Annotated in this window: 46 protein-coding genes, 1 tRNA gene, 1 rRNA gene and 1 riboswitch (1 of these 49 running past the window's edge); of the genes, 33 read left to right on the forward strand and 15 right to left on the reverse strand. The window is 39.4% G+C overall.

The annotated features are described in order from the left end of the window. Positions 1-35: 35 nt before the first annotated feature. From VXS03_RS11785 to metA, 3 genes are all read left to right on the forward strand, one after another. A tRNA-Thr gene (locus VXS03_RS11785) sits at positions 36-111 on the forward strand. A gap of 8 nt (positions 112-119) precedes the next feature. Then, positions 120-235 (forward strand): 5S ribosomal RNA (gene rrf, locus VXS03_RS11790). Positions 236-459: 224 nt separating this feature from the next. Then, positions 460-1,398: a homoserine O-acetyltransferase MetA gene (gene metA / locus VXS03_RS11795; RefSeq protein WP_327763920.1), complete on the forward strand. Its 939-nt coding sequence runs from the start codon at positions 460-462 to the stop codon at positions 1,396-1,398. Positions 1,399-1,453: 55 nt separating this feature from the next. Here the strand turns inward: metA and VXS03_RS11800 are convergent, their stop codons facing one another. Continuing rightward, positions 1,454-2,737 (reverse strand): cation:proton antiporter, encoded by a 1,284-nt coding sequence (locus VXS03_RS11800; RefSeq protein ID WP_327763922.1) that lies wholly within the window; start codon positions 2,735-2,737, stop codon positions 1,454-1,456. Positions 2,738-2,915: 178 nt separating this feature from the next. Here VXS03_RS11800 and metH point away from each other — a divergent pair, with 178 nt between their 5' ends. Then, a complete protein-coding gene (metH, locus tag VXS03_RS11805; RefSeq protein ID WP_327763924.1) occupies positions 2,916-6,587 on the forward strand; it encodes a methionine synthase in 3,672 nt (1,223 codons plus the stop codon). Between the two features lie 79 nt (positions 6,588-6,666). Here the strand turns inward: metH and lysC are convergent, their stop codons facing one another. Further along, positions 6,667-8,034 (reverse strand): lysine-sensitive aspartokinase 3, encoded by a 1,368-nt coding sequence (gene lysC / locus VXS03_RS11810; RefSeq protein WP_442957447.1) that lies wholly within the window; start codon positions 8,032-8,034, stop codon positions 6,667-6,669. A 113-nt stretch (positions 8,035-8,147) separates the two neighbouring features. After that, positions 8,148-8,329: riboswitch (Lysine riboswitch) on the reverse strand. A gap of 207 nt (positions 8,330-8,536) precedes the next feature. Between lysC and VXS03_RS11815 the strand changes: the two genes are divergently transcribed. Further along, entirely contained in the window at positions 8,537-9,655 is a 1,119-nt protein-coding gene (locus VXS03_RS11815; protein WP_327763926.1) for a pyridoxal-phosphate-dependent aminotransferase family protein, read from the forward strand. Between the two features lie 58 nt (positions 9,656-9,713). Here VXS03_RS11815 and VXS03_RS11820 read toward each other — a convergent pair whose 3' ends face one another. The 3 genes from VXS03_RS11820 to galU all read right to left on the reverse strand — a co-directional run bounded on the left by VXS03_RS11820 (position 9,714) and on the right by galU (position 15,365). After that, entirely contained in the window at positions 9,714-11,453 is a 1,740-nt protein-coding gene (locus tag VXS03_RS11820; protein ID WP_327763927.1) for a PglL family O-oligosaccharyltransferase, read from the reverse strand. A 74-nt stretch (positions 11,454-11,527) separates the two neighbouring features. Beyond that, positions 11,528-14,356: an excinuclease ABC subunit UvrA gene (uvrA, locus tag VXS03_RS11825; protein WP_327763928.1), complete on the reverse strand. Its 2,829-nt coding sequence runs from the start codon at positions 14,354-14,356 to the stop codon at positions 11,528-11,530. A gap of 142 nt (positions 14,357-14,498) precedes the next feature. Continuing rightward, positions 14,499-15,365, reverse strand: a complete 867-nt coding sequence (galU, locus tag VXS03_RS11830) for a UTP--glucose-1-phosphate uridylyltransferase GalU (RefSeq protein WP_327763929.1) — start codon at positions 15,363-15,365, stop codon at positions 14,499-14,501. 697 nt (positions 15,366-16,062) lie between these two features. Here galU and VXS03_RS11835 point away from each other — a divergent pair. After that, complete coding sequence (locus VXS03_RS11835) at positions 16,063-16,620, forward strand: single-stranded DNA-binding protein (protein WP_327763931.1); 558 nt, start codon at positions 16,063-16,065, stop codon at positions 16,618-16,620. A 155-nt stretch (positions 16,621-16,775) separates the two neighbouring features. Next, positions 16,776-18,236 carry a phosphoethanolamine transferase gene (locus VXS03_RS11840; protein WP_327763932.1) on the forward strand — a complete coding sequence of 487 codons (1,461 nt, stop codon included), beginning with the start codon at positions 16,776-16,778 and terminating at the stop codon, positions 18,234-18,236. 38 nt (positions 18,237-18,274) lie between these two features. On the opposite strand, the gene VXS03_RS11845 is transcribed toward VXS03_RS11840, so the two are convergent. Continuing rightward, positions 18,275-19,168: a LysR family transcriptional regulator gene (locus tag VXS03_RS11845; protein ID WP_327763934.1), complete on the reverse strand. Its 894-nt coding sequence runs from the start codon at positions 19,166-19,168 to the stop codon at positions 18,275-18,277. A gap of 138 nt (positions 19,169-19,306) precedes the next feature. Between VXS03_RS11845 and csrD the strand changes: the two genes are divergently transcribed. The 25 genes from csrD (at position 19,307) to tldD (ending at position 49,334) form a co-directional block, all read left to right on the forward strand. Next, positions 19,307-21,223, forward strand: a complete 1,917-nt coding sequence (gene csrD / locus VXS03_RS11850; RefSeq protein WP_327763935.1) for an RNase E specificity factor CsrD — start codon at positions 19,307-19,309, stop codon at positions 21,221-21,223. Positions 21,224-21,388: 165 nt separating this feature from the next. Further along, the gene (locus VXS03_RS11855; protein ID WP_327763937.1) at positions 21,389-22,867 is read left to right on the forward strand and encodes an MSHA biogenesis protein MshI; all 1,479 of its coding nucleotides are present in this window, start codon (positions 21,389-21,391) and stop codon (positions 22,865-22,867) included. Continuing rightward, positions 22,867-23,502 (forward strand): type II secretion system protein GspM, encoded by a 636-nt coding sequence (gspM, locus tag VXS03_RS11860; RefSeq protein ID WP_327763938.1) that lies wholly within the window; start codon positions 22,867-22,869, stop codon positions 23,500-23,502. The genes VXS03_RS11855 and gspM overlap by 1 nt, the downstream gene beginning before the upstream one ends. Further along, positions 23,495-23,818, forward strand: a complete 324-nt coding sequence (locus tag VXS03_RS11865) for an MSHA biogenesis protein MshK (RefSeq protein WP_327763939.1) — start codon at positions 23,495-23,497, stop codon at positions 23,816-23,818. The genes gspM and VXS03_RS11865 overlap by 8 nt, the downstream gene beginning before the upstream one ends. Before the next feature lie 13 nt (positions 23,819-23,831). Then, positions 23,832-25,454: a pilus (MSHA type) biogenesis protein MshL gene (gene mshL / locus VXS03_RS11870; protein ID WP_327763940.1), complete on the forward strand. Its 1,623-nt coding sequence runs from the start codon at positions 23,832-23,834 to the stop codon at positions 25,452-25,454. A 205-nt stretch (positions 25,455-25,659) separates the two neighbouring features. Further along, positions 25,660-26,430: a tetratricopeptide repeat protein gene (locus VXS03_RS11875; protein WP_327763941.1), complete on the forward strand. Its 771-nt coding sequence runs from the start codon at positions 25,660-25,662 to the stop codon at positions 26,428-26,430. Continuing rightward, entirely contained in the window at positions 26,430-28,139 is a 1,710-nt protein-coding gene (locus VXS03_RS11880; protein ID WP_327763942.1) for a GspE/PulE family protein, read from the forward strand. Before VXS03_RS11875 ends, VXS03_RS11880 begins: the two co-directional genes overlap by 1 nt. A 19-nt stretch (positions 28,140-28,158) precedes the next feature. Next, positions 28,159-29,379, forward strand: coding sequence for a type II secretion system F family protein (locus tag VXS03_RS11885; protein WP_327763944.1), 1,221 nt, complete (start codon positions 28,159-28,161; stop codon positions 29,377-29,379). Further along, positions 29,372-29,821: a hypothetical protein gene (locus VXS03_RS11890; RefSeq protein WP_327763945.1), complete on the forward strand. Its 450-nt coding sequence runs from the start codon at positions 29,372-29,374 to the stop codon at positions 29,819-29,821. Before VXS03_RS11885 ends, VXS03_RS11890 begins: the two co-directional genes overlap by 8 nt. Positions 29,822-29,945: 124 nt before the next feature. Further along, complete coding sequence (locus VXS03_RS11895; protein WP_327763946.1) at positions 29,946-30,596, forward strand: type II secretion system protein; 651 nt, start codon at positions 29,946-29,948, stop codon at positions 30,594-30,596. A gap of 1 nt (position 30,597) precedes the next feature. Then, the gene (locus VXS03_RS11900) at positions 30,598-31,095 is read left to right on the forward strand and encodes a type II secretion system protein (RefSeq protein WP_327763947.1); all 498 of its coding nucleotides are present in this window, start codon (positions 30,598-30,600) and stop codon (positions 31,093-31,095) included. A gap of 72 nt (positions 31,096-31,167) precedes the next feature. After that, positions 31,168-31,650, forward strand: a complete 483-nt coding sequence (locus tag VXS03_RS11905) for a type II secretion system protein (RefSeq protein ID WP_327763948.1) — start codon at positions 31,168-31,170, stop codon at positions 31,648-31,650. Positions 31,651-31,753: 103 nt separating this feature from the next. Then, entirely contained in the window at positions 31,754-32,242 is a 489-nt protein-coding gene (locus VXS03_RS11910) for a type II secretion system protein (RefSeq protein ID WP_327763949.1), read from the forward strand. Next, positions 32,239-32,889: a type IV pilus modification PilV family protein gene (locus VXS03_RS11915; protein ID WP_327763950.1), complete on the forward strand. Its 651-nt coding sequence runs from the start codon at positions 32,239-32,241 to the stop codon at positions 32,887-32,889. The genes VXS03_RS11910 and VXS03_RS11915 overlap by 4 nt, the downstream gene beginning before the upstream one ends. Beyond that, positions 32,889-33,635, forward strand: a complete 747-nt coding sequence (locus tag VXS03_RS11920) for a PilW family protein (protein WP_327763951.1) — start codon at positions 32,889-32,891, stop codon at positions 33,633-33,635. The genes VXS03_RS11915 and VXS03_RS11920 overlap by 1 nt, the downstream gene beginning before the upstream one ends. Continuing rightward, a complete protein-coding gene (locus tag VXS03_RS11925; protein ID WP_327763952.1) occupies positions 33,625-34,059 on the forward strand; it encodes an MshP protein in 435 nt (144 codons plus the stop codon). The genes VXS03_RS11920 and VXS03_RS11925 overlap by 11 nt, the downstream gene beginning before the upstream one ends. Then, the gene (locus VXS03_RS11930; protein WP_327763953.1) at positions 34,038-38,054 is read left to right on the forward strand and encodes a DUF6701 domain-containing protein; all 4,017 of its coding nucleotides are present in this window, start codon (positions 34,038-34,040) and stop codon (positions 38,052-38,054) included. The genes VXS03_RS11925 and VXS03_RS11930 overlap by 22 nt, the downstream gene beginning before the upstream one ends. Before the next feature lie 231 nt (positions 38,055-38,285). After that, the gene (gene mreB, locus VXS03_RS11935) at positions 38,286-39,329 is read left to right on the forward strand and encodes a rod shape-determining protein MreB (RefSeq protein WP_036793121.1); all 1,044 of its coding nucleotides are present in this window, start codon (positions 38,286-38,288) and stop codon (positions 39,327-39,329) included. A gap of 40 nt (positions 39,330-39,369) precedes the next feature. After that, entirely contained in the window at positions 39,370-40,356 is a 987-nt protein-coding gene (gene mreC / locus VXS03_RS11940) for a rod shape-determining protein MreC (protein WP_327763954.1), read from the forward strand. Beyond that, on the forward strand, positions 40,343-40,831 hold the full coding sequence (gene mreD / locus VXS03_RS11945) for a rod shape-determining protein MreD (RefSeq protein WP_327763956.1): 489 nt from the start codon (positions 40,343-40,345) through the stop codon (positions 40,829-40,831). The genes mreC and mreD overlap by 14 nt, the downstream gene beginning before the upstream one ends. 149 nt (positions 40,832-40,980) lie before the next feature. Then, positions 40,981-41,553: a Maf family protein gene (locus VXS03_RS11950; RefSeq protein ID WP_327763957.1), complete on the forward strand. Its 573-nt coding sequence runs from the start codon at positions 40,981-40,983 to the stop codon at positions 41,551-41,553. Between the two features lie 12 nt (positions 41,554-41,565). Beyond that, positions 41,566-43,035 (forward strand): ribonuclease G, encoded by a 1,470-nt coding sequence (gene rng, locus VXS03_RS11955; RefSeq protein WP_080158356.1) that lies wholly within the window; start codon positions 41,566-41,568, stop codon positions 43,033-43,035. A 20-nt stretch (positions 43,036-43,055) separates the two neighbouring features. Continuing rightward, on the forward strand, positions 43,056-46,952 hold the full coding sequence (locus VXS03_RS11960; protein WP_327763959.1) for a YhdP family protein: 3,897 nt from the start codon (positions 43,056-43,058) through the stop codon (positions 46,950-46,952). 97 nt (positions 46,953-47,049) lie between these two features. Next, complete coding sequence (locus VXS03_RS11965; protein ID WP_327763960.1) at positions 47,050-47,871, forward strand: carbon-nitrogen hydrolase family protein; 822 nt, start codon at positions 47,050-47,052, stop codon at positions 47,869-47,871. 14 nt (positions 47,872-47,885) lie between these two features. Next, the gene (gene tldD, locus VXS03_RS11970; RefSeq protein ID WP_327763961.1) at positions 47,886-49,334 is read left to right on the forward strand and encodes a metalloprotease TldD; all 1,449 of its coding nucleotides are present in this window, start codon (positions 47,886-47,888) and stop codon (positions 49,332-49,334) included. Between the two features lie 102 nt (positions 49,335-49,436). On the opposite strand, the gene yjgA is transcribed toward tldD, so the two are convergent. Beyond that, positions 49,437-49,961, reverse strand: coding sequence for a ribosome biogenesis factor YjgA (yjgA, locus tag VXS03_RS11975; protein WP_080158352.1), 525 nt, complete (start codon positions 49,959-49,961; stop codon positions 49,437-49,439). Between the two features lie 114 nt (positions 49,962-50,075). Here yjgA and pmbA point away from each other — a divergent pair, with 114 nt between their 5' ends. Continuing rightward, positions 50,076-51,419, forward strand: a complete 1,344-nt coding sequence (gene pmbA / locus VXS03_RS11980; RefSeq protein WP_327763963.1) for a metalloprotease PmbA — start codon at positions 50,076-50,078, stop codon at positions 51,417-51,419. A gap of 88 nt (positions 51,420-51,507) precedes the next feature. Here pmbA and mgtE read toward each other — a convergent pair whose 3' ends face one another. The 8 genes from mgtE to lptA all read right to left on the reverse strand — a co-directional run. Continuing rightward, positions 51,508-52,869, reverse strand: coding sequence for a magnesium transporter (gene mgtE, locus VXS03_RS11985; RefSeq protein ID WP_327763964.1), 1,362 nt, complete (start codon positions 52,867-52,869; stop codon positions 51,508-51,510). Positions 52,870-53,150: 281 nt separating this feature from the next. Beyond that, a complete protein-coding gene (locus VXS03_RS11990) occupies positions 53,151-53,423 on the reverse strand; it encodes an HPr family phosphocarrier protein (RefSeq protein WP_327763965.1) in 273 nt (90 codons plus the stop codon). After that, complete coding sequence (gene rapZ / locus VXS03_RS11995; protein WP_327763966.1) at positions 53,420-54,271, reverse strand: RNase adapter RapZ; 852 nt, start codon at positions 54,269-54,271, stop codon at positions 53,420-53,422. Before rapZ ends, VXS03_RS11990 begins: the two co-directional genes overlap by 4 nt. Before the next feature lie 36 nt (positions 54,272-54,307). After that, on the reverse strand, positions 54,308-54,757 hold the full coding sequence (ptsN, locus tag VXS03_RS12000; protein WP_327763967.1) for a PTS IIA-like nitrogen regulatory protein PtsN: 450 nt from the start codon (positions 54,755-54,757) through the stop codon (positions 54,308-54,310). 2 nt (positions 54,758-54,759) lie between these two features. Further along, positions 54,760-55,047 (reverse strand): ribosome hibernation promoting factor, encoded by a 288-nt coding sequence (gene hpf / locus VXS03_RS12005; protein ID WP_087845578.1) that lies wholly within the window; start codon positions 55,045-55,047, stop codon positions 54,760-54,762. A gap of 32 nt (positions 55,048-55,079) precedes the next feature. Next, a complete protein-coding gene (locus VXS03_RS12010; RefSeq protein ID WP_327763969.1) occupies positions 55,080-56,564 on the reverse strand; it encodes an RNA polymerase factor sigma-54 in 1,485 nt (494 codons plus the stop codon). A 63-nt stretch (positions 56,565-56,627) separates the two neighbouring features. Beyond that, entirely contained in the window at positions 56,628-57,353 is a 726-nt protein-coding gene (gene lptB, locus VXS03_RS12015) for an LPS export ABC transporter ATP-binding protein (RefSeq protein ID WP_080158344.1), read from the reverse strand. 9 nt (positions 57,354-57,362) lie between these two features. Further along, positions 57,363-57,671 carry the 3' portion of a lipopolysaccharide transport periplasmic protein LptA gene (gene lptA / locus VXS03_RS12020; RefSeq protein WP_327763971.1) on the reverse strand. 198 nt of this gene lie beyond the right edge of the window, so the window shows 309 of its 507 coding nt (coding positions 199-507); its start codon lies beyond the right edge, outside the window — the gene reads right to left on this strand; its stop codon occupies positions 57,363-57,365.

The following is a 57,671-nucleotide window of genomic DNA, read 5'->3' on the forward strand; positions in this document are numbered from 1 at the left end:
GAATTTGCACTTGCAGATTCATAACAGCTTTGTGTGCTGGTATGGCTCAGTTGGTAGAGCGCACCCTTGGTAAGGGTGAGGTCCCCAGTTCGACTCTGGGTACTAGCACCATTTATTTTTTTAGCAACCATAGCACAGCGGTACCACCTGATTCCATGCCGAACTCAGAAGTGAAACGTTGTAGCGCCGATGGTAGTGTGGGGTCTCCCCATGTGAGAGTAGGACATTGCTAAATACCTCTTTAAAACCCAGCCTTCGGCTGGGTTTTTTCATTTCTAGCTTTATAATATTTTATTCCTTTTGCTATTAATCCTTTCTTATTATTTCATTTATCTATTAAAAGCATATTTGATTATCGGCGAGATTATTGGATTTTACTTGCACCAATATTGTTTTTTCTATAGTTTTAGTTAGATATCTAGACGGCTAAAGCTATTTTGGGGTAAGGAGAAAACCAAAGTGCCAATTAAAATACCAGATCGTTTACCTGCAACAGATATTTTAAGAAGTGAAAATATCTTTGTCATGACGGAAGCTCGTGCTGCTAGTCAGGGTATTCGACCGCTGAAAGTGTTGTTACTGAATTTGATGCCAAAGAAAATTGAGACTGAGACTCAGTTTTTACGTTTACTTTCTAATAGTCCATTACAAGTGGATGTTGAGTTATTACGGATTGATAACCGACCAACAAAAAATACTCCTCAAGAACATTTAGATACCTTTTATCGTCAATTTGAAATGGTGAAAGACCGTAATTTTGATGGTTTGATTGTGACAGGTGCACCACTAGGGTTAGTGCAGTTTGAAGATGTACTGTATTGGGAAGAAATTCAGCTGATTATGAATTGGGCTAAGGATCATGTGACCTCAACATTGTTTGTCTGTTGGGCTGCTCAAGCTGGATTGAAGTTGTTGTATGATTTACCTAAGCGAACACGTAAAGAAAAATTGTCAGGGGTTTATCATCATCGCATTCATGATTGTCACCATCCTGTATTACGTGGTTTTGATGATACTTTTTTTGCACCTCATTCTCGTTATGCTGATTTTTCTGCAGATTATTTAAGTAAGCATACTGACTTAGATATTTTAGCGACATCAGATCAAGCAGGTGTTTATTTAGCTGCAACCAAAGATAAGCGTAATGTATTTGTCACCGGTCATCCTGAATACGATGTTGACACATTGCATCATGAGTATGTTCGTGACAGTGAACAGGGAATGGAACCACCGATTCCTATTAATTATTATCCTAATGATGATGTTAACTGCACACCTGTTGCGAGTTGGCGTAGTCATGGCCATTTGCTATTTAGTAATTGGCTTAATTATTGCGTTTACCAACAAACCCCTTACGATTTGGCACACTTTTCTGAAGCCAGCTTTACCAAAGATTAATAAAAAGGCCAGCTTAATTAGCTGGCCTTTTTGTTATCTATGGGGGGGATAGAAATTAATGTTTATTTTGGCTTTCCCATAGCTTGGCTTTTTCTATTAATGAGGTGATGGTTGAGCCTTGAATCAAAATAGAGAACACCACTACAGAGTAAGTCATGACTAGGATGATTTCTCTCACATCTATATCTTTTGCTGGAATAACAATAACACCCGCAGGTACAGCCATGGCCATCGCCAGTGCTAGACCACCTCGTAAACCACCCCATGTTAGAATTTTAACTGACATTGGATTGTATTGACGGTAACGACTAAAGCCAAGATAAGGTAATTTGACACTTAGATAGCGGCTTAGTAAGACGAGTGGAATCGCAATTGCCATTAGGATCCAGTCTTCTTGGTGAAAGCTAAACTCAAGCATGGTCATACCAATAAGTAAGAATAATAGACCATTTAGAAACTCATCAACCAATTCCCAGAAGTGATCAAGGTGCTCTTCACTTTCTTTTGAAAATCCAATATAACGAGTCCAGTTACCGATCATTATGCCTGAAACTACCATAGCAAGTGGGCCAGAGACATGGATGATTTCGGCAAAAGCATAGCCTGCTGTTGGAATACCGATGGTTAATAGTAATTCCATTGAGTGGTCATTGGTCGAGCAGATAAGGTAATGAAAGATTAAACCGAGAATGAAACCATAAACAATGCCGCCAATTGCTTCTTGTATGAATAATTGGCTCACGCTCAAGACGGTTGGACTTTGATTGCCAAAGGCGATGGTAAATAGCGTCACAAAGATAACTAAACCAAAACCATCATTAAATAATGACTCACCTTCGATTTGGGTCGAAATTCGTCGAGGTGCATTCATTTTTTTAACGATAGCAAGTACAGCAATTGGATCGGTTGGTGAGATCAAAGAACCAAACAGTAAGCAGTATATCAGATCGAGTTGAATCCCCAGTAACTGACAAATACCCCACAAACTAAAGCCAATAAAAAAAGTTGAAAACAGAGTAGACCCTAAAGCTAAAGTGGTGATTTCCCATTTTTGCTCTTTGAGGTGTGGCAGTTTAATACCAAGCCCACCTGCAAAGAGCAAAAATCCTAAAATCCCTTTTAATAAAAAGTCTTCAAAGTTGATTTTTCCCATCTGGGTCGAAGCAATATCTTCAAGATGAAACCAGCCATTATGGCCTGCAAAAATGATAAGTAACGATAAGATAAGTGAACCAGCCGTAATGGCTATGGTGGTTTGCATTTTACCTATCTTACTGTTTATAAAAGCTATTAGCATTGCTGCTGCAGCTAGAAAGCAGAGGGTGTTGTAAACCGACATGCGAAACCTCTAGATTAATTTATTGATTAGATTTAATTGCTTGTGATAGTAAAACCATCAGTTAGTAATGGCTACCGCTTATTAATTTATTTTGTCATTGTACATGTTTAGACGTCTAGATTCCTATTTGAATTGTGATAGGATGTTATCAAGCTGTAATGGATTATAAGGATGTAATGTGGTGTTAAAAAGCAAGGATGTACTGCATAAGCGACTTGAACAGCAGATTTTGATCATTGATGGCGGTATGGGCACCATGATTCAAAGTTATAAGCTTGACGAGCAAGATTACCGTGGCCAACGTTTTAATGATTGGCATGCAGATCTTAAAGGGAATAACGATCTATTAGTATTAACCCAACCACAGCTAATTAAAGATATTCATCTGGAATATTTAGAAGCTGGCGCTGATATTTTAGAAACCAACACCTTCAACGCGACCACCATTGCGATGGCTGACTATGATATGGAAAGCCTCAGTGCCGAAATTAATTTTTCGGCGGCAACCCTTGCTCGTGAGGCGGCGGATGAGTGGACAGCACAAACGCCGAATAAACCCCGATTTGTGGCTGGTGTGCTAGGTCCTACTAACCGTACTTGTTCAATCTCTCCTGATGTGAATGATCCTGGGTTTCGTAATGTTACTTTTGATGAGTTGGTAATTGCTTATAGCGAGTCAACGCATGCGCTTATTAAAGGTGGGGTCGATATTATTTTGATCGAAACTATTTTTGATACGTTGAATGCCAAAGCCTGTGCCTTTGCGGTAACAGGGGTTTTTGACGAGCTTGGTTATGAGCTTCCGGTGATGATTTCAGGTACTATCACAGATGCTTCTGGACGTACTCTTTCAGGTCAAACGACCGAAGCTTTCTATAATTCTTTATGCCATGTAAAGCCGATTTCCTTTGGTTTAAATTGCGCTCTCGGTCCAGATGAATTACGCCAATATGTAGCAGAGTTATCTCGTATATCTGAATATGCGGTTTCTGCTCACCCAAATGCAGGGTTGCCAAATGCATTTGGTGAGTATGATCTTGACGCTGATGAGATGGCTGAACATATAAAAGAATGGGCGCAGCAAGGCTTTTTAAATTTAGTCGGCGGCTGTTGCGGTACGACACCTGAACATATTCGGCAGATGTATCAAGTGACTAAAAATATTAAACCGAGGGTTTTACCTGAGATTAATATTGCCTGTCGATTATCAGGCTTAGAACCACTGACTATTGAAGCTGAAAGTTTATTTATTAACGTTGGAGAGCGAACCAATGTTACTGGCTCTGCACGTTTTAAACGCTTAATTAAAGATGAACTTTATGATGAAGCGTTAGAGGTTGCTCGGCAGCAAGTTGAAGCTGGTGCTCAAATCATTGATATCAACATGGATGAGGGCATGTTGGATGCGAAAGCGGCGATGGTGCGCTTCCTTAATTTGTGTGCGACTGAGCCTGAGATCGCTAAAGTGCCAATTATGGTTGATTCATCAAAGTGGGAGATCATTGAAGCTGGACTGAAATGTGTTCAGGGCAAACCCATAGTTAACTCTATTTCTCTCAAAGAAGGTAAAGAGAATTTTATAGCTCAAGCTAAGTTACTACGTCGTTATGGTGCCGCAGTGATTGTGATGGCTTTTGATGAAGAAGGTCAAGCTGATACACGTGAGCGTAAAATTGAAATTTGTACCAATGCTTATCATATTCTAGTCGATGACGTGGGCTTTCCACCTGAAGATATTATTTTCGATCCCAATATTTTTGCGGTTGCTACGGGTATAGAGGAACACAATAATTACGCGGTTGATTTTATTGAGGCTGTTGCTGATATTAAACGTACTCTACCTCATGCAATGGTTTCGGGTGGAGTATCTAATGTTTCGTTCTCATTTAGAGGTAATAATCCAGTTCGAGAAGCTATCCATGCGGTATTTTTATATTACTGTTTTAAAAATGGCATGGACATGGGGATCGTTAATGCGGGTCAGTTAGCCATTTATGATGATCTGTCTGATGAATTACGTAATGCTGTTGAAGATGTGGTGCTTAATCGGCGTGATGATAGTACCGATCGGTTGCTTGATATTGCCGCTAACTATCGTGATAGCGGTGCGGTTGAAGAAGATCGGACTCAGCAAGAATGGCGTAGCTGGCCAGTTGAAAAGCGTTTAGAACATGCGCTGGTTAAGGGCATTACTGAGTTTATTGTCGAAGATACTGAACTTGCGCGAGCCAATGCAAGCAAGCCATTAGAAGTGATTGAAGGTCCACTAATGGCAGGTATGAATGTCGTTGGAGACTTGTTTGGTGAAGGCAAGATGTTCTTGCCTCAAGTGGTTAAATCCGCTCGCGTTATGAAACAAGCTGTTGCCTATTTAGAACCTTATATCAATGCCGAAAAACAAGCGGGATATACCAACGGTAAAATTTTATTAGCCACAGTAAAAGGCGATGTTCACGATATAGGTAAGAACATTGTTGGAGTCGTACTTCAATGCAATAACTATGAGATTATTGATTTAGGTGTGATGGTATCATGCGATAAAATATTGCAGGTCGCCCAAGAACAAGACGTTGATATTATTGGACTGAGTGGTTTGATTACGCCATCACTTGATGAGATGGTGCATGTTGCCAAAGAAATGCAGCGACGTGGGTTTGAGGTGCCATTATTGATAGGTGGTGCCACCACTTCAAAAGCGCATACTGCAGTGAAGATTGAACAAAATTATCAGCAACCGGTGGTGTATGTCTCTAATGCTTCACGTGCTGTTGGTGTGTGTTCGGCATTATTATCAGAGCACCAGAAGCCAGCATTTGTTGAGCGCTTAGCTGCTGAATATGATGTTGTACGTGAACAGCATGCACGTAAAAAGCCACGAACGCCTCCAATCACCTTAGATCAAGCTCGTGCAAATGCGGTAATGCTTGATTGGGAAAATTATACGCCGCCGCAACCAAAACAAGCGGGTGTGCATACTTTTACCGATTTTCCTGTGGCTAAATTACGTCAATATATCGATTGGACACCCTTTTTTATGACTTGGTCATTGAGTGGTAAATATCCCACCATTTTGCGCCATGAAGTTGTTGGGGTTGAAGCAACCAAGTTATTTAACGACGCTAATAAGATCCTTGATGATATTGAACGTACAGACATGATCAAAGCTAATGGTGTCTGTGGGTTATTTCCTGCTAATAATATTGGTGATGATATTGAAGTGTATACCGATGATACTCGTACTGAAGTACTAACGATATTGCATGGTTTACGCCAACAAACTAAGAAGCCCAAAGGGCCAAATTATTGTTTATCTGACTATATTGCCCCTAAAGAAAGCGGCAAAGCCGATTGGATTGGTGCTTTTGCAGTGACGGGTGGGATTGGTGAATACGATATTGCTGATCAGTTTAAAGCACAAGGTGACGATTATAACGCGATCATGATTCAAGCGGTGGCAGATCGATTAGCAGAAGCGTTTGCTGAGTGTATGCATCAAATGGTACGTAAACAAATCTGGGGTTATGCCGCTGATGAAGATCTTAATAATGACGATTTGATTCGTGAAAAGTACCAAGGTATTCGTCCAGCTCCAGGGTATGCCGCTTGTCCTGAACATACCGAAAAAGGGGCGATTTGGCAGTTATTGGATGCAGAAGCCAATACTGGCATGGTGTTGACCGAAAGTTATGCCATGTGGCCGGGGGCTGCAGTATCTGGTTGGTATTTCTCACACCCTGATGCGCGCTACTTTGCTGTCGCACAGATCCAGCATGATCAGTTAGCGAGTTATGCTGATCGCAAAGGTTGGGATTTGATCGAAGCTGAAAAGTGGCTTGGGCCTAATTTGTAAAATAATCATTAGGTTAAAATAAAAAAGGCGCAAATATTGCGCCTTTTTTTATCTTTTTTCTTATTTGTTCTGATAGTGATTATTCTAAAAGTTGTTGATGCAAGGTTGTTATGACTGATTTAGCATCGGCTTCATTGACTAAAAAGCACAAATTATGTGGACTAGCACCATAACAAATAAGGCGTAAATTATACGCATCAAGAGCACCAAAGATATGCTTGGCGGAGCCTTTGCTGTCACTCATATGATTACCAATTAATGCCACTAACGACAGCCCCTGTTCAATATCAACGCGACACAATTGATTCAGTTGTTCAACGGCAGCTAAGGGTAATGTTGGGGCACCGCCACCTGTATCAGTTTGATCAAGCGTTAACGAAACACTGACTTCTGAGGTGGTTATTAAATCGACCGAGATTTTATGTTCTGCCAAAATACGAAACACTTCGGCCAAAAAACCATAAGCTTGAAACATGTTAAGACTGGTGAGTGTCACCATCGTCTGATTTCCACGCAGTGCTAATGCTCTAAAGAGTGGCGCTTGATTCACGGTTTTTCTGATCCATGTTCCACCTTGTTGCGGCGCTGTTGATGACCCAATAAATACCGGAATCTGGTGGCGAATGGCTGGAACCAGTGTTGATGGATGGAGGATCTTCGCACCAAAATTGGCCATTTCAGAGGCTTCACTAAAGCTGATTTCTTTGATCGGTTTGGCTGCAGCTGTAATACGAGGATCGGTAGTGTACATTCCCGGAACATCGGTCCAGATCTCTAGTGTGGTCGCATCAACGGCTTCTGCAATTAATGCGGCACTATAATCACTGCCGCCTCGCCCCAGTGTGGTGGTATTGCCAAGCTCATCACTGCCAATAAAGCCTTGTGAAACCACAATCTGAGTATCGATAAGTGGCACTAAATGTTGTTGAGCTAATTGACGAATAAGTTCGGGTTGCGGCAATGCTTTACCAAATTGGGTATCAGTACGCATGACATCACGAATATCAAATCGAATCGCAGCAGCATTCATTTCGACTAAAATTTGATTAAAAAGATGGGTTGATAATAGCTCGCCATGACTGACTAATTTGTCAGTAAGTTGTGATGACGATGCTATTGCTGCCTGCGCAGAGGCAGAAGCTATATCATCTAATAGTGTGTAAATAGCACCACTCACTGCGTGTGGATGCTGAAGTTGATCCAGTATCTGTTGGTGAGTTGTGGTTAATTGCTGTAAATGTTGTTGGCGTAAAGTGATATCACTAATACCCTTGGCTAGGGCTACCAGTAAATTGGTCACGCCTGAGCAAGCACTTATTAACACTATTTTGGTGTGTGGATTAGCAATAACTATATTGGCACTGCGACACATTGCGGCATAGTTAGCGACACTGGTGCCACCAAATTTGGCCACAATTACTGGGTTGGTTGTTGCGGTCGAAAGCATGCTCATTACGGTGTTCTCCCTTATATCGTAAATACTGCAAAGTAGACTTTTTGCTTCGGAAGAATTCCCGACGTCCATTGTCGAGGAGGTAATAGGCAGTAACGCTGGTGCGGCTACCCAGAAGCTCCCCATCATAGTCAACCTGACTTAGATGACAGCCTGAGAGATTCAACTCTCATAGCCGATATCATCTGCCCCAAACAGGTGATATCTCGGCGTTACTCTCCCTCACAAAATTGATTTAGGGTTGGGCCCTTCAATTTGGCTACCTAGGTAACGCACCTCTTCTGTCGTGAATAATCACTGTTGTTATTGAATAGGAAATCGCCCTTAGTTGTCAATTGTTAAATGATAATTTCTCGATAGTTAACAAAAAGTAGGTATAACTAACAGGATCTCAGGTCGTTACTTGCAGCTTTGGCATTGCTCTAATACTCTGTAATAACGATTAATCTTTCCATCACCCTATTGATAATAATCATGATTTAATGGAGTTGAATCTATGCCTATCACCAGTTTTATACCGCCTCAAAGAACACTTATGGGGCCGGGGCCCTCTGATATCTATCCACAAGTATTACAAGCATTAAGCCGACCGACAATTGGTCACCTTGATCCGCTATTTATTAAAATGATGGATGAGCTCAAGCAGCTACTACAATATGCATTTCAAACGAAAAATACGTTTACGATTGCGGTGTCAGCGCCAGGTAGTGCGGGTATGGAAGCCTGTTTTGTTAATTTAGTTGAGACAGGAGATAAGGTATTAGTTTGCCGTAATGGTGTATTTGGCGATCGCATGCGAGAGAACGTTGAACGCTGTGGTGGTATTGCCATTATGGTTGATAATGCATGGGGCGAGCCAGTATCTCCAGCTTTGGTTGAACAAGCATTACAGACCGATCCTGATATTAAAATTGTTGCTTTTGTACATGCAGAAACGTCAACTGGCGCATTATCTGATGCAAAAACCTTGGCTGAAATTGCACGAAAGTATGGCTGTTTAACCATTGTTGATGCCGTAACATCTTTAGGCGGCGTACCGTTGCTGGTGGATGAGTGGCAACTTGATGCGGTTTATTCCGGTAGTCAGAAGTGTTTATCTTGTGTTCCCGGATTATCGCCGCTGACGTTTTCCGAGCAAGCTATAAATAAAATTCAGCAGCGTGAAACAGCAGTGCAAAGTTGGTTTTTAGATCAAAGTTTAGTGCTGGGTTATTGGAGTGGTGAAGGTAAACGTAGTTATCATCATACTGCGCCTGTTAATAGTTTATATGCTCTACATGAAGCTTTAGTGTTATTACATAACGAAGGGTTAGAGCAAGCTTGGCAACGGCATCAACGGGCACATCTTGAGTTAAAGGTTGGACTTGAAGCATTAGGAATTGAATTTGTAGTTGCAGAGGCGTATCGGTTACCTCAACTTAATGCGGTTTATATTCCTGAAGGTGTTGATGATGCGGCAGTAAGATCGACGTTATTAGAGCGTTACAATTTGGAAATTGGTGCAGGGTTAGGTACTCTTGCCGGTAAAGCCTGGCGAATTGGATTAATGGGCTATGCTGCGCGCAGTGAAAATGTCGCTTTGTGTCTTAAAGCGCTTGAAAGCACATTAAAATAAGAATGATGTTAGCCATCAATGGTGATAGTGATCGCCATTGATGGTAGTTAACACTTTATTATTTTGCGGCAGAAGTTGTTGCTGCTTTTGAGAGTGTTATTCCAGGAAATAACTGTTGTGCTTCTGCTGTAACTTGTGCGGCTTGAGCTGTCTTATGTTGATGATTATAAGCCAAAATAAGATTTTGATATAACGCTGGTCGTGGCCAAGTATGGGCTTTTTGCTTAGCCCAAATAATATAATCAGTTACTAATTGAGGTTTATTGGTGGCGATTCCGACTTGTAATTGAGTGAGGTGTAAATCCCATTCAAACCGATCCTGCCATGCCCAAGGATTATTTACTTTGACTAAATATTTGATATCAACTGGTTGCGTTGTCTCAAACTTAGTTAGTAACCATCCTGAATATAAGGTGGTTACCATAAAACCAGTCACCATTATCGGTATCGTGATGGCACTGACTTTAAGTGCGAGTATATATTGAGTTTGATAGCGGTGGTATTTAGCGGTGAGATTATCCACCCAGAAGATCAAAATAATAAAAATGATCCAATGGGCGAGTGAGTGATAAAACGGATATTCTAATTGCGTGTGCAATACGATTGGAAAAAATAATCCAACCAACGCTAGCTGAGTACCATTAGGGGCTTTTTTGATACTAATCATGACGGCTAACGCTGCGATGATCAAACCTAATAGCGGTACAATTCCACCTTCTACGGCCCAAAAAAGTAATTCATTATGTGGATGATCTAAACTTGGGATCCCTGCGTGTTGATGTGACGGATCGCGTTGGTGCCACAATGCAGTTTGAGTGATATACGCGACTTCAAATTTACCATAGCCATAACCTGTTAGGGGCTTAGTGGTAAACATTTCATAAGCTTGTGGTATATGTATTTCTCGTGGACTATCTAATGTGATACGAACATCCTGCGAAAAAGAGCTATTGGTAGTTGAACTAAATTGCCATGCTAATGCTACGCCTAACAATAACATTAAGCCCCACATGCGCTGCTGGTATCTTGCCGCAAAACGATGTACATAAGGCAGCATTAATAATGAGCCTATACTCGCCCCTAGCCAACCTGTGCGTGAGTTAAGTACTACCAATAACGGAATTGTCATAACGGGAACAGCTAATATGATTAGATGCTGCCATGCCCATTTACCTCTATAGCGAGGTAAACGCGCTAGTAGATAAGCGGCAATAACAAGCCCTGTCGCTAAGAAGCTTGCCATAACATTGGGCTGTTGAAAGATGCCGTAAGGACGGTTAGCTATAACGTCATAGCCAAAACGGTTGTGCGCAGATAATCCTAAAAATTGATACCATCCAAAAGCGGCTTCGATTAATACTGCAATCGTGATAAACCACAAGAGTCGTTGGCGTTGATTATGAGTAAAAACAAACTGTTGTAAGCTAATGAAAAATAAAAAACCAGCCCAGAGGGTAAGTAAGCGATTGGAAACGGCAAAGCCATCAGCATCAGCATAAAAAATGGGCAGTGACAGTAGAAGGCAGCTAGCAAATAAAATTAACGTCATACGAGAATAACGCCATATTTTTTGACGACAAATTTCTAATAGACCGCAGCCAATAGCAAAGCTAAATGGAATCCAAGCACTGGCATTAAAAGATAGCTCAAGTCCTGAACCTCCAGGGTTGTGTTGAAAGTAGTGCATTGCAACGATAAAAAATATGCCAATGCTGGCTAAGAATAATCGTACTAAAGATAAAGGTTTAGAAATCCGTTTCTGTTCTAATTTCGTACCTTGAAGCTGTAACACTGACATGGTGAGTCCTGAGTAAAAAGCAAACAGGCTGACTATTGCCAACCTGTTTGATAGGGCTTAATTACACTTTACAATTAGATGTTAAGTAGGGGCTTAAGAAACCTCGCTGTATGGGATCCTGCAACAAGTGCGACTTGTTCTGGCGTACCGGTTGCGATTATTTCACCACCACCATTACCGCCTTCAGGACCGAGATCAATGACCCAATCAGCTGTTTTTATTACATCTAGATTATGTTCGATAACAACGATGGTATTGCCACGATCACGTAGTTTATGGAGTACCGTTAGCAACTGCTGAATATCGTGGAAGTGTAAGCCTGTTGTGGGTTCATCTAAAATATAGAGGGTTTTACCTGTATCACGTTTAGATAACTCTTTAGCAAGTTTAACCCGCTGTGCCTCACCACCAGATAAGGTTGTCGCTGCTTGTCCAAGACGAATATACGATAAGCCGACATCGATTAATGTCTGCAATTTTCGTGCAATTGCTGGAACGGGTTCAAAAAATTGATGCGCATCTTCAACGGTAAGCTGTAAAACTTCATCAATACTTTTACCTTTATAACGCACTTCTAATGTTTCACGATTATAACGCTTTCCTTTACAGGCATCACATGGCACATAAACGTCAGGTAAAAAGTGCATTTCAACTTTGATAACACCATCACCTTGGCACGCTTCGCAACGGCCACCGCGAACGTTAAAACTAAAACGACCGGGTTTATAACCTCGAGATCGGGATTCTTGAGTACCAGCAAATAGCTCACGAATAGGGGTGAAAATACCTGTATAAGTCGCTGGATTTGAACGAGGTGTACGACCTATTGGGCTTTGATCAATATCGATCACTTTATCAAAATGTTCGAGATCTTGAATTTCTTGATAAGGAGCCGGTGTACCTGTTGTGGCACCATTAAGTCGCTGGTGGGCGATCTTAAAGAAAGTATCATTGATTAAGGTTGATTTACCTGAGCCTGATACCCCGGTAATACAGGTCAGTAATCCAACAGGAATTTCGACGTTAACATCTTTTAGGTTATTACCACTAGCGCCTAAAAGTTTGACTGTTTTAGCTGGATCAAATTGTACACGTTGCTCTGGTATAGCGATGGATTTTTTACCGCTAAGGTATTGGCCTGTTAATGATTTTTTGGACTTTAAAATATCTTTAACGCTACCTTCGGCAATTATTTCGCCGCCATGAACACCTGCACCTGGACCGATATCAATCACATAATCAGCCGCTCGAATAGCATCTTCATCATGTTCAACCACTATCACTGTATTACCAAGATCACGTAAATGGATCAGGGTTTTTAATAACCGCTCATTGTCTCGTTGATGAAGGCCAATTGATGGTTCATCAAGAACATACATTACGCCCATTAAACCGGCACCAATTTGACTTGCGAGTCGAATCCGCTGAGCTTCACCACCTGAAAGGGTATCTGCACTGCGAGATAGGCTAAGATAGTTAAGGCCAACATTGATTAAGAAGCTTAAACGTTCATTGATTTCTTTGAGAATTTTAGCTGCAATTTGGGCTCGTTGACCCGTTAACGTTAAGGTATCAAAGAAAACAGATGCCTCGCTAATGCTCATATCACAAATATGTGGCAGGTTGGTTTCACCAATAAAAACGTGACGAGCTTCTTGGCGTAGGCGAGAACCATGGCAGCTAGCACAAGGCTTGGTTGATACAAATTTAGCCAGTTCTTCACGGACAGAATTTGATTCTGTTTCGTGATAACGGCGTTCCATATTATTTAAAATACCTTCAAATGGGTGTCGACGAACCGTAATATCACCACGATCATTAATGTACTTAAATTCAATATCGGTAGTACCAGAACCATTTAAAATTAGCGTTTGAATTTTTTTAGGTAAGCTATCGAAAGGAGCTTCAACATCAAATTTAAAATGTTCAGCTAATGATTTTAGCATTTGAAAATAGTAAAAATTACGCTTATCCCAGCCGCGAATAGCACCACCGGCTAAACTGAGCTCGCCATTTTGTACCACGCGCTCAGGATCAAAATATTGTTGAACCCCTAAACCATCACAAGTACCACAGGCACCGGCTGGGTTATTGAACGAAAATAATCTAGGCTCAAGCTCTTGCATGCTGTAGCCACAATGTGGACAGGCAAAGTTAGCAGAAAAAACCTGCTCTGAAGTATCGCCAGCAGTCATTGGAGCGATAATAACTGTGCCACCTGAAAGCTCAAGTGCCGTTTCAAACGATTCAGCTAAACGTAACTGCAGATCTTGTCGAACTTTAAAGCGATCTACAACCACTTCAATGGTGTGCTTTTTATGTAACTCTAACGTTGGTGGATCGGAAAGATCACACACATCGCCATCAATACGAGCGCGAATGTAGCCTTGAGCTGCAAGGTTGGTGAGGGTTTTGACATGCTCACCTTTACGCTCTTTGATGATGGGAGCCAGTAGCATTAGTTTGCTGCCTTCGTCCATGGCAAGTACCTGATCAACCATTTGACTGACCGTTTGTGCGGCCAGAGTTACATCGTGGGTTGGACAGCGTGGCTCACCTACACGGGCATAGAGCAAGCGTAAATAATCATATATTTCAGTGATTGTACCGACGGTAGAACGAGGATTATGTGAGGTTGACTTTTGTTCAATGGAAATAGCAGGTGATAAGCCTTCAATATGGTCAACGTCAGGCTTTTCCATTAACGATAGAAATTGACGAGCATAAGCCGACAGTGATTCGACATAGCGCCGTTGACCTTCTGCATATAAGGTATCAAATGCTAAAGATGATTTTCCCGAACCAGATAAGCCCGTGATAACAACGAGCTTATCGCGAGGAATGGAAATATTGATATTTTTGAGATTATGGGTGCGCGCACCCTGTACTTCGATGTAATCCATACCCATCACTATTGTTTTGCTTGATTGTAAGTGAGTAGTATTTCATAGCCGCATTTAATGAGCAAAAGATACTGAATAAAAACACAGTAGCAATAAAAAAAATCCCGCTATCAAAGTGGGATTTTTTAAAGGTATTGATGACTTACTTTTTGCTAGTTTGTTGTTTTGCTAGCTCAGAAGATTGGTCTTTCTTGTAAATGTTTTCGTAGCAGTAGTTTGTTGCTTCGATGTAACCATCAACGCTACCACAGTCAAAACGCTTACCTTTAAACTTGTATGCTAATACACAACCAGATTGTGCTTGTTTTAGTAGGGCGTCAGTGATTTGGATCTCACCGCCTTTACCTGGTTCTGTTTCTTCAATAATATCAAAAATATCAGGTGTTAGAATGTAACGGCCGATAATTGCTAGGTTACTTGGTGCAGTGCCTGGTTCTGGTTTTTCTACCATGTTATCAACACGGAATAGATCATCACGAATCATTTGGCCTGCGATAACACCGTATTTATGAGTATCTTCTTCTGGCACTTCTTCAACAGCAACGATTGAACAACGGAATTGCTTATAAAGCGCAGCCATTTGAGCCAATACGCCTTGCTCTTCATTTACACAAAGGTCATCAGCAAGTACCACTGCGAAAGGTTCGTTACCAACTAACTCACGACCCATAAGGATAGCGTGACCTAGGCCTTTCATTTCGCCTTGGCGAATGTAAGTGAAGTTAGCTGAATCAATTACGCGACGGATATCAAACAATAGCTCTTCTTTGTTTGTACCACTGATTTGATGTTCTAGTTCATAGTTCTTATCAAAGTGATCCATCAAGGTATTCTTACCACGACCAGTAACGATGCACATACCGTTCATGCCAGCTTGGATTGCTTCTTCAACACCATATTCAATCAATGGTTTGTTTACGACTGGCATCATTTCTTTTGGCATTGATTTTGTTGCTGGAAGAAAACGTGTACCGTAGCCTGCTGCTGGAAAAAGACATTTCTTGATCATAGTGTGTCCTAGATTTAATGTAATTGATAATGTGCCAAGTGCAGATTGAAATCTATCTGCTAATTTCGTTTTTGAGAATTAACAAAACAATAATCGTTATTGTTTTGTTAACGCTAAAATAAATTATGCATAATGTTAGAGATTTTAAACAATAAATCAACTTAATATCATTGTTAGACTCACAAAATATTATAATTATAAGATGTATAATCTTTAATTGTTAATGTCAGTAATAATACTTATATTGATGACGACTTAATTATTTATAAAGTCATAGTATTATTTCTGGCATCATTATATTTATACATTATTGATTTGTTTTTAATATAATCAACGTTAACTCTAATGTTTTTGTCAATAAATTCGTCATTTTATTAAATAACCTTAGCGAATATTTATATAACAACAATTAGTAATATTGTTAACGATGTGAGCACTGTATATTTAAAATAATTTTGAAGTGTCATAAAAATGACAGTTTTACTCTGCAAAGACTAATATCGACGACTTGATTATAGATATTGCTTATGTTTTTGGTGCTATATATGTCGCATTTAACATGGATAATTGCGCCCCTTGACGTACTTTGGCGCTATGCCTTGACCTTGCTGACATGATAAACTGCGCGATTGAGTATAAACTTTCACTAAGCGGCTATGAATACTTAGAACCGTCGCTATCAGCTTTGGAGTGAACTATGGCCAGTCGTGGCGTAAATAAAGTTATTTTAATCGGTAACTTAGGAAATGATCCAGAAATTCGTTACATGCCTAGCGGTGGTGCAGTAGCTAATATTACTATTGCAACCTCTGAATCTTGGCGTGATAAGTCTACCGGTGAGCAACGTGAAAAAACAGAATGGCACCGTGTAGCATTATTTGGAAAATTAGCAGAAGTCGCTGGTGAATACCTACGTAAAGGTTCACAAGTGTACATCGAAGGTCAATTACAAACACGTAAATGGCAGAACCAACAAGGCCAAGATCAATACACTACTGAAGTGGTTGTGCAAGGTTTTAACGGTGTAATGCAAATGTTGGGCGGCCGTAATGGCGGCCAAGGTGCACCAATGGGTGGCCAACAACAACAGCAGAACCAAGGTAACTGGGGTCAACCTCAACAACCTGCTGCTGCACCACAACAAAATTATGCACCACAGCAGCCTCAGCAACATCAGTCTGCGCCACAACAATCGGCTCCACAGCAACAATACAATGAGCCACCAATGGATTTTGACGACGATATCCCGTTCTAGGACTCGTATACAGACCAACGGCTAAATAATAAGCGACATGTTTCGCTTGCTTATCTTTATTAACCCAGCATATTTGCTGGGTTTTTTTGTGTCAAAAGCATCATACCTACGTTAAAATATTCCCTCTGTCTTTATTTTTTTTTCTTATTATATTTATGAAGTATTTGAATGCCGTTATTACATTATTATTCGCTTTATTACTGACAGTCGGTGTTGGATATGAGAATAAAATAATAATCGTCGGTGGATGCTTATTTCTAGCATTGATTTTTTTGTCATCGAAACGATGGCTGAAATGGTTACTTATTTTTCCAATAGGTTTGATTGCTACATTATATTTTCAAACGGGTTATATTTATGGTCGCCCTAATATTGGTATTATTGCATCGCTACTTGAAACTAATAAGCGTGAAAGTATTGAATTTTTATTCGCTATTCCAATAAAAGTATGGCTTCTAAATATAACGTTGTTAATGGCCTTTGGTTATTATTTAATACGGGTTGAATTTCAATTTAAGTGGCGTAAATCAGTATTTATAATTGGATGTGTTTGTTTTTATTTTTCATCACTTAGTTTATTTATAAGTCATTGTTATAAAAGTACAGAACACTATATTAAGCAAATTGAAGCATTGAAAAATAGCATTCACCAAACAGCCAACTGGACTATTTTAAATGTGAAACCACGTTATAAAACCTATGTATTGATTATAGGTGAAAGTATGCGTAAAGATTATATGTCGAGCTATAGTTACCCACTTAACACCACCCCTTTTTTAGCGACAACTCCTGGCGTATTTGTGAATGGGTATTTGTCGACGGCATCTCATACCGCGGTATCACTGCCACGAACATTAGGTGTTAGCCATGGTTTAGATTTACATCCAGTGAATAATATTATCACGTTAGCCAACGCGGCGAAGATGAAAACAATATGGTTATCAAATCAAGGGTTTATAGGTAAATATGATACAGCTGTTTCTGCAATAGCCGTTCATGCTTCAGAAAAACAATTTTTGAAAAAGGGTAATTTCCTTACTAATAATACCAGTGATTATGCATTATTACCGTTATTTAAACGCGCATTAACTCAGCCTTATAATGGTTCCAAATTAATCGTGTTGCATATTATGGGATCCCATGAAAATTTTTGTGATCGTATTAAAAAAGACCGCTATAACTTAAAGGATAAAGACTTATCTTGTTATTTATCTACTTACAATCAAACAGATACAATTATTAAAACAATAATTAATGATTTAAAAGCAACCCAAGAGAGTTATTCGTTGGTATATTTTTCGGATCATGGCTTAAATAATGTCAGTCATGTTAAGGGGAAGACACAATTAGTGCATGGTGATTTATATAAACAAAATTATGAGGTTCCTCTTATTGAAATCGCTAGTGATATTCATCAACATACCATGTTAAACAAGCAAATTAGTGCTTTTGATTTTATGTCAATTTTCTCTGATTGGATAGGCGTTAAAACGGCTCAATTACCATCACTGAATGTTTATCAATTGCCACAAAATAAAAATATCCAAGTATTAAGCGGGGATAAGATGGTGTCATTTAAATCATTGAAAAATGATCCAGATGAAATAGTTCATTGATAGTGATAATAATTGGCATGAGTTATTTGATCATGTACTCAATAGACAGGTTCCATGGTCGCTGCTTTTTGTTTGATAAAATCGATAAATAATTTTGTTTTTACATGATGATAATTTAATTTTGGGTAGTATGCATAAATAGCATTCGTCGGTTGCTTTAACGTCGGTAATACAGGAACTAATAGGCCATTATCTAGTTCGCGTTTTATTGTTTGTCGACTTGTTAGAATCAATCCCATACCAGCAACCGCACCTGCAACCAGTGCTTCTGGGTTGGTTGTAATGAAGTTACCTTGCAATAAAAGGCGTTGATTATGTTCGAAAATATGATCTTGTTGGTGATTGTGTTCACCAAACAGTAAGTAATTATGTTGGCATAACTGCTCTGGCGTTGTAATTTTAGGGTTATTTTCAAGATAAGCAGGTGCCGCATAAAAGCCATTACTGTAGCTGAGTAATTTGGTGGCGATATAGCTAGATGAATTAAATTCAGTGATTTCACGACTGATGAAGACATCGAGATTAAGATCAGGTAATTGCCCGGGCGTTACGGTATGGAGCTCAATTTTTATATTGGGGTAGCTGCTACTAAATTCAGCTAGGTAATTCACCAGTAAGCGACTTCCCGTTGCAAGGGGAGCGCCTAAACGTAAAATACCACCGATTTCAGCGTAAGCTGCGGTAGTTTCTGCAAGCATTTGCTGCCAATCATTGACTAACAAAGCGCTACGTTGGTAAAACAATTGACCGGCTTCCGTTACGGTTAAATGGCGAGTGGTGCGTTTTAAAAGCTGTACTCCCAGTTGTTTTTCTAGCCAAGATAATCGTTTTGATAGGGCTGAGCTTGAGGTGTTGAGTTTATTTGCGGCTTGCGCTAATGAACCATGTTCTACCACGGTAATAAAGCTATTGGCACAGGTGATCCAGTCCATAAAAGTATTATTCCTTTATTACAATATTAATAATCGATTAACAGGTCTAATGTAGCGTATGCTTAGCAAGGAAAAAATGATTAAGATCGTTTGATGATTACCTATTGATATTAATGGCATATGTAAAGTAAGGATGCTATGAGAAAAGCCTCAAGGATGAAGTTAACAAATCGCTTAGTTGCTTTTGTTACCATGATCGTGATTTGCGCGATTTTAGTGATTTTTATTGGTGGTGCGTTGAGTTTTCGTAAACTCGGCCAGGATTCACTGGTCCATTACCTTGATGGGGTAGTGGCGGTTATTGATCAAGAATTAGCGGATCCTCAAGGAGCTCAAGCGCTACCACGCTGGCTGCCAACGTTATTACAAGCGAGTAATGTGGTGACGCTATCGATTAGTGACGGTAAGAGCATCATATTTGATTTTAATGGTAATCAAATGGTGCAGGATCCTAATGTTATTTATCACCATCAATATCAATTGCCATTACACCCTGATTATCAAGTAACGATCGCTGCGATCCCTCTCTATAGTGAATTTACTTATTCTTTAGGGGCAATGTCTTCAATTTCATTGGCGATGTTAATTGTTATTATCGGCTTAATGCGTGGTGTGCATTGGTTACGAACTCAGCTTTATGGTTCTGAATTATTAGAAGAACGTGGACGGATGATTTTAGCTGGCCGTGTTGACCAATATGCTGAAGGTAATGATTATGAATGGCCAGCAACCGCTAGTTTGGCGCTTGACCAATTAATTGGAGAGCTTAAAGATGCCCGTCAAGAGCGTAGTCGGTTTGATACCTTTATTCGTACTCATACTTTTCTCGATCAGTTGACGGGTACTGCAAATAGAGTGTTGTTTGATAGTCGATTGCAATCAATGGTACAAGATCTAGACAGTCATGGCGCCGTAATTTTATTGCGTTTAAGTGATTGGGATGAGATGTGTACTGAGCAAGGAAAGACAATTGCGGATGAGTTGTTACAGGAAATTAGCGTTATTTTATCTAATTTTATTCAGCGTTTTCCCGATACTGTTCTTGCTCGTTATTTTGATGCTGAGTTTGCGATCTTAATTCCACAGCAACCAGCGAAAGAAATAAAAATATTCACTAATCAATTATTAAATGCTGTTGAGCGTTTGTCTCCGCCACCGCCAATGGAAAAAGATAATTGGTGTCATATTGGTGTGACATATTTTCATGGTGGTGATCGCCGTGGACGTATTATGGATGAAGTTGATACCGCTTTGCGCAGCTCGCAATTACAAGGTGCCAACAGTTGGAATAGCTTTAACAAAGATCATCAATGGGATAAATCACGCGGTAATGTGCGCTGGCGAACATTGATAGATAAAACGCTAACGCAGGGGGGGCCACTATTATATCAACAGCCTATTATTATGGCTGAGGATAATCAGCTAATGAGCTACGCATTGTTAGCACGAATTATTGATGATAATGGCGAGATCATCAAAGCTTCCCATTTTATGTCGGCCGTTGAACAAGTGGGTTATTCGATTCGTTTTGATAGGGCGGTGATTGCTCAAACTCTTTTGTTACTCAAACAACAATCAGCAGAGAACAGCTATGCGGTCAATGTCACCACTATCAGTTTACGGGACAAACAATTCGTTAAATGGCTGCGAGATGAGTTGTTGCAATTACCACGACCAGTATTAAATCGATTATTGTTTGAAGTATCAGAAAGTATGTTGGTTAAACATCTTGATGCCATTCGACCAGTATTACGCGTGTTAACAGGACTTGGTTGTAAACTTGTTGTTTCTCAAGCTGGCAGAACCATTGTTAGTACTTATTATATAAAAGACATTCAAGCGGATTACATTAAATTACATCGTGGTTTAGTTCGAGATATTCATCAACGCCAAGAAAATCAATTATTCGTTCGAAGTATGCTGGGAGCTTGTGCCAACAGTGATGCAAAAGTTATCGCGGTCGGTGTGGAAACAAATAAGGAATGGCGAGTATTACAACAACTTGGTGTCGTTGCTGCACAAGGACGATTATTTGCTAACGAACTAAAAGTATAAGTAAAAACTATTGTAATTAATATTTTTATTTATATTGTGTAATGATTATTGGGATTATTTTTTAAAAAGTATTTTATGATGTATTATGCTGCGGAATGTCTTAAGTCTAATCAATTTGGATTTTAAATAAGACAATACTTAATGTATATATATTTCTAGGTACATATGAAACAACGCCTTCTTCAGTTTTTAAAAAAAAACAGGTCTAAATCTGTCGTATCTCTTATTTTTGATGAAACGATGGTTGCACTTGTTCGGTGCGATCATGAGCATTTTATTGTTGATCGTATTCCTGTCTCTGCTACATCTGATTGGAACAGTGCAGCTTATGATTTAATTATTAAATATCAATTATCAGGCTATTCGGTCAAAATAGTATTGGGCCATGGTTCATACCAGAGCTTGATTATTGATCAGCCTAACTTAAGCTCTGAAGAACTACCTGTTGCCCTACCTTTTCTAATTAAAGATTTAGTTAACGGCTCTCCTGTTGATCTTATTGCTGATGGTTTCCCTTCTATTGTTAGTGGGCATTTACAGGTTTTTGTTGCGTCTCGCCAATTAATTACCGATATAGTATTAACGTGTAGTAATGCTGGATGTGATGTTAATGATATCACTGTTGAAGATGTAGTTTGGAGTGCTTTTACAGAGGCGAACCGCAGTCAGCTAATTATTCATAGTGATGAGAGTGGTGATCTTCAACTAACTGCATTTCATGAACAAAAGCTTTGTTTTCAACGCCAGTTACGTGGCGTTTCATTATCAACCTTAGATACATCTATCCTTGATAATCGCCAACAGCAATTGGATAATTTAGCATTAGAATTACAACGGTCATTAGATTATATTAGCGCGCAATTGCGTGGTGATGCGATTAATCAATTGATTATTAGTTGTAATAAGCAACAGAATGAAAAATTAGCTGATGAATTAAATCAACGCTTAAATATTAATGTCAAAGTTATAGATGATGTTGCAGTCAATATTGATTGTAATGTATCTCGGCTTGGTTGGGCTGCTTTACAGCGCACTTCGCATTCTGTTTTAAACCTATATCGTGATAGTTTACTGCCTCTTAAACAATGGATGACGCTTTCTAATCTTGCTATAAGTTGGGGAATACTCATTGTTATTTTTATGGGGTGGTTTAGTTTTAATCAATGGCAAAATATAGAGCAACAAAAACAACTTGATCACCAGCAATCATTACTGACGGTAGAGAAAAATCAGCTTCAGATAATTACCGATAAAATAGCAGCTAGAGAGGTTGATCCGTTTAAAATATCGCAAGCTAAAACCTTAGAGGCTGAATTAGTAACCAAAGAAAATGCGTTAAAAGCTATTTATAAACATGATGATAGTTTAAAGGTAGGCTATGCTGAGTTGTTAAATCAATTAGCTGATGCGTCTAATGGCGATATTTCACTACAACATATTTATGTTGCAGGCAAATTGATGGATTTAAATGGTATGGCACGTAATCCTGATGCCGTTCCACGTTGGGTTGGTGTCTTTAATCGTTATTCATCGTTAATGAATAGACGTTTTCAAAAAATGTCACTAGGGCGAAATGATAAAAATGTGGTGACATTTAGTTTACAAGCAGTAAAGAGCCAACATGTAATTGAGGATCTTCATTAATGGACCTATGGCGAGAATTAAATCAGCGTTTTTTAACTTTGTCTCGTCGAGAGCAATGGTTAATAGCTATTACTGGATGGGTTGCAATTATATTTATTGGCTTTATGTTGGTTATTCAGCCTCAGATGGTTACATCTCAAAATATAAAAATGTCATTATTAAATGCGAATAATGATATTCAAACAGTAAAAAATGAAATAATTATAGCAAAAATAAAATTAGCGATAAATCCAAACAAAGAACTTGAAAATAAGATAGAAAAATATAAACAACAAAATAGTATATTAGAAAAAAAGCTTGAAACTAAAATAGGTAGCTTAGTTACACCTACACAGATGACAAAATTACTAGAACAGGTATTACTACATAGTTATAAATTAAAATTTGAATCGATGACATCATTACCATCTCAGCAATTAATTCCAGGTAATGATGTGGGATATTTCATTCATCCAGTAAGTTTAACTTTTAGCGGTAGTTATTTTAATGTGGTGAACTATTTAAAAATATTAGAATCATTACCCGTTAAATATTATTGGTTGAGTTTAAATTATCAAGTTGATAAATATCCCTTGGCTAATATTGAATTAAAAGTCTATACATTAGGTGAAAATAAGGACTTTATCGGTGGTTAAAAATATAGCATTGATAATTTTATTGGCTATGAGTTTTATTGTGCAGTCGGCATTTGCAGCACAAGATCCGACTACGCCATTAGGATGGATAAATAATAATAGTAAGGTGCGTGTTATATCTCAATTACCCACGTTGCAAAGTATTATTTGTAGTGATCAACATTGCTCCGCCATTTTAAATGGAACAGCTATTGGTTTAGGTGAGAGTATTCGAGGGTATAAATTAACATATCTTACTGATAATACTGTTACTTTAAGCCGTGGCAGTAAAAAATGGCAATTGGCGTTATTCGCTGACAATATAAGAATAAATTAAAGGTTAAATAAGTATGCGTCGAGTCATTTTAGCTATTATGATTTCATCATTAGTTGGTTGTTCAACTAATATGGGACACCATAATCCAACAGATATAAAACAAGCATTAAATAACGCGGTTAATGAGTCAAGCAGTCGACCTCAGTTTACGCTACCACCATCAGTCAGCGCTGATTTGATACCTGCATTAGAAAATAAACCTGTATCGAATAAGGTATTAGATAAACGTTTTCGTATAAATGCTAAAAATGTAGACGCAAATGTGTTTTTTACCAGTTTAGTTAAAGGGACTCCTTTTAATATTGTTATTGATCCGAATGTGAAGGGTCGTATTACAATGAAATTAACAGATGTTACTTTAGACAATGTTCTCGATGTTGCTTCTGATATTTATGGATATCACATTACTCGTCAAGGAAATATCATTCAAGTTTTTCCAGCATCATTACGTACTGATGTTATTCCTGTTAACTATTTACAGTTACAACGTAAAGGTGTGTCATTAACATCGATTACTACGGGCTCAACGACAGGCGATGATAATAACAATAATGATAACAACAGCAGCAATAATAATGATAATGATAACAACAGCAATGATAGTAATAACAATACCACTAATGGTGGAACAACCATTGAAACAACGTCTAAGAGTGATTTTTGGGCGCAATTAGAAAAAGTAGTCACTGGAATGATCGGTAAAGGAGATGGCCGTAATGTTATGGTCTCACCTCAGGCTGGATTAATTTCAGTACGTGCTTATCCCAATGAACTTCGAGAAGTTAAACAATTTCTAGGCATGTCGCAAACTCGTTTAACACGTCAAGTAGTATTAGAAGCCAAAATTATGGAAGTCACACTTGATGATAGTTATCAACAAGGCATTGATTGGCATAATTTAACCAGCAGCCTTGGTGGTTCTGTTGGCGCTGTTGTTAAAGGTGCTCGCGGTGCCGTTGCTAGTATCATTAATGGTCAAGCCAATATAACGATCTCTGACGGTAATTTTAGTGCTGTGATGAGTTTTCTATCCACTCAAGGTGATTTAAATGTGTTATCTAGCCCTAGAGTGACGGCTGCCAATAACCAAAAAGCAGTCATTAAAGTGGGTGGAGATGAATATTTTGTTACCAATATTTCAAGTAGTAACGTTTCTGGTGATAACAGTAGTGCCGCTCCTGATATTCAATTAACACCTTTTTTCTCTGGTATTTCTCTTGATGTTACGCCTCAAATTGATGATAAAGGTGGCGTGCTATTACATGTACATCCCGTTGTCGTTGATGTGAAAAATGATGTTAAAAGTGTCGATTTAGGCCAAAAATATGGCACTTATCAATTGCCTCTAGCAAAGAGTACTATTCGAGAATCAGATTCCATTATTCATGCTCGTTCTGGAGATGTTGTCGTTATTGGTGGTTTGATGAAAACGAGCTATAGCGATCAAGTGACTAAGGTACCATTACTGGGTGATATCCCTGTTCTTGGTAATTTATTCCGTCATACCAATAGAGTGAAACATAAAACAGAATTAGTTATTTTATTAAAACCAACGGTTGTCACCGATCATACTTGGCAGCAAGAAATTGAGCGTTCTCGATCTTTAATTAATCAATGGTTTCCCGATGAGGCTTAAGTTGTCATTATTCGATTTCTTTTATAGAAACGTATAATTCTCTATTTGTTCATCAAAAAGGTCTTATCTGTTGTTTGCTTTCAATGGTAAGACCTTATTAATAAAAGAAACAGTGATGAAAAGAAAAAATATTTCCCGAAAGAGAAAAATAATACTGTTATGTGGTGTTATTTTTAATTGTTGCTGCATAGTGATTAGTGCTGTAATGACCCCTGTAATGGCGGCAACTGATGATATTCAGTCATCGGTTATTACTGATCATGATGAACAGAGTGTTTATGATGATGGATATAATAATGGTTATGAACAAGCGTTAGCTGAAGCACATCAAAAGCAAAAAAAAGAATCGCCGCCGATTAAAAGTGAGTTATCGATTGAAACTGTATCATTAACACCGAATGAATTAGCGAAGGTTGAATATTTAAATGCAGAAAAAGCATTAGAGCAGCAAAATAGTAAACAAGCTGCCTTAAATTTAGAGTCGGCATTGTATTATCGTCCTGATTGGGTAATGGCAAGGCAAAAATTAGCCGCCTTATATTATGGCCGAGGTAATGTACAAGAAGCTATCGCAACACTTGAACGTGGATTGGCGAGTCAGCCAAATCAAGCTGATTTACGATTAACTTTGGCAAAATTACTCATTAACGAATCACAGTTTCAGGCTGCATTGACGGTACTAGAAGAACAAAGTGGCCATATGAGTATCCAATATCTTGCGATGCGTGCGGCACTGGCTCAGCAGTTAAATCATAATGATGTAGCACTTTCTTGTTATCAAAAACTAATTCAAAGATCACCTAATGATGGTCGCTGGTGGATGGGAAAAGCGATAGTTCAAGAGAGAACTCAAGCTATCAATCAGGCACAAGTGTCTTATCAGAAAGCGTTAAATTTAGGCAATATATCATCTTCTTCTCAGCAATTTATTCAGCAACGTTTGAATGTTATTAAAAGCAACATAAGGCATAAATAATGTCTCTACGATTACGAAAGCGTCTTGGCGATCTTCTTGTTGATGCGAATATGATCACTCAAAATGATCTTGATTTAGCATTAGCAAAACACCAACAAACAGGCAGAAAGCTCGGTGATACGCTCATTAATATGGGCTTTTTAACTGAAACTGAAATGCTACAGTTTTTAGCTCAACAATTAGGAATCTCCCTAGTTGATTTGACGCGGATTGATATTGATCGCGATAGTGTTTCTTTATTATCTGAGGTAAATGCCCGTCGTTTACGCGCATTAGTCCTTGGACGACAAGGAAATACTATTCGAGTTGCAATGAGTGATCCGGCTGATTTAACCTCTCAAGAGGCAGTGTTTGATCTCCTTCATAGTTATCATGTTGAATTAGTTATTGCTCCAGAACGTCAATTACTTGCAGCTTTTGATCGTTACTATCGTCGAACTAAAGAAATAGCTTCTTTTGCTGAGCAGCTGAAAGCGGAACATCAATCAGACCAAGATTTTTCTTATGGTATGGAAGATACCGATAAAGAAAAAGTGACGGTTGTTAAGTTAATTAATTCATTGTTTGAAGATGCGATTCAAGTTGGAGCATCGGATATCCATATTGAACCGGATGCTGATGTGTTGCGTATTCGGCAGCGGATTGATGGCGTTCTACATGAAACACTATTAAAAGAAAGTAGTGTTTCTGCCGCATTAGTCTTACGTCTGAAATTAATGAGTGGTTTAGACATATCTGAAAAACGCTTGCCACAAGATGGTCGTTTTAATATCAAAGTCCGTGACCATTCGGTTGATGTCCGTATCTCAACCATGCCAATTCAACATGGTGAATCGGTGGTAATGCGATTATTGGATCAATCCGCTGGTATTCTCAGCCTTGATGAAATTGGTATGCCTGCAGAGTTGGTTGAGCGATTTCGTCGGCAATTAAAACGCCCGCATGGAATGCTATTAGTTACAGGTCCTACAGGTTCAGGTAAAACGACCACACTTTATGGCGCGTTAAATGAATTAAATAAGCCAGGTAAGAAACTGATTACAGCGGAAGATCCGGTGGAGTACCGTTTACCTCGAGTTAATCAAGTACAAGTTAATAATCGTATCGGACTAACCTTTTCTTCTATTTTAAGAACATTTTTACGTCAAGATCCGGATGTGATCTTAATCGGTGAAATGCGTGATCAAGAAACTGTTGAAATTGGTTTGCGTGCAGCATTAACAGGTCACCTTGTACTTTCAACTTTACACACTAATGATGCTATTGATAGTGCGCTACGAATGATTGATATGGAAGCGCCTGGTTATTTAGTAGCAAGTTCTGTACGTGCGGTATTAGCACAGCGTTTAGTCCGTCGTATTTGTCCTGATTGTATAGAAGATGATGTGCTAGATGAAAGTCAATTGACCTGGATAGAAAAACGATTTCCTGCACTGGATCAACAATTATTCCGTCATGGGCGTGGTTGCCATAGTTGTAATTTTAGTGGCTATAAAGGTCGAATTGGCGTGTTTGAATTACTTGAGATGCGTCAAGATATGATGGATGCATTACGTGAAAATAATGCAGTGCTTTTTACGCAATTAGCTAGAAAAAGTGAAGGTTATAAACCATTAGTTGAGTCAGCAATGGCATTAGCATTATCCGGACAAACCAGTATTGATGAGGTATTAATACTTGGTGAAGGTGACATGCTTGATGATCTGTAGAAGAAATAGAGGCTAAATAATGGCTGTATTTAGTTACCGAGGGCGAACCGATAGCGGTCAGCTTAAGCGTGGTACGATTGAAGCATCTAGTCAAAATAGTGCTGCTGATTTATTATTACGTCAAGGCGTGATTCCGCTAGATATTCAAGAAATAAAAGTATCATCTAAATCATTTGATTTAATGGCATTATTTCAATCACAGCTCCCCCTTGAAGTGTTGGTGATTTTTTGTCGACAGTTATATAGCTTAACCAAGGCGGGTGTACCTTTGTTGCGCGCATTTAATGGTTTATCGCAAAGTACGACCCATAAATTATTAAAAGAAACATTAGCGACAGTGACGTTGGACTTGACCAATGGCCGAGCGTTATCTACATCCATGCAACAACATCCTAGAGTTTTTTCTCGACTATTTATCTCAATGATCCATGTCGGTGAGAATACTGGACGGTTAGATGATATTTTGCTGCAATTGGCAAATTATTATGAGCAAGAGATGAAAACGCGTCGTCAAATTTCTTCTGCGATGCGTTATCCAACTTTTGTTATGATGTCGATTGTTATTGCGATGGGCATTTTGAATACTAAAGTGATTCCACAATTTGCTTCAATGTTCTCACGCTTTGGGGTTGAGTTGCCTCTGCCTACACGCATTTTAATTGGCACCTCTAATTTCTTTGTTCATTATTGGTTAGCGATGACACTGGGCGCGATAGCAGTATGGTTTGCGATCCGTTTATGGCGTAATACAGAAAAAGGCAAAGAGAAGTGGGATTATTGGCGGTTAAGAATGCCGATCACCGGATCAATAGTTAATCGTGCTCAAATGGCGCGTTTTTCACGGACCTTTGCATTAATGCTTCGTGCTGGTGTCCCGCTAAATAGTGCAATTCAAATGTCTGCCGAATCGTTAGGCAATGCTTTTTTAGAAAAACGTTTAATTGATATGAAAACGGGAATAGAAGGTGGTAGTAGTATTGCTCATATGGCTCGACAATCAGAGGTTTTTACACCTTTAGTGTTGCAGATGATTGCTGTTGGTGAAGAAACGGGTCAAGTAGATGATTTGTTATTAGAAGCTGCGGAATTTTATGATCGCGAAGTTGAGTATGATTTACAAACATTAACTGCGAGAATTGAACCGATCATGTTAGTTGTGGTTGCGGGTATTGTATTGATGCTTGCATTAGGTATATTTCTACCTATGTGGGGCATGCTTGATGTCGCCCAACATGGATAAATTTAAATCTGAAGTACGTTTAAAAAATATGGCTTGGGCTGCGGTAATATTATTACTTATTAGTGTGCTGTTATATAAATGGCAGCAAATTGAGAATAAAGCAGAAGATACTCAGCTGATATTAACAAAAAATAATCTTTATCAAGGTGCTGTAAACTTAAAACAGCAATGGGAAATAAATAATAAACCAGCGTATGATCGTATAGGTGGAATTGATTTTCAATATACGTTATTAGGATGGCCAATAGTAAATATTGATAATCAACTTGATTGTAATAAGTTATGGCAATTACTAACTAATAATATTAATTATATAACCAATAATGAATCCTTATACTTTATAAATGGTAAATTGACTGGTATTAATCATTGTACATATATGATCAATAATAAAGCATTGGCAATTTTTTATATTGATGGCAAAATATGCATCAAAGCTTAATGTTGTTGTTTTATATAGCAAGGAAGAACAAGTCTGAAGTCGTTTGTTGATATATTGTAATAAGATATTAACGGACAATCGATTTCAGTCATTTAGAGAATAAGTGATTTAAAAAGGATTCAAAATGAAAAAACATAATGGCTTTTCATTAATAGAACTTGTCGTTGTGATTATCATTTTAGGAATATTAGCGGCAACTGCATTACCTCGATTTATGAATATTACCGATGCTGCAAAAAAATCAGCCATTGAAGCAATGGCGGGTGGATTTGCGACTGCAGTCGTTTCTGCTCGAGCGCAATGGGAAGCGTATGGTCGTCCAGTCGATCATAGCAATAATAATATTGTTAATTATGATGGTACTGAATTTAAGTTAACCAATGTTGATCAACAAAAAAACATTCGTATGGGTTATCCTTTTGCATTAAATAGCAGTAACACTGTTGATGTGCTTGATATAACTGCTAACGATTGCTTAGATTTGTTAGAAGAGTTAATGCAAAATCCGCCATTAGCAACAACATCAAAAAATACAGTTGCTGATGGTAAAGCATTATTTTATGTCACTGTTGAAAATGTAAAAATTAAAGATATTAATGGTATTAACCCTCAAGGGATTATTACTGAAGCAAAACAATGTCGCTATTATCAATTAGCGTCGGCAAGTAAAAACAGTGCGGGTGATGTTAATCCATTAGCCGGACATTCGTTTACCTATAAACCGACATTAGGTCGCGTTGAAGTTGATTTACAACAAAAACAAAGAGAGAAATAGAATGAAGCGTCAACAAGGTTTTACATTAATTGAATTAGTGGTTGTGATTGTTATTTTGGGTATTTTAGCAGTAACAGCTGCACCTAAATTTATGAACCTGCAAGGCGATGCACGTAATGCGTCACTACAAGGTCTAAAAGGTGCTATTCAAGGTGCAGCAGGCATTGTTTACGGTAAAGCAGCGATTGCTGGAATTGAATCATCGCCTAGTGGTGCTGTAAGTGCGGGCACTGGTACTGTTGCAACTAAATTTGGTTACCCTACCGCATCTAAAGATGGCATTGTAAAAGCGGTTGAAGGACTAGGTGAAAACACATCTGATACAGATTTTGTTGTTGTGAAAGATAGTTCTGATAACGGTACAAAAATCCAATTTACTTTTAAAAATTATGCTAGTGATACTATACCACCAAAAAATTGTTTCTTAACTTATAACGCAGCAACAAGCCCATCTCAAGCAGCATCTGTGATTTTAGATGCTGGTGCTTGTAAAGATTAATACTATCGTTTGATCTTATAACGAGAGGGAATTATTCCTCTCGTTGTTAAATACATTGAAAGAGAAAAGAAAATGAAAAAACAACAAGGTTTCACCCTAATTGAACTGGTAGTCGTAATCGTTATTCTAGGTATTCTAGCTGTAACTGCTGCACCTAAGTTCATGAACCTACAAGTTGATGCGCGTAATGCATCACTACAAGGTCTGAAAGGCGCAATTCAGGGTGCGGCAGGTATTGTTTACGGTAAAGCTGCAATTGATGGTGTTGAAGCAAGTCCTGATATTAAAAATAGTACTACTAATGCGAAGACTGCTAATACAACTGGTGTTGATTTAATTAATGGTTATCCTGCTGCGACATCTAGTGGTATTAAGTTAGCTGTTAATGGTCTTGAAGACGCTAAAGAGTGGAAAGAGATTACAGCAACAGGTACACCAAAGAGTGGTATTAATTTTACTTTTGCTAATTCATCTATAACTGATAGCTGTTATGTGAATTATGCAGCGGCAGAATCTGGTGCAGCACCTGCTGTAACAGTTGTTCCTTGTAAATAATCTCTAGCATCATGTGTTAGATATAAAGGCGTAGTCACTTGGCTGCGCCTTTTTTGGTTAAACCTGATAAATTAAACAAACATATCAATAATTAGGCGGCGAAGTGAAGTCACAACAAGGTTTCTCCCTTATTGAACTTATCATGGTGATCATCCTTATTGGGATCCTCAGTGGCACGGCTGCTGCGCGTTTTTCAGGGCGAAGTGAATTTGATGCGCAGATCACCCGCGATCAAGCAATATCACTCATTCGTCAGCTTCAAATTTCAGCTATGAACGGTGATAGTCAACCACTAACGGTTGAATCAAATTGTCTTGGTGTGTGTGACGCTAACCGTCAAGATGCTAATAACAGCTTGCGCTATCAACAAACGCACACTACTTTCTCAATACAACCCTTGAATCGTAGATCCTCGTCGTTATTTTTTAATTTACTAGGGCAACCGACAGTCAGTCAGTCACCAACGGCTGCGCTTAGTTGTGCATCCGGCTGTACAATTACAATAACGGCTAAAAATAAGCAAACTGCCAGTATTTGTATTAATAGCCAAGGCTATATTTATAAGAAAACCGATGAGGCGTGTTCACAGTGAATTTTTATCGTAAAGCAAAAGGTTTTACCCTTATTGAGGGGATCATCACCATTGTTTTATTGGCTATTGCAATGATCACCTTGATCAGCTTTTTGTTTCCTCAAGTTGAACGCTCGGCGATCCCTTATTATCAAGCTCGCTCGGTGGCGATGGGTGAAGCGATACTTAATCAAGTGCTGGCGCGTCAGTTTGATCAAAATTCCGATCCTAATGGTGATAGTGTTTATCGTTGCGGTGAGAATGATAAACAAGGTGAATTTATTTATTGTTCGGCAACAGGACCTCATCCTAAACCTGCGACATTAGGGCCGGATACTCAGCTTGAGAAATCACAACCACAATATTCAAATGATGTTGATGATTTTATTGGTTGCTGGGGGACAAAAGAACAGTGTCAGGGATATAAAGATCTTCATACTATTGATCGGAGTAAATATCCAAATACATTAATGGCTCTTATCCCTAGTTCTGATAATGCTAAATATAAACATATTTTTGCGGTAATTAATGTTGAATATGATCGCCTTGATCTTGTTGCATTAAACAAACAAACACTACCTGAACCTCGGTTTAAAAAAATCATTGTTACCGTTAATGCCGGGCGTTATGGAAAATATAATTACATTGCCTATAAAGGGAATTATTAATGCGTAACCACAACAAAGGTTTTACCTTATTAGAGATGGTGATCGCAATGGTGGTACTGTCGATCATTATGATTGGTATCGGTAGTTATATTGCGTTGGGTGTGAAAGGTTATACCAATACGATAGATCGTGAACGATTACAGTCGCAAGCCCGTTTTTTAGTGGCGCGAATGACTAAAGAGATCCGCCATGCAGCACCTAATAGTTTAGTAACTGAAGATCGTTGTATCCGTTTTTATCCCATTGTTAGTTCTGCAGTTTATTATGCTGAATTGCCTAATAACAGTGATGAATTAAATATCTCAGCATTTGATTTTGAGAATAAAGCTATTTGGGATCACAATAGTTGGCATGTTGCGGTGGGGTTTGCTTCTGCTGAACAATATCAGAATAATACGATAACTGTTGATAGTATTAGTGCAGCAAAAACAAATGATAACAATCAAGCTGGTAATTTATTTCAATTGACATTATCTTCACCGATTATAACGTCATCACCCGGTAAGCGACTCTATTTATATCACGATCAAATTAGTTATTGTCAGCTTGGTAATACTATTGTGCGTAAAGTAAATAATAGTGATGGGGTGTTAATGGCGACCAATATTGTTGAATTTATGCCAAAAGTACAAGCCGCCGGATTAAATAGTAGTGCGATAGCATTAATTGGTATTAAATTTAGCGATCCAAAGACCAATGAAATTGCGAATTATAATCACAGTGTGCAGGTGTTAAATGTATTGTAATCGTTATACTAAACAGCGCGGCAGTGGCTTAATGATAGTATTGTTCGTGATTGTTGTAATGGGGTTAATGGCTATCGCAATGACTAAAATAGGCGCTTCAAGCCAAACTATAACCACCAAAGAAGTCCTTGGCACTCGTGCATGGTTTAGTGCTTATTCTGCTAATGAAGTGCTATTAACTAAGATATTTCCATTGGGGGACCCATTAATAAGTAAACCAATGGCTTGTAAAGATTATTCTTTTGTTGAAATAAAAACGGTGATGCCACCACTTCAACAAGGGTGCAAAATTGTGACTATGAATTGTGTGGCTACGATTATAAATAAAACCAATGAATATAAATTAATAAGTACTGCAACATGCGGTAGTGGAAAAGTTACCATGACACGGATACAAGAAGTATGGGCGAAGGGGTTAAAATGAATATTAGAATAATTATAATTTTTTTTAGTTTATTATTTTATTCAATGTGCTCTTTTGCACAGAACACTTATGATACACAAAAATTTATCAATTCAATGAATGTTGGTCGATATAATGTTTTAGCTAATCATAATAACGATTCATTTTATTGCATTAAAAATACATGTACGATTAAGTTTAATAAAACGTTTAATACTGTTCCTGTCGTGTTTTTAATGAACACAGTTAACTTTAATGATGAACAAGATCAACCATCAGCATTAATAATAAAAAAAGTTACAACTTCAAGTGTTTCTTTTCAGCAGGTTATGGCTCCAGATAATAAAAGACCTTCAAGTGTTATACCTAAACCAATGAAATTGATTAACTACTTAGTAGTGGAAGAAGGAACTTATCAATTACCAAATAATAGTTATGTTATAGCAAGTCGTATTAGTACTAATTATTTTCAATATAAATTTAGGGTTCCTAAAGGTACGTCAAATTATAATAAATGGGTGAACATTAATTTAAATAGATATATTAAAGATAGTAGTGTTAAGTTAAGGTATACTCCAGGAGTATTACATCAAAAGCAGACTGATAATAATAACATGTGGTTAACTACAACTGTAAACAATGTTAAAAAAAACAAGTTTCAGTTATCGTTGGAAAAATCTGAGATAGATGGATATAAGGATGAAGAACATATAAAAATACCAATAATGGATGAAAAAATTGGATTTTTAGCTGGTTATGGTGATTTCTCATATCAAAATTTACGAATATTATTTGGTATTCAACAAACAAAAAACACATTATCAACACCAGATCCAATTACCAGTGGCTGTGGTAATTATGTTGATTTTAAGCCCCCATTTAACTCTATACCCTATATTTTTGCAAATAAAGATGCTCGAAGAGGTCCTGATGGCGGTTGGGTTCGTTTATGTAAAGCTCAAAATAATAAAGCCAGTTTTGCGATTGATGAAGATATGGATACTGATTCAAATAGAGATCATCAGGGTGAAGTTATTGGCTATGTGGCTATCGATTATAAAAAAGAAGAACCGCCAATAAATGAACTTTGTAAGTATTTCCCATCAACAGTTTCTTCCAATGATGATGATGGAGAAATATGGCTAAGTGAAAATTCTACTATCTATGGTGAATATCCATATTTCACTTTGAATTTTGATGATATAAATCATCAAGGAAGTGGTCGACAAGATAATTGTCGTTATGGAAACACAGAATGGAAATGTGAAATTACCTCTCCATATGAACCAACAGATGAGCTTGATATTAATATTCCAAATATACAATCAAATCAAGAATATTATGGTTCGTATAACCATTTATATCCTGGTACTTACGGTAATGTTTTTGTATATAGTGGTACGATATATTTATCATCTGGAGATTATTATTTTAATTCATTAAATATGGACTCTGGAGTAAAAGTTGAAATACAACCTAATAGTTCAGTTAGAATATTCTCAAATAGAATAGAAACTAATAATGTTTCAATTAATGCTAATGGTGAATCTAGTGATTTATTAATTTATTCACGGGGAGATATTGATTTTTATGGACATAAAGAGCTAAATATTAATGCATTTATTTACTCGTTAGATGATGTTTATATTCATGGTAGAACAATTTTAACAGGCGCTGTTACAGCAGAAGATATTAAATTGTACTCATCAGCAATAATAAATTCAAAAAACGCATGTATTAATCCGCCTATACCGCCAGTAGAAAAAAATAAATTAATAATTACACCTCAAGTTAGTTACGGATTAACTTGTGAGCGTATTCCTATTGATTTTTATGTTTATCATGATAATGGAAAGGTTAATACTGATTTTGTTGGTAATCTAACAATAAAACAGCAAGATGGAATCTGTTGGTCGACGACTAATGATGGTTATTGTTTTACTGATACTGCTGCGATCCCTATTTCTGGTGGCCATATACAGTTATATATGCAGAGTGTTCACAATGGTAATGTGAATATAAATGCAAATTTAGCCGAAGATAAAACCGTTACGGCCACTGGAGGTCCATATAGATTTGCACCGTATGGTTTTCGAATTAATGGCTTAAAAGATATTGAACTTATTGCAGGTAAACCTAAGACGGTAACTATCGAAGCGGTAGCTTCCAGTGGTGCTCAATGTACAGTGATTAAAGATTATCAAGGTAACGCACAGCTTACGTTTTCTAATATGCAGGGCTTAATGCCGAAACACCTTTATCAACCATTGAGTATTAATGCTGATACACTTATTCCTAATAAAAAACTTAGTCAAAATCTGTTATTTCAGGAGGGTATTTCTCATTTAACATTGAAATACTCAGATGCGGGTTCTCTAGATTTTTCGGTGTTTGATCCTAAATGGAGGCCTCAGCAATGTTCTCAACGAAATTCTTCATGTAGTGATTGGGAACAAAATTGGTCTGGGTTACAAGGGAAAAGTATTATTAAATCTCGCCCGTGGACGTTTGCTATATGTCCTGTTACTTTTCATGAAGATAAATTGCGTACAGCTGATGGTAATAGTGATGATCCTAATACTGAGGATTTTACAGCAGCAGGCAAACCGTTTGATATTGTCGCTAAACCTTTAATTTGGCAAATCGACGATTCTGATTCAGAAAGTGCAATGGTCGATGTATCTAAGCAGACATATTGTAATCGTCCTGTAACTCAGAACTTTTTTGCTACAGGGGCTCCATCTTTAAATGATGGCGTCATACTATCTGAAGATGGTTTAGATTCACCGAAAAAAGGTCAACTAGGTCAATTTTCTAGCCAACCTCAAACGAATAACACTCAACATAAATTAAGTGGCTTGTTGATTGCTAATAATTCATGGTCAGAGGTGGGCAGTTTATGGATAAAAGCAAATTTAAATAATTATTTGGGAATGGTGGTCAATCCAAGTCGTCGTCATATGGGGCGTTTTTATCCAGATCATTTTATGATGGTGAATGGGGATGTTAGAAATGCTTATAATGAATTATCACCATTTACTTATATGGGGCAACCATTTACAACATCTTTTACTATTGAAGCTCAAAATAAAGATAATCAGCCAACAACAAATTATGGATTATTTAATGAGAAGCTTAAACAATCGATGGAAATATTGGCAAGAAATCAAGTTTCTAATGCTTGGTTAACTTCAAGATTAGATCAATCTAATTTGTCCGTTGATTGGGAGAAGAATTGGAATAATGCTACTTTGTCTGTTAGTTCTGAACCTTTAACCTTTAAGCGAAAAAATATTAAGACTAAAACAACAATAGCCGATGGACCTTATGACATTGCGTTAGGTATTCATGCTCTTCCTTTAGAAAAATGTCCTTTCGATGGATGTCCTACTTTTCAAGCAAATAAAGATCATAATCTTTGGTTTTGGAAAAAACATTTGACGGATACTATTAAACAACGTGCTGCCGAAATTACAGGTTTGATCCATAGTCGCTATGGCCGTATGGTTTTAGATGATGCTGCTGGTGATCTAAATCAAACATTAACCATTCCACTTCGAGTTCAATATTGGGATGGTTCGGAATTTATCACCAATGCTGATGATTCAATGTCAACATTTAATGGTGATAACTATTGCCGTCAAATATTAATACAAGAACCTGCGCCTCATACACCCAATAACCCAACGACGTCTGGTGTTGGCACTGTTAATGCGGGTCAGTCATTCCTTAAGCAGTTAGTTGCTAATCCTGATGGTAATTTTAAACAGCAAATTCGGTTTTGGCAGCGATTATCGGCATCAACAACGCCTAAGCAAATAAAAAATACGCCGCCAATTATTTGTAATGGTAATGCATCAAATCAACCCTGGTTAAGTTATAACTGGCGCGGATTAGGTGATGAAGATCCATCCGCAACGGTAACTTTTGGGGTTTATCACGGTAACAATCGGATTATTTATCGCGGTGAAGCTAATGATAACGGCCTTTCTATTCCTTATCAGAATTATCAGTAATCGTATGTTGTAATATGAGAGTAGATATTTAGAATAGATTTAAGTTATGAGATTAAGGTTGATTGTCATATTTTTAAATATCGATTGAAAACGGTCTCAATCAACCCATTGAGTAAATAAATTGCGGGTCTAGGCGCGGTTTAGCGATCCATATCTTGTTTCACTAAGGAGCACTTGATACATTGAGCGCAATTTACGATTTTTTAACGCTTGCAGGAATAGCTGAAGACTATGTTTAAGAAGCTTCGTGGCATGTTTTCCAATGACTTGTCTATTGACTTGGGCACTGCCAACACCCTTATTTATGTCAAAGGACAAGGAATTGTTCTTGATGAACCCTCTGTAGTGGCTATTCGTCAAGATCGCGCGGGGGCAACCAAAAGTGTTGCTGCAGTTGGCCATGATGCCAAATTAATGCTTGGTCGTACGCCAGGTAATATTGCCGCGATTCGTCCAATGAAAGATGGCGTTATTGCCGATTTTTATGTAACTGAAAAAATGTTACAACACTTTATTAAACAAGTGCATGACAATAGCTTTTTGCGTCCAAGTCCTCGCGTATTGGTTGCTGTACCTTGTGGCTCTACTCAGGTTGAGCGTCGTGCTATTCGTGAATCAGCACAAGGTGCAGGTGCGCGTGAAGTTTACCTTATTGATGAACCAATGGCCGCGGCAATCGGCGCAGGTATGCCGGTATCAGAAGCAACGGGCTCAATGGTGATCGATATCGGTGGTGGTACCACTGAAGTTGCGGTTATTTCATTAAACGGTGTGGTGTATTCATCATCTGTTCGTATTGGTGGTGATCGCTTTGATGAAGCGATTATTAACTATGTTCGTCGTAACTACGGTAGCTTGATTGGTGAAGCAACGGCTGAGCGTATTAAGCATGAGATCGGATCGGCTTATCCTGGTGATGAAGTTCGTGAGATTGAAGTGCGTGGTCGCAACCTTGCGGAAGGTGTTCCACGTAGCTTTACATTGAATTCCAATGAAATATTAGAAGCATTGCAAGAGCCATTAACAGGAATAGTGTCTGCGGTTATGGTTGCACTTGAGCAATGTCCACCAGAATTAGCGTCTGATATTTCAGAACGTGGTATGGTATTAACCGGTGGCGGTGCATTATTGCGCGATCTTGATCGTCTACTCACTGAAGAAACAGGTATTCCTGTTGTTGTGGCGGAAGATCCATTAACGTGTGTAGCACGTGGGGGCGGTAAAGCGCTTGAAATGATCGATATGCATGGTGGCGATCTCTTCAGCGAAGAATAAAACCATCATAGGATCCTAATTAAACAGGTTATAGTGTTATATGAAACCTATATTTGGTAGAGGCCCATCTCTGCAATTACGCCTGTTTCTTGCCATATTATTATCGGCTAGCTTAATGCTAGCCGATAGTCGTCTTGGTGCTTTTGCCAATATTCGTTATTTATTGAATTCGGCGGTTGCACCGCTGCAATATGCGGCAAATTTACCACGTGAAATGCTCGATCTTGTGCGTGGGCAATTCAGTTCTCATCAACGACTGTTGACAGAAAATAAAGCATTAAAACGTGATTTATTAGTCATGAAAAGTAATGTGTTATTACTCGATCAATTACAGCAAGAAAACCAGCGTTTAAGAGATTTATTGGGCTCTCCATTTGTGCGTGATGAACGTAAAATGGTGGCTGAAGTAATGGCGGTTGACTCAGATCCTTATAGTTATCAAGTGATGATAAATAAAGGGCGTGTTGATGGCGTTTATGAAGGTCAACCGGTGATCAATGATAAAGGTATTGTTGGGCAAGTGTCTTATGTTGGCGCGCACAATAGTCGCGTGTTATTGCTCATTGATCCTACCAATGCAATTCCAGTGCAGGTAGTGCGTAATGATATTCGTGTTATTGCGACTGGTGGTGGACGTAACCATCAGATTTTATTAGAACATGTACCAAGTAGTACCGATATTAAAAAGGGTGATTTACTGGTCAGTTCAGGTCTTGGTGGACGTTATCCTGAAGGGTACCCTGTGGCGCGAGTGACATCATTTACCTTTGATAATAAACGCCCGTTTGCACAGATTACGGCAAAGACAACAGTACAGTTTGATCGCTTGCGTTATCTTTTGTTGGTATGGCCAACTGATCGCACAAAAATTAATGATCAAACTGCCGTTACTGCCAAAGGTGCACCAATAACAACCGCAGTGACGCCTGTTACCGCAACAGATCCTGTGACACTGACCGCTCCAACCGTTAATCCAACGGACCCTGCGGTACCAGCGCCAAGGAAGGTGAACAATGCCAACGAATAAAGCACATGGTCGAATTTGGATTTGGCTGTCATTTCTGTTTGCGTTAGTGCTACAAGCCGTACCGTGGCCGGGAGAGTTAGAACCATTTCGACCGTCGTGGGTGGTACTTGTAACATGTTATTGGGTATTAGCGTTACCTCATCGAGTCAATGTCGGCACAGCCTTAGTTGTCGGTCTATTATGGGATTTAACCTTAGGCTCAACATTAGGTGTTCGTGGGCTAATGTTGTCGGTGATTGCTTATATTATTGCGCTTAATTTTAGAGTATTGCGTAATTTGTCATTATGGCAGCAGGCAATTGTGATAGCGTTATTATCGCTGGCTGCTAAATTAATCGAATTTTGGGCTGAATATTTAGTCTCAAATATTAGTTTTTATCCGCAGCAGTTTTTGGCCGTGTTATTAAACTTTATATTATGGCCATGGCTGTTTTTATTATTACGCCGAATTCGACGTAAATTTGCGATTCGCTAATAACGATTAACATTATAGGGGGAGCCAGTCGGTATTCCCCTTTGCTCTTTTGGCTTCAACATTATTTTTAAATAAATAATTAATTAATTAAATAAACGAGTATGCAACAATATATTGCTTAACAGCGTATTATTTAACAAAGGATAATTATGACTTCTATTCAACTTTATCTTGCCTCTGGTTCGCCGCGTCGAATGGAGCTTTTAACCCAACTTGGTTATCACTTTGAACGGGTAGTGGTAGATGTTGAAGAATGTCATCAAGCACACGAAACCGCAGCCCAATATGTTCAACGTTTATCTCGTGATAAAGCTTTTGCTGGCGTAAAAGCTGCGAATAATGACATTCCAGTGCTGGGGGCTGATACTATTGTTGTAGTAGATCAACAAATTCTAGAAAAACCTGTCGATTTTGAGGATGCTGCGCGTATGCTGAGGTTATTATCAGGACGGCAACATCAAGTCATGACAGCTGTCACCTTAGCGACACCATCGCATAGCCAAACATGTTTAGTAACTACGCAAGTGTGGTTTAAAACTTTGTCTGATAACGATATTAAAAAATACTGGCAAAGTGGTGAACCGCAAGACAAAGCTGGAAGCTATGGTATTCAGGGCATAGGTGGCAAATTTATTACCCGTATCGACGGCAGCTATTACGCTGTGATGGGGTTACCGTTAGTGGAAACCGACATCATGGTACAAGATTTTTTAAAATTATAAGTAGAGGCAACCATGGGCACTGAGCTGCTAATAAATGTGACGCCGAGTGAAACACGTGTCGCAATGATTGAAGGGGGTGTTTTGCAAGAGATTCACATTGAACGTGAATCAAAGCGAGGCATCGTCGGCAATATTTACAAAGGGCGTGTTAGTCGCGTTTTACCGGGAATGCAGGCTGCATTTGTTGATATCGGTTTAGATAAAGCGGCGTTTTTACATGCATCAGATATTGTTCCTCACACGGAATGTGTGGCGGAGAATGAAAAAAAACAATTTAAAGTGCGTGATATTTCAGAATTGGTTCGTCAAGGCCAAGATATCGTAGTACAAGTGGTTAAAGATCCTTTAGGTACTAAAGGGGCGCGTTTAACGACCGATATCACACTGCCATCGCGTTATTTAGTGTTTATGCCTGGCGCAAGTCATGTTGGTGTATCACAACGAATTGCGTGTGAAAAAGAACGTGATCGATTGAAAAAAGCGGTATCACAGCACTGTGATCATCTTGGGGGCTTTATTATTCGTACCGCCGCTGAAGGTGCAGATCCTGATGAAGTTGCTCAAGATGCGGCATTCCTTAAGCATTTATGGCGTAAGGTCATTGAGCGTCGAGCGAAATACAAGCCACGTTCAATGTTATATGGTGAGCTTGGATTAGCGCAGCGTATTTTACGTGATTTTGTCGGTACTGAAATTAATCATATTCAGGTCGATTCACGAGTAGCGTTTGATAAACTTAAAGAGTTCACTGATGAGTTTGTGCCTGAAGTTACCGAAAACATTGAATATTATTCAGGGGATCAGCCTATTTTTGATCTTTATGATACAGAAGCTGAAATTCAGCGTTCACTTGATCGTAAAGTAGAAATGAAATCCGGTGGCTATTTGATCATTGATCAGACGGAGGCCATGACCACCATTGATATCAATACCGGAGCATTTGTTGGCCGTCGTAATCTGGATGAAACCATTTTTAATACCAATATCGAGGCGACGAAAGCTATTGCTCGCCAATTACGATTACGTAATTTAGGTGGTATTATTATTATCGACTTTATTGATATGGCATTAGAAGAGCACCAGCGTCGTGTATTACAAGCGTTGGAACAAGCTCTATCATTTGACCGTGTTAAAACCAATATTAATGGCTTTACACAGTTAGGGTTAGTTGAAATGACCCGTAAGCGTACCCGCGAAAGCATTGAGCATGTACTATGCAATACTTGCCCGTCTTGTGAAGGTCGCGGTACAGTGAAAACTGTGGAGAGTGTGTGCTACGAAATTTTACGTGAAATCACCCGTGTTAATCGTGCCTATGATGCAGATCGATTCGTGGTTTATGTGTCATCAGCGGTGGGTGATGCTTTAGCGGGTGATGAATATCATGCACTAGCGGAATTAGAAGTGTTTATTGGAAAACAAGTAAAAATCAAACCAGAGCCGCTTTATACTCAAGAGCAGTTTGATGTAGTAATGATGTAGTTCTCAATGAGGAAGTAATAGTGCCGAAAATACTCGTACGCCTTGTACGTGGTGGGTTATGGTTGATAGTGATTATATCGTTATTATTAGCATCATTAGTCACAAGTCTAAGGTTACTGCTTCCTCATCTTAATGATTACCGCCAGCCAATAACCCACTGGGTATCACAGCAGGCGGATATTTCTCTCCAATTAGCGCATATTGATGGACGTTGGCAGGCTGCCGGCCCTGCGGTCACATTAACAGGTGTTACCGTTGCTGCTAAATCAGGCTCTCAACCGTTGGCTAATATTGGTCAGGTTTCATTTTATTTTGATATTTGGCATTCGGCACTGCATCTACGGCCCATTTTTAAACAAGTAGCGATAAGTCAGGTTGCTCTTGATCTTACCCATATAAAACCTGCGTCATCATCCTCTCATGTTGCCGATGTCAGTTTAGCTCAGCGTTTGGAACAATTGTTTTTCACGCGATTAGGCCAGTTTCAACTCCTTGATTCATCCGTGTCTTTTATTGCTCCATCCGGCGCTCAACAACAACTAAATATTAAACAACTTGATTGGGCAAATGTGGATGGTCGCCATCTAGCGCAAGGGACAATTAATTTTGCTAATACCGATCTGGGGCAACTTGCAGTTAAAGCAAATATCTCAGAGCAAGGGGGGCTTGATAGTTTATCTGGTTCTTTGTATGTCAAAGGTAAGCATGTATCCGTAACACCGTGGCTGAATAAGCAACTGGCTGGCGTGGCAAATATTACAAATAGCGAAATTGGGGTTGAAGCGTGGCTGAGCCTCAATAACGGTCAGATTACAACCGGTAAAGCTAAAGTTGATAATAGTATTATTGATTGGCAAGTTGGTCATCAACAACATCAGGTTAGAATTAAACATGGGCTGGTGGCATTAAGGCCAATTCGATTAGCTGATGGCTCAAGAACATGGCGTGTTGATACTGAACAATTTGTTATTTATACCGATGATGTCGTATGGCCAACGTTTGATATTGCGGGTCAACTACGTTTTGGTGAGCATGACCAATTAAAACAATGGAAACTGGCATTAAGTAATATTGCGCTGCAACGATTATTACCATTAATTAATTTTTTACCACCAACCAATAAGCTAGTAAATGCAGTTCAACATCTTAAACCGAGTGGATTATTGACGCATATTCGCGTTGCGGGTGAAGCAAATAATGTGCCACGCTTTTCGTTTAAGGTGCAGCAATTAAGTGTTAAACCCTGGCAATGGATTCCTGGTATTAATCATTTAAATGCTGCTATTGCTGGTAATGGTCAGCAAGGGAAGATCACACTGGATGTTGCGGCAGATAGTTTTGCTTATGAAAAAGTATTCGCTAAGCCTTTAAAAATTAACCAAGCTCAAGTGCAGGCGTATTGGCATCGAAATGGACAGCAAACAACGTTATGGAGTGATCAACTTGCGGTGGCTACACCTGACTTAACCTTTGCTGGACAAGCTCGCATTGATATTCCAGCTACAGGTTCGCCATGGTTATCTTTATTTGGTGAAGCTAATGTGGTTGATGCGGGCCAAACTTGGCGTTATTTACCTCGCCCAGCCTTAGGCGATAGCTTGACTGATTATTTATCAACCGCAATTAAAGGAGGAAAGGTAAAATCTGCTCGTATTTTATGGTATGGCGCTCTTAATGCCTTTCCTTACCAGCATCATGATGGTGTTTTTCAAGCTTTTGTACCGTTAACACAGGCTAAGTTTAGTTTTGATCCTGAATGGCCTCTGCTGCGCGATCTTCAACTTAATTTGTTATTTGAAAATGACAAAATGTACCTTGATGCTAACCATGTGAAGACCCTAGGTGCGAGTAGCTCTAAAGTAGTTGGAAAGGCAGATTTAGCGCCTAATGGGCATCTTAAATTGGCAATAGATCTTGCTGCGACAGGGCCTCAAGTTCATCAATATATGTTGAAGAGTCCTTTAGCCAATTCTGTTGGTAGTGCACTGACGGCTATTGATGTGACTGGTCCTGTTACTGCCAAGCTTAATTTGGATATTCCGTTTAATAGTAGCAATGTTGATGCTAATGGTAAGGTGTATTTTAACCATAACCCGATTACATTAACGACGCCTCATTTAGCGATTGAAAATGTCACTGGTAGTTTGACTTTTAATAATAGTGCGATAAAAGCACAAGGGCTGAAAGGGATACTTTACCAACAACCGATCACCTTTGGATTTGATGGTGATAACGTTGAAAAATCGGCTGATTATAAAGTTAATGTTAATGTCGGTGGGCAATGGCAATTGGCTAAGTTACACGATTATTTACCCGCAACGTTATTAGATAACCTAAGTGGTAGTAGTGATTGGCAAGGTTTAGTTGGGGTTGATATTAAGCCTCAAGGTTTTCATTATACTGTGGGTGTTAAGGTGCCATTGACTGATGTTAGTAGCCAGCTTCCTTACCCATTACAGCAACGAAAACATACCGCATCAGCGCTTACGGTAAAGGTTGAGGGTGATAAAAATCAATTAAAGGTTAACGCTGATCTGCCAAATATTGCTTATCAAGGCCAGATTTCGTTACTGGCATCAGTGCCTAAAATTACCGCCAGTAATCTTACTATCGGTGCTAAGAAATTATTAACCTCACCACTCCAAGGGCAGTTAGTGCAGATTAACAGCCGTGAGTTTAATGCCGATCAGTGGTTAGCTATAGCAAAACGATTACGTGATAGTGAGATGGGAACATCGGCAACATCGACGACGAACAGCCCTGCTTTTTCAGTACCATTACCGACGCGTGTGATGGCTAAAATTGGTCAATTAACTTTAGGTGGGCTTAACTGGCATCAGGTTGATACTGTTGCAACGCATGCTCGTGGGTGGTCAATTAAGTTAGCGTCACAAGAAGCGAATGGTTATATCTCATGGATAAAAAACCAGCCATTAAATGTGATTTTAAAGTCATTACACCTTAATTTACCTCAATTTAGTCAGCAACCTCCTGCTGAATTATTAAGTCCAATATTAACAGCACAGCCGCAATCAACTGTGGCGACTGCGAGTGATAGCAGTATTATGGCGGCCATTCCTGCGATAGATTTGTCGATTGCTGATGCTTGGTTACAAGGTTATCGCTTGGGATCGGTCACTGCGACCTTAAGTAAGCATAATAAGCAACTACAATTACAGCAGCTTAAGATTCAATCGGGAAATGTGAAATTAATGGCTTCTGGTGACTGGAGTATACGTCAACATCAGAATCACACTAAACTTGATGCTGTTATTAGTGGTACTAACAGTACCGATTTACTTGATCGATTTGGTATCTCTGGTGGTGTACAAAATGCGCCATTTAATACGCATGTCATAGTTAACTGGCAAGGTACGCCTTGGGGTATTGATCGTACAACATTAAATGGTACGGTGAAGACGGACATTGGAAAAGGTATCGTCAGTGGTGTCGGTGGTGCAGGACGACTATTAGGGTTGTTTAGTCTAGATTCAATTATTCGAAAAATGAAACTCGATTTTTCGGGGGTATTTGATAATGGCTTAGCCTTTAATTATATTCGTGGTAATGGCACCATTAAAGACGGTATTTTTGATAGCGATAATATTAAGATGCAGGCGTTAGCGGGTGATATGTATATCAACGGTAAAGTGAATCTGATTGATGAAAAGGTCAATGCTAACGTTAAATTTATCCCTGATTTCACCTCGGGATTACCTGTGATGACTGCATTTGCAGTGGCACCACAAGTCGCATTGTATGTGTTTGCAATATCAACCGTGTTATCACCTGTATTAGATGTTATTACTCAAGTGAATTACCAAGTCACAGGGCCAATAGCATCGCCAAAGGTTGTCGAGCGTTCTCGTCTGGAAGGTGAATATAAAATACCAGAGAGTAATAGTTTTAAAGACTAAGTGCTTTTAAGCACAAACGAGTTTAAGTTGTGCTTGTCACGAGCGTTATGACGTTTGATAAATCTGATGTGTTTCAGAATAGTTCAGGGAGATTGCCATGACCAAAATTGGTGTAGTACAAATGAATTCAGGCACTGATCCTGAGCGTAACCTGAGCCAGCTAAAAAAGTTTATGCAAGGGTTGCAACTTCAAGGGGCTAAATTAGTTGTTACTCCTGAAAATAGTGTCGTTTTTGGTAGCAAAACCGATTATCAACGTTGGGCTGAACCACTCGGTAATGGCCCGTTACAACAGCAATTGTCTCAATATTCTCACCAATTAGGTATTTGGTTACTGATTGGCTCCATGCCTATTCTTCAAGCCGATGGTAGCATTACGACTACTGCCATCTTATTTGATGATCAAGGTAAGTTACATGCGCACTATAATAAAATGCACATGTTTGATGTAGATGTTGCCGATAAACACCATAGTTACCGTGAGTCTGATACTTTTAAAGCTGGCGATGAAATTAAAGTCATTGATACGCCTTTTGGCAAGCTAGGATTATCCATTTGTTATGATATTCGCTTTCCACAGTTATACAGTCAATTACGTCAGCAAGGTGCTGATATTATAGTAATTCCGGCAGCGTTCACTAAGTTAACTGGACGCGCTCACTGGGAAGTATTAGTGCGAGCCCGTGCCATTGAAACCCAGTGCTGGGTTGTAGCTGCAGCGCAGTGGGGTGAGCATAGTGAAACGCGAGAAACCTGGGGGCACTCAATGATTGTTGATCCTTGGGGTCAAGTGGTTGCGTGTCAACAACAAGGAACGGGTGTTCTGACGGCAAATGTTGATTTACAATTAGCACATAAGATCCGTACCAATATGCCAGTGGCTGATCATGCCCGATTGGTGTTCAGTCATATTCAATAATTAAGAGCAAATTAATGACCCTTAACACTGTAGAAAGTACCATGCTAGACCAATCAGGTCTCGGTCGTGATGAATTGCATAATATTCTTGGCTTAATTGCTACCCGTGATGTTGATTATGCTGATATATATTTTCAGTCATGCTGGCATGAGTCGTTAGTTTTAGAAGACAGTATCATCAAAGATGGTTCGTTTAATATTGATCGTGGTGTCGGTGTTCGTGCTGTTGCGGGTGAGAAAACAGGCTTTGCTTATTCAGATCAAATTAATCTATTAGCATTAACTCAAAGTGCAAAAGCTGCACGTGGCATTGTGCGTCAAGGTGGTGATGGCAAAGTACAAACATTCACGCCAATGGCATCGTCTGGTATTTATTCTCCGATTAATCCATTGGGCAGTTTTGATAAATTTCAAAAGATAGCCTTACTTGAAGAAATTGATCGCTATATTCGCACCAAAGAGCCGTTAGTGACCGAAGTCTCTGCCAGTATTAATGGCGTTTATGAAGAAGTCTTAGTTGCAGCGCTTGATGGCACTTATGCGGCGGATATTCGTCCATTAGTACGATTATCAATTACGGTTTTGGTTGAGAAAGGCGATAAACGTGAACGTGGTAGTGCCGGTGGTGGCGGTCGTTATGGTTATGAACAATTTTTAACAGAAGATGCCACGGGTAAAAGCCAAGCGATTTTCTTTGCTGATGAAGCTATTCGTCAAGCATTAGTGAATCTTGAAGCTGATGCTGCGCCTGCGGGAACGATGCCGATTGTCTTGGGTGCTGGCTGGCCTGGCGTGTTGTTGCATGAGGCTGTAGGCCACGGTTTAGAAGGTGACTTTAACCGTAAAGGCTCATCAATGTTTGCCGGGCAAATAGGCCAACAAGTGACGTCATCGTTATGTACTATTGTTGATGACGGTACATTAGTTGATCGTCGTGGCTCAATTAATATCGATGATGAAGGTACGCCAGCGCAACATAATGTACTCGTTGAAGGTGGTAAGCTAAAAGGCTATATGCAAGATAAGCTTAATGCGCGTTTAATGGGTGTTGCTCCTACAGGTAATGGCCGTCGTGAATCTTATGCTCATTTACCGATGCCACGTATGACCAATACTTATATGCTGCCAGGTGAGCATACACCTGAAGAAATTATCGCCAGTGTGAAAAATGGTATTTACGCACCAAACTTTGGTGGTGGTCAGGTTGATATTACTTCTGGTAAGTTTGTGTTCTCGGCTTCTGAAGCATATTTGATTGAGAACGGTAAAGTTACTCGCCCAATTAAAGGTGCAACCTTAATTGGCAGTGGTATTGAAGCGATGCAACAAGTGTCTATGGTCGGTAATGACCTTGATATTGACCGTGGGGTTGGTGTTTGTGGTAAGGCGGGTCAGAGCGTGCCTGTAGGCGTTGGTCAACCAACACTGAAGATTGATTCAATGACCGTAGGTGGTACTGAGTAAGTTTCTATTGCAACACGGATTTATAATAAGCGTGTTTCAGCAAAATAAAATGCCAGCAGAAATGCTGGCATTTTTTATTCATCAGTATCTTAATCGACGAGATTAATCTGCAAGGTAGAGAGATTTTAGATATTGGAAAATCTCACGGTATGCTTTGCCCGGTTTTTCTTGGGCCTTTTCTTTTGTTGCTTGGCGCATTAACTGGCGTAGGTGTTGGCGATCAGCATCGGGATGATCAACCATAATAGCATTTAGCATGCTGTCACCATTCTCAATTAACTTATCACGTTTAATTTCAAGTTTCTTAAGAGCTACAGTGTGCTGTGAGTGCTTGTTATTTAATTTGTCGAGTGCCGCTTGAATTGGTTCAAGATCCATATGGCGCATCTGCTTACCAATAAACTGCAACTGACGACGACGCGCTTCTTTACTAAAGCGTTGTGCGTCTTTTATTGCGGCCATCATTTCTTCATCTAATGGCACTTTCGCAAGAGCGTTAGGTGTTAATTCAACTAGCGCTTCGCCAATTTTCTGCAACTCTTCCATGTCGCGTTTCATCTCGGATTTACTTACCCAGATGATTTCTTCTTCTTCATCCCAAGGGGCTTTTTTGTTTTTACGGCTCATAAATGGGCTCACTCATTGTATCAATAGTTCTATTTTATCAGTTTAATAACGATTTTGGGCGTAAATTACATTATTCTATAACTAATAAGCTAAACCCTAACCTTAAGTGATTGTATGGACGTAAGAGAACAGGTTGCTCAACAGCGTGTTGAACTTGAAGCCGCAGTAGCAAAAGCGCTTGAAGTTGCTGGTAAACAGGCTGATGCAGCCGAAGTAGCCATTAACAAAACAACAGGTATCAGTGTTTCTACTCGTATGTGCGAAGTTGAAAACGTTGAATTTAATAGTGACGGTGCACTTGGCATTACTGTGTATCGCGGTCACCGCAAAGGTAGCGCATCAACTTCTGATTTAAGTGAAGCGGCTATTGCTCAAACGGTTGCCGCCGCTTTAGATATTGCAAATTACACTTCTGAAGATCCGTTTGCAGGTCCTGGTCCTGCGGAATTGATGGCGCGTAATATTCCGGATTTAGATTTATTTCATCCTGATGAGCCTGAACCTGATCGCGCCGCAGCAATTGCAATTGCCGCAGAAGAAGCTGCGCTTGCCTTTGATCCTCGCGTAAAACAAAGCGATGGTGCCAGTTATGACAGTCATTACGGTGTGCGAGTTTACGGTAATAGCCATGGTATGTTAGCCAGTTATGCCTCTAGCCGTCACAGCATTAGTTGCTGTGTGATCAGTGAAGGCAAAGACGGCAATATGGAGCGTGATTATAGTTATACAACTTCACGTTTAGCGTCAGAAATGTGGACGCCTGAGCGTGTTGGGCGTCATGCAGCCGAACGAACCGTCAGCCGAATTGATCCACAAAAACTGACTACTCGCGAAGCTCCTGTGATGTTTGCTGCTGATATTGCAACGGGCCTTTTTGGTCACTTAGTGATGGGAATTAGTGGTGCAAACTTATACCGTAAATCATCATTTTTATTAGATAAACTGGGTGAGCAAATCTTCCCTGAGTGGCTAAATATCAGTGAGCGCCCTCATATTCTACGTGGTATGGCAAGTACTCCGTTCGATAGTGAAGGTTTAGCGACTTATGATCGTGAGATTATCACAGGTGGCGCACTACAAACGTATTTGCTGACAAGTTATGCTGCACGCAAGATGAAAATGCAACCAACAGGTCATGCTGGTGGTATTCATAACTGGCTGGTTTCATCAACGGGTGAAAGCTTTGAGCAAATGCTGAAAAAGATGGATCGCGGTTTGCTAGTCACTGAATTGATGGGGCAAGGGGTAAACATTATTACGGGTGATTATTCTCGTGGTGCTGCGGGCTTCTGGGTTGAGAATGGTCAAATTCAATACCCTGTCTCTGAAATTACCATCGCGGGTAATCTTAAAGATATGATGCAAAATATTGTTGCTATTGGTAGTGATACTGAAACACGCAGTCAGATTCTAACGGGTTCTATGTTGTTAGATTCGATGAAGATTGCGGGTGAGTAATCGTTGTTAATGGCGTGATTTATGCGCAATAAAAAAGTCCAAATCAACCTCTTGATTTGGACTTTTTTTATCAATCAATTATCACTGATTAAGGTGTAATAAAAATGGTCGCTAGACCTAAGAACACCATTAAACCAACAATATCAGTACAGGTTGTTAGTGCCATACCGCCAGCCAGTGCTGGATCAATCTTGAGTTTTTTAAGCCCAATTGGAATCAATACGCCAGCAACACCAGCAATAAATAAGTTTGCTAGCATAGCACCGGCCATAATTGCACCAAGTACCAGACTGCCTTTCCAAATAAAGACCACTAAGCCAATAATTAATGCCCATACTAAGCCATTAATTAATCCGACACGGGCTTCTTTACTCAGTAGCCAACGGGTGTTGGTATCACCGATATGACCGACAGCAAGGCCTCGAATAACCAATGCCACTGTTTGGTTACCTGCCACACCACCCATTGAGGGAACAATCGTCATTAATACCGCAACGGTCGCCATCTGTTGTAAAGTGTGTTCAAACATATTGGATACAGATGCTGCTGCTAACGCTGTAAGTACATTGACCCCTAACCAAATACTGCGGCTTTTGGCTGACTTTAATACAGGTGCAAAGGTATCTTCGTCATCATCCATACCCGCCATGGTCATCATTGAGTGTTCCGCTTCTTCACGGATCAAGTCAACCACGTCATCGATAGTGATACGACCTAACAAATGATTATTGGTATCAACGACAGGTGCTGACAACCAATTTCGACGTTCAAATATATTGGCTATTTCACTGTCAGCCATATCGACGGCAATCGCTTCATCCGCATCTTCCATCACATCTTTAATTTCAATGTCAGGTTGAGTGGTGATAAGCGTTGATAGTGACAAATGACCAATAAGAATTTGCTCTTCATCGACCACATATAAAGCATCGGTTGCTTCTGGTAGTTCACCTCGCATACGTAAATAACGTAGTACCACATCTGCGGTTACGTCACCTCGTATGGTGATGAAATCGGTACTCATCATGCCACCGGCAGTATCTTCCGGATAGGCGAGTGCTTTTTCGATACGATGACGATCGGTGGCATCCATTTGTGCCAATACTTCTTGGTAACGCTCATCTGAGAGGCTACGAAGTACGTAGGCGACATCATCGCTTTCCATCCCCTCGGTAACGGCTGCCAGTTTTTCTGGTTCCATTTGCGAGACGATGCCATCTTTTACATCTTCAGATAGTTCATCAAGGATCTCACCTTGCTCTTCCGGATCGGTCAATTGCCATAAGACTTGACGTTCTTTCGGTGGCGAGGCTTCTAACAGGTGAGCAATATCCTCCGGCTCCATATCTTGGAGTAATCGGCGAACATGAACAAACATGCCATTTTCGAGCGCTTTATTGACTTCTTGAAGTGTGTGATGGGTTTGATCTTGTTCTAATACATCCGCCATAGGTATTAGGCCCACTTATATTTGATGGCGCAATAAGCTGAATTTTAACGTAATCAATGACTATTTGTCTTGTGCTGATTACGATTTAATTAGCGCATAAACCGATGAAGTATTGGTATTACGCATGATTATAATTGCGATATATCTACATTTCATGCTTTTTATCAACCAATGGCAGCGAAAAAGCGTAGTTAATGACAAAGTATCACGTGTTAAATATAATTAACATCTGCAATAACAAAAGATTTAACCGTGTAATTTATGGCTACTAATCGGGCTGATTAATTTTCTTCGTCAAACCCTGCTTCAATTAAGTTTGTAATAGCCGTTAATGCTGATTCTGCATCTCGGCCTTTGGCCGTTACTAAGATTTTTTGACCTTGGGCTGAGTCCAGCATCAATAAGCCCATAACACTGTCAGCGGTAGCGCTGTTATCACCATTAGTGATAGTGACAATGGCTGAGAAGCTTTGCGCTAACTCAACCAGTTTAATGGCCGCTCGAGCATGAAGCCCGAGACGGTTACGAATAAATAATTCGCGGCTAATGGTCATTTGAAATTTTCCAAAGTACGGTGACGCACTTGTACTTGTTGACCTTGTTGAGTGAAATAATCAGCCAGTTGTTGAGCGATATACACTGAGCGATGTTGGCCTCCTGTACAGCCAATAGCAACAGTGACATAACTGCGATTATTTTTTTCTAGCATCGGCAGCCAAGTTTCAAGGAAATTTCGTAGTTGATAGTTAAGTTTATTCACTTCAGCATGAGCGGCTAAAAAATCTTTGACGGGTTGATCAAGGCCTGTTTGAGGTTTAAGTTCTGGCACCCAGTGTGGGTTTGGTAAAAAACGCACATCAAACACATAGTCTGCATCTGAAGGCAAACCATGTTTAAAACCGAAAGATTCAAAAACCAACACTAACTCACGAGATTCACGACCGAGAACACGTGCTCGCACGGTTTCACTTAAATCATGAATAGAGCACTTTGTGGTATCAATCACTAAGTCAGCATGTTCTTTGAGTTCACCAAGTAATATAGCTTCTGATTGAATCGCTTGCTCTAGGCTCATATTTTTGCGCGAAAGAGGATGTAAGCGTCGTGTCTCACTGAAGCGTTTAACCAGTTCTTTGTCATCGGCATCAAGGAAAATAACATTGATATCAACATCACTGGCTAAATTTTTGAAAATAGCGTCAAGTTCACCCTGATGTGGTGGCATATTACGAATATCGACGCTAACCGCAATATCTTGTTCGTTATTGGCAATATCATTTACAAATTGCGGCAGTAGGTGTACGGGAAGGTTATCAACACAGTAATAACCTAAATCTTCTAGTACGCGAAGCGCAACAGATTTACCTGAACCTGAACGGCCGCTAACAACCATTAACCTCATGGTTTAGCTACCTTTTTTGTGTGGGGGAAAGCTGACTTATTCTTCATTAATCAGTATGTTATATAGTTCTTGATCGGTTGCTGCATTGCGTAACTGTTTACAAATTTTCTTATTACCCAGTTTTTCCGCCATGCTCGCAAGAGTCGATAAATGCTCTTTACATTGTTCTTCTGGTACCAGAAGGGCAAATAAGAGATCAATGGGTTGACCATCGATAGCATCAAAATCGATCGGCTCTTGGCATTGAATAAGCACTGCAATCGCATGATCACTGTTACTTATTCGGCCGTGAGGAATTGCTATTCCGTTACCAATACCTGTGGTGCCCAATTTTTCACGACTGAGCATACATTCAAATAATGGCTGCGGATTTTGATCAAGATGTGTTGCGGCGATCTCACTGATGAGCTCAAGCGCGCGTTTTTTACTGGAGCAAGGGACTGCACTTTTGGTGCAGTCCAGGCTCAATACGTTACTCAGTTGCATGATTAGTGACTATTGAGTTTATCTTTGTGTTTGTTTAATTGACGGACCAGTTTATCAGTCAATTCGTCAATCGCGGCATACATATTTTCAGAATCAGCTTTAGCGTGAATTTCTCCTGAATTAATATGCAGAGTTGCTTCAGCAATTTGTTGGAGTTTTTCGACATTTAAGATCACTTGAACGTTATTGATTTTGTCGAAGAAACGCTCTAATTTTTCAAATTTGGTACTGACATATTCTCGTAAAGAATCGGTTACATCAACATGGTGTCCGGTAATATTGATTTGCATAGACATCTTCCTTTTGTTGGTTCTGATCCGATTTAGATCAGACATTTTCGCTGATTTGATGGCGGAATGCCCAAAGATTCACGGTATTTTGCGATAGTTCGTCGCGCTACCATGATCCCTTGTTCCGCCAATAAAGTCGCAATTTTGCTGTCACTCAGGGGCTTAACCTGATTTTCAGCAGCAACAAGTTTCTTCACCAGTGCGCGAATAGCTGTCGATGAACATTCACCGCCATTATCCGTACTGACATGACTTGAGAAGAAGTATTTCAATTCAAAAATACCTCGAGGCGTATGCATATATTTTTGCGTAGTAACTCGAGATATGGTGGATTCGTGCATTTCAACCGCGAGTGCGATGTCATTTAAAACCATCGGCTTCATCGCTTCTTCGCCAAATTCAAAAAAATCTTGTTGTTGTTCGACGATACAACGAGCGACTTTCAGCAAGGTTTCATTGCGGCTTTCAAGGCTTTTAATTAGCCATTTGGCATCTTGAAGATGAGTACGTATAAATTGACCATCAGCACTATTACGAGTGTTATTACTTAATGCGGCGTATTGCTGATTGACTTTGATTCGAGGAATACTATCAGGATTAATGCTTACTACCCATTTACCGTTATCTTTAAAGACCGATACATCTGGAATAACGTATTCAGTTTCCGTTGAAACGACATAGTTACCTGGGCGTGGGTTTAAGCTATGAATAAGCGCCATTACCGCTTTAAGTTCAGGCTCTTTGAGTTTTGTTTCGCGCATCAGTTGACGATAATCGCGATTACCTAATAAGTTAATGTGTTCGCTCAGCAGTATTCTAGCTTCGGCAAGCCATTGCGTTTGTGCTGGGTAAGTGGCGAGTTGAAGTAATAAGCATTCTTGTAAATTACGAGAAGCCACGCCTAGAGGATCAAACTGTTGTACTCGTTTAAGTACGGCTTCTACTTCATCTAACTCGATCTCAAGCTCTTCATCATCGAAATTTTCTAAAATTTCGGTCGTCGTACAACTGAGGTAGCCTTTGTCATTAACCGCATCAATGATCGCTGTTGCGATCGCAAGATCCGTTTCGCTAAATGGGGTTAGATGCACTTGCCACATTAAATAATCTTGCAGTGATTCAGTGGTTTCGCCTTGATAGATTGGAATATCATCATCAATAGCAATGCCCGTGCTACCTGTGCCAGCGCTGTAAACATCATCCCAAGTACTATCAACTGAAAGCTCGGTGGGAAGTTCACGAGATTCAAGTACTTCAGCAGTATCAAAGCTTTCTATATCGTCGAGATTTTCACTGGCGTCATTGGTGCTGGCTTCTGCGGTTGAGGTTTCATTGTTAGTGTTTATTTCATCCGCTTCATTGGTTTCATCGAGCTCTAGGAGAGGGTTACCATCAAGCGCTTCTTGGATCTCTTGTTGGAGTTCCAATGTCGAGAGTTGCAACAAGCGAATAGCTTGCTGCAATTGAGGCGTCATTGCTAACTGTTGACCGAGCTTAAGTTGGAGCGAAGTTTTCATTAACGTTGATACACCTTATTGTTATTGTTGTTATTATCTGTAATCAATAGCCAATGGTGAATGCTATAGACGGAACTGATCACCGAGATAAACCCGCTTAACATGCTCATGGTTGAGTACATGATCTGGAGTACCATTAGCGATCAGATGGCCTTGGCTTACAATATAAGCGTGTTCACAAACATCCAATGTTTCGCGAACGTTATGATCGGTAATTAATACCCCTAATCCACGATCTCGTAAATGTTTAATGATCTTTTTGATATCAATAACTGAAATTGGATCGACACCTGCAAACGGTTCATCAAGCAGAATAAACTTAGGGTTTGCTGCTAATGCACGTGCAATTTCAACTCGGCGTCGTTCACCACCGGATAATGCTTGCCCTAAGCTATCGCGAATATGTTGAATATTAAACTCGTCTAACAGTTCTTCGGCTTTATCTTGACGGCCTTCTTTGGTGAGCTCTTTACGCGTCTCTAAAACAGCCATTAAGTTGTCATAAACCGTCAGGCGACGAAAAATCGATGCCTCTTGTGGTAAGTAACCAATACCCATTCGTGAACGATTGTGCATCGGTTGAAGGCTGATATCTTCACCATCAATGGTGATCGTGCCTTCATCGCGGCCAACTAGACCAACGATCATATAAAATGAGGTGGTTTTACCGGCACCATTGGGACCAAGTAAACCAACAATTTTTCCTGATTCAACCTCAAGGCTTACATCGGAAACGACTTTGCGTCCGTTGTAACTTTTTGCAAGGTGTTCAGCTTTTAGAATAGCCATAAATAATGTTTATTTCTTATTATTGTTTAATTGACTTGGTAAGATCACGGTAGTAACTCGTTCTTGGTTACCGCTTTCTGCTACCAAACGTTGGTCACGAATATTATAGGTAATGACATTACCTTTAATATTACTCCCATCTTGATTCAGTTCTGCTTTACCTGTCATTTTTAGACGTTCAGAGGCTGTTTCGTAGCGCATTTTAAGCGCTTCGCCATCAAGAGGTTTACCATCGTCCATCACTTGATGGAATGTTGCTGGTTGTCCATATGCCATGATTGTCTGTTGCTGCGACTTTGAGTTTGGTCGCGTCACAAC

It is taken from the genome of Photobacterium sp. S4TG1, from assembly GCF_036040035.1.
Classification (GTDB): domain Bacteria; phylum Pseudomonadota; class Gammaproteobacteria; order Enterobacterales; family Vibrionaceae; genus Photobacterium.

Coding starts and splice junctions, on each gene's coding strand:
- VXS03_RS11895 (WP_327763946.1), top strand. CDS start 29,946: ATGAAAAAACATAATGGCTTTTCATTAATAGAACTTGTCGTTGTGATT.
- mgtE (WP_327763964.1), bottom strand. CDS start 52,869: ATGGCGGATGTATTAGAACAAGATCAAACCCATCACACACTTCAAGAA.
- VXS03_RS11835 (WP_327763931.1), top strand. CDS start 16,063: ATGGCCAGTCGTGGCGTAAATAAAGTTATTTTAATCGGTAACTTAGGA.
- csrD (WP_327763935.1), top strand. CDS start 19,307: ATGAGAAAAGCCTCAAGGATGAAGTTAACAAATCGCTTAGTTGCTTTT.
- rng (WP_080158356.1), top strand. CDS start 41,566: ATGGGCACTGAGCTGCTAATAAATGTGACGCCGAGTGAAACACGTGTC.
- uvrA (WP_327763928.1), bottom strand. CDS start 14,356: ATGGATTACATCGAAGTACAGGGTGCGCGCACCCATAATCTCAAAAAT.
- mreB (WP_036793121.1), top strand. CDS start 38,286: ATGTTTAAGAAGCTTCGTGGCATGTTTTCCAATGACTTGTCTATTGAC.
- lptB (WP_080158344.1), bottom strand. CDS start 57,353: ATGGCTATTCTAAAAGCTGAACACCTTGCAAAAAGTTACAACGGACGC.
- mreC (WP_327763954.1), top strand. CDS start 39,370: ATGAAACCTATATTTGGTAGAGGCCCATCTCTGCAATTACGCCTGTTT.
- VXS03_RS11950 (WP_327763957.1), top strand. CDS start 40,981: ATGACTTCTATTCAACTTTATCTTGCCTCTGGTTCGCCGCGTCGAATG.
- VXS03_RS11925 (WP_327763952.1), top strand. CDS start 33,625: ATGTATTGTAATCGTTATACTAAACAGCGCGGCAGTGGCTTAATGATA.
- VXS03_RS11930 (WP_327763953.1), top strand. CDS start 34,038: ATGGGCGAAGGGGTTAAAATGAATATTAGAATAATTATAATTTTTTTT.
- VXS03_RS11965 (WP_327763960.1), top strand. CDS start 47,050: ATGACCAAAATTGGTGTAGTACAAATGAATTCAGGCACTGATCCTGAG.
- VXS03_RS11840 (WP_327763932.1), top strand. CDS start 16,776: ATGAAGTATTTGAATGCCGTTATTACATTATTATTCGCTTTATTACTG.
- ptsN (WP_327763967.1), bottom strand. CDS start 54,757: ATGCAACTGAGTAACGTATTGAGCCTGGACTGCACCAAAAGTGCAGTC.
- mreD (WP_327763956.1), top strand. CDS start 40,343: ATGCCAACGAATAAAGCACATGGTCGAATTTGGATTTGGCTGTCATTT.
- VXS03_RS11875 (WP_327763941.1), top strand. CDS start 25,660: ATGACCCCTGTAATGGCGGCAACTGATGATATTCAGTCATCGGTTATT.
- hpf (WP_087845578.1), bottom strand. CDS start 55,047: ATGCAAATCAATATTACCGGACACCATGTTGATGTAACCGATTCTTTA.
- VXS03_RS11845 (WP_327763934.1), bottom strand. CDS start 19,168: ATGGACTGGATCACCTGTGCCAATAGCTTTATTACCGTGGTAGAACAT.
- VXS03_RS11800 (WP_327763922.1), bottom strand. CDS start 2,737: ATGTCGGTTTACAACACCCTCTGCTTTCTAGCTGCAGCAGCAATGCTA.
- VXS03_RS11990 (WP_327763965.1), bottom strand. CDS start 53,423: ATGACCATTAGCCGCGAATTATTTATTCGTAACCGTCTCGGGCTTCAT.
- mshL (WP_327763940.1), top strand. CDS start 23,832: ATGCGTCGAGTCATTTTAGCTATTATGATTTCATCATTAGTTGGTTGT.
- VXS03_RS11855 (WP_327763937.1), top strand. CDS start 21,389: ATGAAACAACGCCTTCTTCAGTTTTTAAAAAAAAACAGGTCTAAATCT.
- pmbA (WP_327763963.1), top strand. CDS start 50,076: ATGGACGTAAGAGAACAGGTTGCTCAACAGCGTGTTGAACTTGAAGCC.
- galU (WP_327763929.1), bottom strand. CDS start 15,365: ATGATCAAGAAATGTCTTTTTCCAGCAGCAGGCTACGGTACACGTTTT.
- VXS03_RS11890 (WP_327763945.1), top strand. CDS start 29,372: ATGGATAAATTTAAATCTGAAGTACGTTTAAAAAATATGGCTTGGGCT.
- VXS03_RS12010 (WP_327763969.1), bottom strand. CDS start 56,564: ATGAAAACTTCGCTCCAACTTAAGCTCGGTCAACAGTTAGCAATGACG.
- VXS03_RS11900 (WP_327763947.1), top strand. CDS start 30,598: ATGAAGCGTCAACAAGGTTTTACATTAATTGAATTAGTGGTTGTGATT.
- VXS03_RS11920 (WP_327763951.1), top strand. CDS start 32,889: ATGCGTAACCACAACAAAGGTTTTACCTTATTAGAGATGGTGATCGCA.
- gspM (WP_327763938.1), top strand. CDS start 22,867: ATGGACCTATGGCGAGAATTAAATCAGCGTTTTTTAACTTTGTCTCGT.
- VXS03_RS11885 (WP_327763944.1), top strand. CDS start 28,159: ATGGCTGTATTTAGTTACCGAGGGCGAACCGATAGCGGTCAGCTTAAG.
- VXS03_RS11820 (WP_327763927.1), bottom strand. CDS start 11,453: ATGTCAGTGTTACAGCTTCAAGGTACGAAATTAGAACAGAAACGGATT.
- yjgA (WP_080158352.1), bottom strand. CDS start 49,961: ATGAGCCGTAAAAACAAAAAAGCCCCTTGGGATGAAGAAGAAGAAATC.
- VXS03_RS11880 (WP_327763942.1), top strand. CDS start 26,430: ATGTCTCTACGATTACGAAAGCGTCTTGGCGATCTTCTTGTTGATGCG.
- rapZ (WP_327763966.1), bottom strand. CDS start 54,271: ATGAGGTTAATGGTTGTTAGCGGCCGTTCAGGTTCAGGTAAATCTGTT.
- VXS03_RS11815 (WP_327763926.1), top strand. CDS start 8,537: ATGCCTATCACCAGTTTTATACCGCCTCAAAGAACACTTATGGGGCCG.
- VXS03_RS11905 (WP_327763948.1), top strand. CDS start 31,168: ATGAAAAAACAACAAGGTTTCACCCTAATTGAACTGGTAGTCGTAATC.
- lysC (WP_442957447.1), bottom strand. CDS start 8,034: ATGCTTTCGACCGCAACAACCAACCCAGTAATTGTGGCCAAATTTGGT.
- tldD (WP_327763961.1), top strand. CDS start 47,886: ATGACCCTTAACACTGTAGAAAGTACCATGCTAGACCAATCAGGTCTC.